Origin of the sequence: Massilia sp. NP310, from assembly GCF_019443485.1 — a bacterium.
GTDB classification, from domain to species: Bacteria; Pseudomonadota; Gammaproteobacteria; order Burkholderiales; family Burkholderiaceae_D; genus Telluria; species Telluria timonae.
In genome coordinates, this window is record NZ_CP080379.1 from 3,439,056 (window position 1) to 3,495,768 (window position 56,713).

Here is a 56,713-nt window from a genome sequence, read left to right on the forward strand (position 1 = left end):
TGAAGCTGATGGCGCCGATGCTGGCTGGCCGCGTGGCCGACGGCGGCAACCTGATCCTGTCGGGCGTGCTCGCGCGCCAGGCCGAAGAAGTCGCCGCCGCCTACGCACCTTTCATCAAGCTGGGCGTCTGGGCCGAGCAGGACGGCTGGGTCGCCCTTCACGGGACGCTCGGCCAGGACAGCGCGCCGCCGCCCCGCACCAAGGGCTAGGCAGGCATGGCGCTCGCCACCCAATGCCCCCACTGCGGCACGCTGTTCCGCGTCGCCGCGGACCAGCTCAAGCTGCGTGGGGGCATCGTGCGCTGCGGCGCCTGCCAGCAAGTCTTCGACGGCAATGCGGGGCTGGTCGACCTGAACGCCCCGCCGTCTTCCCCGCCTTCTCCGCCAGTCGCCGAACCGGCCATCACGCCAGGCGTTCCCGCGACCGACGACACCGAACAACCGATCTACACGCTCGAATTCGACCGTGCGCTGTCGCCGTTCGGGATCCTGCCGCACGCCACGAACGAGGATCAAGCCACGGTCGAACCAGACACGGATGCCGCCGTGGCCGAGCTACCGGTCGATGAAGAGATCGTGGCGGCCCCGCCGCCGGACGAGGGTCTCGACCGGCACGAACCCGCCCCCGAATCCGCACCCGAACCCGCCGCGCGCCAGCCGGCGCCCGACGCCCCGCCGCTGCTGCTGCGCGAATCGGCCGGCGGCTCGCCGCCGATCGTCTCGCCTGCGCCGGCGCTGCCACCGTTGCCGCCCAAGTCCCCGCGCGCACGCGCCGCTGACGCCCGTTCGCGTCGTTCCAAGCTGACCCCGACCCGGATCGAAGAGACGCCCAAGCTGCGCGTGCCCGAGATCGACGAACCCGAGTTCGTGCGCCGCGGCCGCCAGCGCGAGCAGTCGAGCAAGGCCGTGCGCATCGCGATGGTCGCCGGCAGCATCCTGCTGCTGCTGGCGCTCGTCCTGCAGGCCATGGTGAGCTTCCGCGACGTATTGGCGGCGCGCTACCCGGCGCTGCGTCCGGCCCTGGTCTCGACCTGCGCGCTGTTCCGCTGCCAGGTCGGCCTGCCGGCGCGGCCCGACGCGCTGGTGATCGAGACCGGAGAATTGATCACCCTGGGCGGCAACGCCTATACCTTGAACACCGTGCTGCGCAACGGCGGCGACCTGGCGCTGGCCTGGCCCAGCATCGAGCTGACCCTGAACGATGCCGACGACAAGCCGCTGGTGCGACGCGTGTTCGGTCCGCGCGACTACGCGCCCCGGATGGCCAACGCTTCCGCCGACAACTTCGCCGGCTTCGGCGCGCGCGCCGAGCAGCCGGTCAAGATCCATTTCAGGCTGGAAGGACTCGAACCTTCCGGCTACCACATTGCCGTTTTCTACCCCTGAAGGCTGAACCATGACCAAAACCGCCCTGATCTGCGGCTCGCTCGCATTCGACAAGATCATGCAATACCACGGCCGCTTCGGCGACACCTTGCTGGCCGACCAGCTGCACCGCGTGAACGTGTCGTTCCTGGTGCCGACCCTGCGCACCGAGTACGGCGGCTGCTCGGCCAATATCGCCTACAACCTCAAGCTGCTGGGCGGCGAACCGCTGATCATGGGCACCCTGGGCCAGGACGGCGGCGACTACCTCAAGCGCATGGAAGCGCAAGGACTGCAGACGCGCGGCATCCGCACCATCGCCGACGCGTACACGGCGCAATGCTTCGTCACCGCCGACGAGGACAACAACCAGATCAACGCCTTCCACCCGGGCGCCATGCAGTTCTCGCACGAGAACAACGTGGCCGACCAGGGCCCGCTGGCGGTGGCGATCATTTCGCCGGACGGCCGCGACGGCATGATCAAGCATGCGCGCGACTGCGCCGAGCTGAAGGTGCCGTTCATGTTCGATCCGGGCCAGCAGCTGCCGATGTTCTCGGGCGACGAGCTGATCACCTTCATCGGCCAGGCCAGCTACCTGGCGTGCAACGACTACGAATTCGAGATGGTGATGGACCGCACCGGCTTGAGCCAGGCCGACATCGCGGCGCGCCTGGATGCGCTGATCATCACGCGCGGCGCCGAAGGTTCCGACATCTACGCCGGCGGCGAGCACCATCGCATCCCGGCGGTGCAGGCGGCGAACGTGGTCGACCCCACCGGCTGCGGCGACGCCTACCGCGCCGGCCTGCTGTTCGGGATCACCAATGGCCTGGACTGGGCCACCAGCGGCCGCATCGCCAGCCTGCTGGGCGCGATCAAGATCGCCTCCCAGGGCGGCCAGAACCACAGCTTCACGCCGCAAGAGTTCGACCAGCAGTTCGAGGCCGCCTTCGGCTTCACCTTCCGCTGATGACGCCTGGCGTCACCGGATAAAAAAATGGCCTTGCAATGCAAGGCCATTTTGTTTCCAGCTCGTTTGGAGGGCAGCGGCGGCGCTCAGAAGCCGAACACCTGCCTCAGCACGAACAGCAGGATCTGGATCAGCACCAGCGCCACCAGCACCGACAGGTCGATGCCGCCGATCGGCGGGACCACGCGCCGGATCGGGCGCAGCAGCGGCTGGTTCAGGGCGTGCACGAACGGCGCCAGCGGCGCGTTCGGGTTCACCCAGCTGAAGATCGCCTCGATGATCAGGAGCGCCATGAAGCCGTACAGGATCCAGTTCAGGAAGCGGTGCAGCGCATACAGCAGCACCATCTCGCCGCTGCCGCCCTGCAGCAGCAGGAGCGTGCTGGCCACCAGCACCACCAGGAAGGCGCCGATCAGGCTCGCCCAGTCGTAGCCCCGGGTGCCCGGCACCACGCGCCGCAGCGGCATCACCAGCCAGTCGGTGATGGTGTGCACGAACTGGCGGATCTGGTCGGGCAAGCGCACGCGGATGGCGTTCGTCCAGAAGCGCAGCAGCAGCACTCCACCCAGCAAGCCTGCGATGATATCGACGATAAACTGAAGAATGGACAGCACGGACTCTCCTCAAAAAAAAACCGCTGTGCGAACAATCACACAGCGGCATTGTGCCTGAAGCAGCCCCGACTTGCCATGCGCACATGGCGCGTGGCAGGTTGGGCGAGGTCCGGTATTAAGGACGGCTGCTGGTCGGGAACGGCCATGCGGTCGGCGCCAGCACGGTCTTGGCAGGAGCGGCGCTTGGCGCTGCCGGAACGGCGCTTGGTGCGGCTGCCGGTTGCGCAGCGGTGGTCGCTGCCGGCTTGGCGGCCGGTTTCTTGGCGGCCGGTTTTTTCGCTTCCGGCTTGGCTTCGGCCTTGGCGTCGGTCTTCACTTCCGGCTTGGTATCGGCCTTGGTGTCGACTTTGGCTTCCGGCTTGGCGTCGGCCTTGGCCACTGCTGCTGGCTTGGCTTCTGGCTTGGCGGCAACGGTCTTGGTGGCTGCAGCTTTCACTGGAGCAGCTTTTTTGGCGGCTGGAGCAGCCTTGGTTGCAGCCGGCGCAGCTTTATTAGCGGCCGGCGAGGCTTTTTTTGCTGCGGGCGACGCTTTCTTCACAGCTGGTTTTGCGGCGGTTTTGGTGGCGGTCGCTTTTTTCGCTGCCGGTTTGGCGGCGGTTTTGGTCGCGGTCGCTTTTTTCGCTGCCGGTTTGGCGGCGGTTTTGGTGGCGGTCGCTTTCTTTGCTGCCGGTTTGGCGGCGGTTTTGCTTGCGGTCGCTTTCTTCGCTGCCGGTTTGGCGGCGGTTTTGGTCGCGGTCGCTTTTTTCGCTGCCGGTTTGGCGGCTGCCTTGGTGGCGGTCGCTTTCTTTGCTACCGGTTTAGCGGCGGCCTTGCTTGCAGTCGCTTTTTTGGCTGCAGGTTTAGCGGCGGCTTTGGTCGCGGTTTTAGCGGTCGACTTGGCGGCTGGTTTAGCGGCGGCCTTTTTCGCTGCCGGCTTGGCTGCTGGTTTAGCAGCGGCTTTCTTTGCTGCCGGCTTGGTGGCCGACTTAGTTGCCGACTTAGTTGCCGACTTAGCTGCCGGTTTAGCGGCGGCCTTCTTTGCTGCCGGCTTGGTTGCCGACTTGGCTGCCGGTTTAGCGACGGCTTTCTTCGCTGCCGGCTTAGTTGCCGACTTGGCTGCCGGTTTAGCAGCGGCTTTCTTCGCTGCTGGCTTGGTTGCCGACTTGGCTGCCGGTTTTGCAGCGGCTTTCTTCACTGCAGGCTTTGCTGCCGGCTTGGCTGCCGATTTGGTCGCGGTTTTGGCCGTTGCCTTGGTAGCAGCGGTTTTGGTCGCGGCGGTCTTGGTTGCAGTAGCTTTCTTTGCAACAGGTTTAGCAGCGGTTTTTGCTGCCGGCTTGCTCACGGCCTTGGCTGCCGGCTTGGCGGCTGCCTTGGTGGTGGTCTTGGTCGCGGCTTTCTTTGCGACTGGTTTCTCTGCTGCAGCCTTTGCGTTCGACTTCGTCGTGGACGAAGGCGCGCTCTTTGCTGCTGCCTTTGCTGCTGGTTTCTTAGCGGTTGCCATTCTTGTTCTCCTTCATCTGCGATGAGAAATACGCTCAAGGTTTAAAACCCGCCGGATCAAACCCGGCGAATTATTCATCGGACCAAAGCAAGCGTCGATTTAGGCCAATGAATCCGGCACCGGCTGAACTGCTGCAACTCCTCACAGTTGCAGCGCTTCAGCCAACGTCGACAGGTCACCGTTCCAGCGTTTCACATCGCTACCCTTGCGGGTGCGAAAAGAAAAAGCCGCCTTGCCTGAGCAATTGGTCAGACAAGCCGGCTTGTTCTTTTCGCTTCGCTTCCGTGCATACTGTTTGGTTCAGCGTCCTATTATTCGATCGATTTTGCCCGATGCCCGCGACAATATCACATCTTCTCGATTTGACAAATTCAATCACGTAAAGTACGCGCATTCTTTGTGAGCGCGCAACCGTGAATCGCAAAAAAAGTCGCGCGATTTGGACGTTGAATTGCGCACCCGCGCGCCAATCACCGACATGCCTGACATGCGCTGCAGCCTTTACCTATCGCATTTCAACTGATCGATAAGCGGGAATCACGCCGGCATCTTGCCTGCGCCAGCGGGGCATATTCCCGTTTCCAGCGCCGCATGACCGCAAAGCGCCGCCAGCGCACCAATGCATCTGAATCAACGTCATCCGAGTAAGTCTGGCTTTACGCCAGCGCGCATACTCCGCACCCAATCGCGCCAGTCGAAATGACCTGGCATGCCACACCATTCGCTGCACGAGCGTCCCTCAGCCATCGCGGCGCCCGGCGGCAGGACGCGCATGGTGGCGATCGTTCAACGCAGCGCGCCGCCTCCGCGGTCGACGCGCCAGCGACTGCGCGTTCGCCGTCAACCGCCGGATTTCAGGCGCTCGATGAACCAGCGCCCCGCCGGTCCCGGCGGCTGGTCCTTCATGAAGATCGCGTGCATCGAAAAGCCCGACCCGAGCACCGGATGCGTTTCGAGTTCGATGCGCACCAGCGCGCCGCTCGCCAGGTCTTGCTCGACCATATGCAGCGGCATGTTGCCCCAGCCCAGGCCGGCGCGCAGGAAGGCGTGCTTGGCGCCGAGATCGGCCAGGCGCCACACGCGCGGCGACAGCACGCCGAAGTCGCGGCCACGGGTCAGGCTCGAGCGGTCGGTCAGCACCAACTGCACGTGGCGCCCCGCCTCCGCCCGCATCACCGTGCCTTCGGTGCGCGCCAGCGGATGGTCGGGCGCGACCACCGTCGCCGCCTGCACGCCGAGCAAATATTCCGAAGCGCAGGCGGCCGGCACTTCCGGGAACGAACCGATCACCGCGATACGGCACTGCCCATCGAGCAGCGGCTGCACCACGGCGCCGAGCGCCTCGACGTACAGGCGCAGCGGCGTCGATGGAAACTCGCGGTGGAAGGCCTGCACCGCCTCGGTGAGCTTCACGATCGGATACATTACGTCGACCGCCACCGACAGCTCCGGCTCCAGGCCACCGGCCAGCGCGCGCGCCCGCGCCTTGAACGCATCCATGCCGTCGGCCGCGTGGCGCGCCTCGGCCAGCAAGGCGCGTCCGGCCTCGGTCAGTTGCGGATAACGTCCCGAGCGGTCGAACAGCGCGAAGCCCACCTGCGACTCGAGATTGGCCAGCGTGTGGCTCACCACCGACTGCGCGCGCCGCAGCTTGCGGCCGGCGGCGGAAAAGCTGCCCTCGTCGGCTGCGGCGATAAAAGTGCGCAGCTGGTCCATGGACATCCCGTCGAGCATCCATCTACTCCATCGATAGTTGATATCGAATTATATAGGCTTCTTGGATCGATCAAGCACGCCTAAGATGTTGTTCATGGACGCCGCACACGAGCTGGCGTCAACCACGACAACCATTCGAAAGGAACGACCATGTACGCCAACGCCACCCAGACCAGCCAGTCCATCATCCCCGCCATCGGCCGCATCCTGATGGCCACGATCTTCGTCTTCAGCGGCGTCGGCAAGGCGCTGGCGCCGGAGGCGACCCTGGGCTACATCCAGTCGGTCGGGCTGCCTTTCGCCTCGCTCGCCCTGGTCGGCGCGATCGCCATCGAGATCGGCGGCGGCGCCCTGCTCGCCCTCGGCTACCAGACCCGCCTCGTCGCGGCCGGCCTGGCGGCGTTCTCGCTGGTGACGGCCTTCGTGTTCCATAACGCGATCGGCGACCAGAACCAGCTGATCCACCTGTTGAAGAACGTCGCGATGGCCGGCGGCCTGTTGCAGGTGGTGGCCTTCGGCGCCGGCGCCTGGAGCCTGGACTCCGTCACCGGCCGCAAGGCCCTGCCGCTGGCGGCGTGAAGGTTCACAGGCCGAACGGCCCGTACCAGTAAGTGATGTCGATGACCGCGCCACGCTTTGAGACATAAGCCTGGCGCGTTTCGCAGTTGACGAACAGCGCGCGGAAGGTGCCGTCCAGTTGCCGGGTCGGGATGTCGGCCGGATGGCTGCCGGTGGGACGCAGCGCCCCCGTTGGGTGGCCCGGCTTCGGATCGGTGTTCGTGATGAGCATGCCGGCCAGCTTGAACCCGCCTTCGGCGTCGCGCGCCAGGGCGCGTTCGATCAGGCCGGCGCAGGCTGCGTCGCGGGGCATGCGCTCCGGATGGATGGCCGGGGCCATCGGCAGCCGGACGGGTTCCGCTTGACTGGCGGCGCAGGCGCCGTGGGTGACGGCAAGGAATACTGCCAGCAAACTACCGGGGTGTCGCATGCGCTGCTCCGGATCGTAGGTATTCAGGAATCGACGCGGCGGCCGCCGCGTCGGTTCCATCATAGCGCAAGCCGTGGCGCCGATCTAGCGTTTGGGCACGATGCGCCACACCGTGCCGCCGGCGTCGTCCACCACCAGCAAAGCGCCGTCGGCCGCGACTTCGACCGCGGCCGGGCGGCCCCAGACGTCGCGGTCGCTGATCACCATGCCGCTCATGAAGTCCTGGTACTGCCCGGTCGGCACGCCATCCTTCATGAACATGCGCGCCACCTTGTAGCCGGTGCGCACGCCGCGGTTCCAGGAGCCGTGCAGCGCGACGAAAACCTCACCCTCGTACTCCTTCGGGAAAGCGTGCTTGGCGCCCTTCGGCGCGTGATACACCACCATGCCCAGCGGCGCCGAGTGGGCCTGCAGCAGCACGTCCGGGGTGATCGTCTTGCCCTTCAGGTCGGGGCGGATGCCCTTCAGGCGCGGGTCTTCGTTGTCGCCGATGTAGTACCACGGCCAGCCGTAGAAGCCGCCCTGCTTCACGCGCGTCAGGTAGTCCGGCGGCAGGTTGTCGCCCAGCGCGTCGCGCTCGTTCACATTGCACATCACGTCGCCGGTGGCCGGATACACCAGCAGGCCGACGCAGTTGCGCAGGCCGGTCGCATACGTGCGGCGGTTCTTGCCGTCCGGGTCGAAGGCCATCACGGTGGCGCGGTCGGTCTCGACGCCCCAGGCGCTGCCTACGCCGTGCTTTTTCTCCCATTCGGCGAGCGGCAGCGGCGGCTTTGGTCCGATGTCGCTGGCGACGTTGGTGGCCGAGCCGATCGACAGCAGCATCGTCTTGTCGTCCTTCGAGAACACCAGGGTGCGGGTGGTGTGGCCGCCGCTGGTCTCGGACAGCTCGGGGATGATCACCTCGGCTTGCCCGCGCGCCTTCAGGTCGCCGTTGCGGTAGGGGATGCGCACCACCGAATTGACGCCCGCGACGTACAGGTATTGCGGGTTGGCGCCGGAAGGCCAGAACGCCATGCCGTAAGGACGCGACAGGCCGCTGGCGAACACCGCGGCGGTATCGGCCTTGTCGCCGTTCTTCGAGCGCAGCACTTTGACTTCGCCGGCGCCGGTCGCGGCCAGGAACACGTCGCCGTTCGGCGCGCGCAGCGCGACGCGCGGCTTGTCGGCATCCTGCGCGAACACGCTGACCTCGAAGCCCGGCATCACGATCGGCAGCGAGCCGTTCGGACGCGCCTGCACGCGCGGGCTGTTGCCGGCGCTCTCGGTGGCGAACGGCTTGGCCAGGTCGCCCGGCTTGATGTGGAAGATCTTGCCGGGCTGGGTGTCGTCCCAGGAACCGGCGCGGTCCGCCGGCTTGGCGGCTGCGGCCGGCGCGGCGGCGGCGGTGGCAGGGCCTTGCAGGCTGGCCAGGTAGTCGATCAGCGCGGTGCGCATCTTCTGGTCCGGCACGCCGACCGGCATCGTGGTGCCGGGCACCCGCTTGGCCGGGTCGAGCAGGAACATGTCGAGTTCTTCGCGGGTCCAGACCAGGCCCGCGGCGCCGGCCTTGGCCAGCGCGCCCGAGTAACCGAAGCCGGGGACGCCGGCGGCCTTGCGGCCGACGACGCCGAACATGCCGGGACCGGCCAGCGGCGACAGCTTCGCATCGACCGTGTGGCAGCTGGCGCAGTTGTTCTGGAAGATGGTGCGGCCGGCGGTGACTTGCGGCGCGGAGGCGGCGTGAGCGACGGATACCGTCGCCAGGCTGGCGAGCATGAGGGCATGCAGCGTCAGGGTGTTGGCTTGCAAGGTTGACTCCTGGTCAGGCGTGAAAAATCGCCATCATAGGGCAAGTTATCCCTGCGCACGCATTTATCCTTCGTCGGCCAGCCTGGCGCCGTAATCGCGCAGCAGCGCCGCGCGGCGCGGCCTGAAACTGATGCCGGTGGCCGCGACCGCGGCGATGCGGTCGGCGCGGAACATCCGGAAGTCGTCGCGCAGGCAGCAGCGCGCCAGCACCACCAGCATCCGGTCGAGGTAGACGATGGCGAGCGGCCAGATCGTGCGGCTGGTCGCGGCGCCGTCGCGGTCGACGTAGTCAATGGTGAGCGCCTCTTCGCGCCAGCAGCAGGCGCGCACCAGCGCCATGTCGGGCAGCGCCGGAAAGCGCTCCTCGAAACGATAGACCCGCGACACCGCGTGCAGCAGGTGCTGCTGGCCCAGCGACGGCAAGGTGGCGGCCACCTTGCCCAGCACCGACTCGGCCGCCGCGGCCAATGCGGGGTCGCCCATATTGCGCACTTCGGCCAGGCCGAGCGTGAGCGCTTCGATCTCGATGCGGCTGAAGGTCTGCGGACGCAGGGTGCCGTCTTCGACCAGCGTGTAGCCGAACCCGCGCTCGCCGCCGATCTCGGCGCCGCTCGCGCGCAGGCTCTCGATGTCGCGGTAGACCGAGCGCACCGAGACGCCGGTCTCCTGCGCCAGCTGGGCCGCCGTGACGGGCGCCGGCAGGCGGCGCAGGGCATCGAGCAAGCGGAAAAGACGATTGGGGCGGGACATGGCTACTGACAGGAATTGGCAGGACGATTTCCTATAGTAGCACCTGTCTTTTCTACCACCCAAAGGAGTTCACCATGTCGGTCCAGGCAGTCATCCACCTCAATTTCCAGGGCCAGGCGCGCGCCGCCCTCGCCTTCTACCAGTCCGTGTTCGGCGGCGAGATCATGCAGGTGACCTACGGCGAGTCGGGCAAGGTCGGCGCCGCCGCGGACGCCGACCGCATCATCTACGGCCAGGTCAAGGCGCCGAGTGGCTTTCACATCATGGCCTACGACGTCGAAGCCGCCAAGCCATGGGACCAGGGCCGCAATGCCTTCTTCGCCGCGCTGGTCGGCGAATCGCAGGACGAGATCAGGACGCTGTGGAATGGGCTGGCGCACGGCGCCGATATCGAACAGCCGCTGGCGGCGGCCGAGTGGTCGCCGCTGTACGGCATGCTGAAGGACCGCTTCGGCGTGACCTGGATCGTGAACGTCGTCGTGCCTGTGGACGGCGCCTGAGGCGGTCCGGACAAACAAAACCCCGCAGCTGCGGGGTTTTGTCATTCATGCGATGCCGATAGCAATCAATCCCAGCTCAGGGTGCCTCCGGTCTGGTACTCGGTTACACGCGTCTCGAAGAAGTTACGCTCCTTCTTCAAATCGATCATCTCGCTCATCCACGGGAACGGATTCTCTTCGTTCGGGAACAGCGCCTCCAGGCCGATCTGCACCGCGCGGCGGTTGGCGATGAAGCGCAGGTAGCCCTTGAACATCGGGGCGTTCAGGCCCAGCACGCCGCGTGGCATGGTGTCTTCGGCGTAGCGGTATTCCAGGTCGACGGCCTGCAGGAACAGGGCCTTGATCTCGTCGCGGAATTCCGGGGTCCACAGCTGCGGGTTTTCCATCTTGATCGTGTTGATCAGGTCGATGCCGAAGTTCACGTGCATCGACTCGTCGCGCAGGATGTACTGGTACTGCTCGGCGGCGCCGGTCATCTTGTTCTGGCGGCCGAGCGCCAGGATCTGGGTGAAGCCGACGTAGAAGAACAGGCCTTCCATCAGGCAGGCGAAGACGATGATCGACTTCAGCAGCTTCTGGTCGTTCTCGACCGTGCCGGTCTTGAAGTCAGGGTTGGTCAGGACGTCGATGAACGGGATCAGGAACTGGTCCTTGTCGTGGATCGATTCGATCTCGTTGTAAGCGTTGAAGATCTCGCCTTCGTCCAGGCCCAGCGATTCGACGATGTACTGGTAGGCGTGGGTGTGGATCGCCTCTTCGAAAGCCTGGCGCAGCAGGTACTGGCGGCACTCGGGGGCGGTGATGTGGCGGTAGGTGCCCAGCACGATGTTGTTCGCGGCCAGCGAGTCGGCGGTCACGAAGAAGCCCAGATTGCGCTTGACCAGGCGGCGCTCGTCTTCCGACAGGCCGTTCGGGTTCTTCCACAGCTCGATGTCGCGCTGCATGTTCACTTCCTGCGGCATCCAGTGGTTCGCGCAGCCGGCCAGGTACTTGTCCCATGCCCACTTGTACTTGAACGGCACCAGCTGGTTCACGTCGGTTTCGCCATTGATGATGCGCTTGTCGTCGGCGTTGACGCGCTTGGCCACTTCAGCGGCGGGAGCGCCTTCTGGATTGGCGGCTTGTGGGGCGCGCTGGGCGCTGGTTGGTTCGTCGTCCCAAGAGAGCATGGTGATTTCCTTCTGTCGTGGCCTGGCGCGAACAAGCGCGGTGAGGCCACATGATGTGTTGATAGCGGAGATGATGGTGCGGGCGACCGTCTGGTCGGCCCGCACCCGGTTACAGCATTACTGGCAGGCTTCGCACTCGTCGAAACCGGCGTCGCCCGGACGCAGGTAGCAGGCGGCGCCTTCGGCTTCCGGTGCGGCTGGCGCTGCTGCCGCGGCGGCGGCGACCGAAGCCGCTGCCGGCGCTGCATGACCTGCCTGCAGGCCGCCCGAGACCGGCACGGCGTTCAGGGCGCCGGTGCGGGTGGTCGACTTCTCCAGATGGGTCGCGGCGATGGTGCGCAGGTAGTAGGTGGTCTTCAGGCCACGCAGCCACGCCAGTTTATACGTCTCGTCCAGCTTCTTGCCCGAGGCGCCGGCCATGTAGATGTTCAGCGATTGGGCCTGGTCGATCCACTTCTGGCGGCGCGAGGCGGCTTCCACCAGCCACTTCGGCTCCACTTCGAAGGCCGTCGCGTAGATGTCGCGCAGGTCTTGCGGCACGCGGTCGATCTTCGAGAGCGAACCGTCGAAGTACTTCAGGTCGGCGATCATGACTTCGTCCCACAGGTCGCGCGCCTTCAGGTCGCGCACCAGGTACGAGTTGATCTCGGTGAATTCGCCCGACAGGTTCGACTTCACGTACAGGTTCTGGAAGGTCGGTTCGATGCAGGCCGACACGCCGATGATGTTCGAGATGGTCGCGGTCGGAGCGATCGCCACGCAGTTCGAGTTACGCATGCCGAACTGCTTGATGCGCTCGCGCACCAAGGTCCAGTCCATCGATTCGCTGGTGTCCTGCTCCAGGTAGCCGCCGCGTTCTTCCGCCAGCAGCTTGATCGAGTCCTGCGGCAGGATGCCGCGGTCCCACAGCGAGCCGGTGTAGGTCTCGTAGCGGCCGCGTTCTTCGGCCAGCTCGGTCGACGCCAGGTAGGCGTAGTAGCAGACCGCTTCCATCGAAACGTCGGCGAACTTCACCGCTTGCTCCGACGCGAACGGGATGCGCATCATGTGCAGGCAGTCCTGGTGACCCATGACGCCCATGCCCACCGGACGGTGGCGCAGGTTCGAATTGCGCGCCTTCTCCACCGCGTAGTAATTGATGTCGATGACGTTGTCCAGCATGCGCATCGCGGTGCGGATGGTCTTTTGCAGCTTGACGTGGTCCAGGCCATCGCCCTTCATGTGCTGCGGCAGGTTCACCGAGCCCAGGTTGCAGACGGCGATTTCGTCGGCGCTGGTGTTCAGGGTGATCTCGGTGCACAGGTTCGACGAGTGCACCACGCCCACGTGCTGCTGCGGCGAACGGATATTGCATGGGTCCTTGAAGGTGATCCATGGGTGGCCGGTTTCGAACAGCATCGACAGCATCTTGCGCCACAGGTCCATGGCTTCGATCTTCTTGAAGACCGCCATTTCGCCGTTGGCCGCTTTGGTTTCATAGGCCAGGTAGGCTTTCTCGAAGGCCTTGCCGGTCAGGTCGTGCAGGTCTGGCGTCTCGGACGGCGAGAACAGGGTCCAGCTGCCCTTTTCCATCACGCGCTTCATGAACAGGTCGGGAATCCAGTTCGCGGTGTTCATGTCGTGGGTGCGGCGGCGGTCGTCGCCGGTGTTCTTGCGCAGGTCCAGGAATTCTTCGATGTCCAGGTGCCAGGTTTCCAGGTAGGCGCAGACCGCGCCCTTGCGCTTGCCGCCCTGGTTCACCGCCACGGCGGTGTCGTTGACCACTTTCAGGAACGGGACCACGCCCTGCGAACGGCCGTTGGTGCCCTTGATGCGCGAGCCCAGCGCGCGCACCGGGGTCCAGTCGTTGCCCAGGCCGCCGGCGAACTTCGACAGCAGCGCGTTCTCCTTGATGGCGTCGTAGATGCCTTCCAGGTCGTCGCCGACGGTGGTCAGGTAGCACGACGACAGCTGCGAGCGGCGGGTGCCCGAGTTGAACAGGGTCGGGGTCGAGCTCATGAAGTCGAACGACGACAGCAGGTTGTAGAACTCGATGGCGCGCGCTTCGCGGTCGTCTTCGCGCAGTGCCAGGCCCATCGCGACACGCATGTAGAAGGCCTGCGGCATTTCGATGCGCACGTCGCGCACGTGCAGGAAGTAGCGGTCGTACAGGGTCTGCAGGCCGATGTAGCCGAACTGCAGGTCGCGGTCGGCGACGATGGCCTTCGCCAGGCGCTCGAGGTCGTACTTGCCCAGCTCTTCGTCCAGCAGCTCGGCCTGGATGCCCTTCGCCACGTATTGCGGGAAGTAGGTCAGGTATTCGGCGGCGGCGCCGGCTTGCGGCACTTCGTGACCGAACACTTCTTTACGGATGGTGTGCAGCAGGATGCGCGCGGTCACCTGGCTGTAGGCCGGGTCTTTTTCCATCAGCGCGCGGGCGGCCAGGATGGCGGACTTGTACAGCTCTTCGACCGGCACGCCGTCGTACAGGTTCTTCAGGGTCTCGGCGACGATCGCGTCGGCGTCGACGTGCTTTTCCAGACCCGAGCAGGCGGCGTTCACGAGGGCGTGGACGTCGTTGATGTCCAGCAGGCGGCGTTCGCCGCCGTCGACCACGTGGATCTGCGGCGCGGCGACCGGCGCGCCGCCAGCGGCTTCCTTGGCCGCGCGGCGCTCGTCCATGCGCTTGGCGCGGTACAGCACGTATTCACGCGCCACGTCGTGTTCGCCCGAACGCATCAGCGACAGCTCGACCTGGTCCTGCACGTCTTCGATGTGGAAGGTGCCGCCGTTCGGCTGACGGCGCACCAGCGCGGCCACCACGTTGCCGGTCAGCTGTTCCACCAGTTCGCGGATGCGCGCCGAGACCGCGCCCTGGCCGCCGGCCACGGCCAGGAAGGCCTTGGTCATCGCGACCGAGATCTTGTTCGGCTCGAAAGCGACGACGGCGCCGTTGCGGCGGATGACGCGGTAATCGCCGCGCGCGACGATCTCGGCCGGGGTTGGGCTGGTCGACGCCGATCCTGGGGTGACGTGTTGGTTGATCGAGATGTTCTGTGCTGTTTGCATTGAGCCTCCAGGATGAGCGGCGGACCGCCTTTGTACATGAGAACCGGGTGGCGGATGGCGCCGCGGTCCGTCAACAAAATTAAAAGCAAAACAAATCCCCGCCAGCCGGTGGCCGATGCTGGCAAACCAGAGAAGCAGGGTTAAGAATATGTAAATAAAGCTTGTCAGCAGATGCTTAATAGACAAGTCGCTGAACAAATGTGTGGGCAATTTGTGGGCAACTTGTGGACAACGTGCGGACAACTCTCAGCTGGCCAAAATGCTAGTACCGTTCGGTCTGCTACCACTACATCTAGTGCCAAGCTTTGATATGAGACTAATTGTAGTACCTCGCTTGCGATCGAGGCAAGCTAATAAATGGTCATTTTTTTTGTTTTTTGGCGTGCGCAGTCTTGACATTTCAGCGTCGTACAAAAGAAGGGGAGCACACGGTGAGCAAGCACTAACATCAGAAAAATCTGCGCCAAATGAGCAAATTACGCAGGAATCAAAATGAGGCGCGCATGCTCCGCCACAGCGCATTATGCACCAAAATAATTACCACAAAGTAACATGGACAGGTGACTGGAGGCGATCGCTAGGGTCGGCAGATCCTGCCGACGCGGTGATCGTTGGCGCCCGTTGCACGCGTCGGCGGCAGAGCCACCAACCCTGCGAATGTCGTCAATCGTCCGGCGCGCTGATGTCCAGTTTCTGCATTTGATAACGCAGCTGGCGCACGCTGATGCCCAGCAGGCTCGCCGCCTGGGTGCGGTTGAACTGGGTCTGCTGCAGCGCGCGGCCGATGATGTCGCGTTCGACCTGCTCGAGATACTCCGGCAGGTTGCTCGGCAGTTCGGCGGGGCCAAGCGCGACCGGGGCAGGCACAGGCCTGGGTTCAGGCGGCGGCGCAGGATCGGTGGCAGGGGTCGCCAACACCGGCGCCGGTGCGGCGACGGGTGTGGCCGTCTCGCCCCGCCCCCCTTCCACCGGCCGCGCCGCCTTGAGCGACAAGTCCCCGACCTGGATCACGCCATCGTTGGCGAATGCCAGCGCCCGCTCCAGCACGTTCTCCAGCTCGCGCACATTGCCGGGGAAGGAATACGCCTTCAATGCCTCCAGCACGCCCGGCCCCAGCGACGCCTGCCCCGGTCCGGCCAGCCGGTCCAGGATGCCGTTCGCCAGCAGGGCCAGGTCGTCCAGCCGCTCGCGCAGCGGCGGCAGCGCCAGCTCGATCACGTTCAGGCGGTAGAACAGGTCTTGCCTGAACTTGCCCGTCTCGACGCAGCGCGCCAGGTCCTGGTGGGTGGCGCTGATGATGCGCACGTCGACCGGCTCCTCGCTGGTGGCGCCGATCTTGCGCACGCGCCGCTCCTGGATCGCGCGCAGCAGCTTGACCTGCATCGCCAGCGGCAAGTCGGCCACTTCGTCGAGCATCAGGGTGCCGCCGTTGGCGGCCTGGAAGAAGCCGTCGCGCTCCTCGGCCGCGCCGGTGAAGGCGCCCTTGCGGTAGCCGAAGAACTCGGCCTCCATCAGGGTTTCGGGGATCGCGCCGCAGTTCACCGCCACGAAGGGTTTACCTGCACGCGAGCTCTGGGCGTGGATCTCGCGCGCCGCCAGCTCCTTGCCGCTGCCGGATTCGCCGGTGATCGAGATCGGCGCCATCGAGCGCGCCAGGCGCGCGATCTGCGCCCGCAGCGACTGCATCGCCGCGGAATGGCCGATCATGCGCGAAGCAATCGCTCCACCGTCAGGCGCCGCGGCGCCCCCTTCCGACAGTTTCAGGGCCGAGCGCACCATCACGCGCAGCGCGTCGAGCGCCACCGGCTTGGCGATGTAGTCGAAGGCGCCGGCCTTGAGCGCCACCACCGCGTTCTCGGCGCTGCCGTAGGCGGTGATCACGGCGACCGGCGTGCCCTTGCCCGAGGCGGCGATCTCGCGCACCAGTTCCAGCCCCAGGCCGTCCGGCAGGCGCATATCGGTGAGCACCAGCGCGTAGTCGTGTTCCTCGAACAAGGCACGTGCCTGGCGCAACGTGGCGGCGCTGTCGACGTCCAGGCCCATCTTGAGCAGGGTGATCTCGAGCAGCTCGCGCAGGTCGGCTTCGTCGTCGAGCACCAGGATGCGGGGCGCGCTCATGGCTTACTCCAGCGCGAAAGTGATGACAAAGCGGCCGCTGGCCTTGCGCGGTCCCAGCGCGGACGGGTCGAACCGGTATTCATAATCGAGTTTCGCATCGTTGTTCAGGCACAGTTCGCGCGCCAGGTAGAGTCCCAGGCCGGTTCCCTTGCTCGACGTAGTATAGAAGGGCTCGAACAGGTGGTCGCGCACTTCAGGCGTGATGCCGGGGCCGTCGTCCTGCACGTGTAGCTCGCGCCGGCCGGCGGCGTCGCGCGCCGGGAAGATGCGGATGCTGGCCGGCTGGCGGCTGGCGTAGCGCACCGCGTTGTTCAGCAGGTTGAGCAAGACCTCGTGCAGGTGCAGCGGATCGAAGCGCACCGCGCTGCCGCCCGGATCGCCTATATAGACTATATCACCGGCCAGGCCGTGGATTTCGCAGAATTCGGCCTTCAACTCTTCCAGGAACGGGCCGAGCGCCACCGGTTCGCCGTTCGGCTGGGCCTTGCGCGACAGCTGCAGGATGTCTTCCACCATGCGGTTCACGCGCGTCACGTTGTCGCGCACGATCTTCAGCAGGCGCACCTCGGCCGGGCCGTGCAGGTCTTCGGCCAGCAGCTCGGTGGCGTGGCCGATCGCCGACAGCGGATTGCGCACTTCGTGCGCGATGCTGGCGGTCAGGCGGCCCATCGAGGCCAGCTTGAGTTGCTGCGCCTGGTTTTCGATGGCGCTCACGTCCTGCATGAAGATCACGCTGCGGCCGGCCGCATCGACACCGTCGGCCACGCGCGCGAAGCGCAATTTGAGGTGCACCGGCTGGTCGCGCCGGCCGCGAATTTCAGCTTCACCATCGCCGGCGCCGTCGCCTTCGCGGTAGGGTTTCAGGGTGACGAAGGCCTTGTCATTGTCGGGGCCGGCCAGCCAGGCGTCGAAGGCCAGCGCCACCGGCTCGAAGGCCGGCACGGCATGCAGCAAAAAACCGGCGTCGACCTGCAGGCCCAGCATGCGGCGCGCCGCCGGGTTGCCGGTGAAGACCGCGCCGTCCTCCCCCACCACCAGGATGCCGTCGCCGACGTCGGCGATCACGATCTCGTTGATCGCCTGCTGGATGCGCAGGTCGGCGCCGTGCCGGGCCGCCAGCTCCTCTTGCTTGAGCAGGCGCGCCGCCAGGCGGTTGACCATCAATACGCCGGCGAAGAAGGCGGCGCCGAACAGGCCGGCCTGCATCAGCGGCGGGTCGCGCCCCTCGACCACCAGCTGCCAGACGTTCAGCCCGAGCAGGAACAGCGTCGCGACCGCCGCCGAGAACAGCGCCAGCACCAGCGGCGCCAGGATCGCGGCGCCGGCCAGCGGGAACAGATAGAGGATGCCCAGGCCGCTGCGCATGCCGCCGGCGGCGATATACAGCAGCGAGATCACGGCCAGGTCGACGCCGATCTGCACCCCGAGCTGGATCAGGAAACGCCGTTGCCAGCGCGCCGCCAGCGCGAACAGCGCGGCGGCCAGCACATAGAAGACGCAGGTTTCGGTGTTGACCGGGTCCGGGCGCAGCTGTCCGCTTTCCAGGTCGACGCCCAGGTACAGCAGCAGCACCAGGGCGATGACGATGCGGGTGACGGTGAAGGTCTGGAGCGAACGCCACAGGGTGACGCGCGCGCCCGCCGACAGCCTGCCGGACGCGGGCTTCAACTACTTGGGCGGCAGGCGCACGTGGCCTGGCGAGCAGTAGTCCTGGCCGTCGGCGTGCACCGACTCGGACGCCGGGAAATACACGCCGCAATGGGCGCACTGGGCCATGGCCTCGATCTGGCCGGTCGGCGCGGCCGGGCCGCGCTGCATATGCGGAGGAACCCCGTTGCGCTTGGCGAGCGCGCGCAGCTTGCTGCGCACGGCGAAGACCACGAGGACGATAAGGGCAATCCAGAACAAGATACGCATCAGTAGACTCCCCGGTGCAGGACGACTTCGAGCACGAAGCGACTACCGACGTAGGCCAGCGCCAGGGTGGCGAAGCCTGCCAGCGTGAAGCGCAGCGCGGTCTTGCCGCGCCAGCCCTGCCACTTGCGCCCGGCCAGCAGCGCCGCGAACAGCGCCCACGAGAGCAGCGCGAACACGCTCTTGTGGTCGAGCAGCAGCGGCCGGCCGAACACCTGTTCGGAGAACACGAAGCCCGACAGGACCGTCAGGCTGAGCAGGACGAAGCCGATCCAGATCACACGGAACAACAGTTTTTCCATGGTGAGCAACGCCGGGAGCTGGTCGAGCGCGGAGCCAAACCAGCCGCCGCCGGCGGTGCGGGTATGCAGCCGCGTTTCTTGCAGCGCCATCAGCACGGCGTGGAACGCGGCGATGGTCAGGGTGCTGTAGGCCAGCACCGCGACCGCGATATGCCAGCCGAAGGCGGCGGTTTTGCCGGCCAGCGGCGTCAGGGTGCCCGGGAACAGCAGCGGCAACAGGGTGGCCGCCGCCGCGAACGGCATCACCAGGCGGCGCAGACCGTCGAGGGCGAAATTGCGGTTCTCGAACCAGTAGGCGGCCACCGAGACCCACAAGGCGCTGGAAATCATGATGGCGAAGCCGACCCGCAGCCGTCCCGGCACCATCACGTCCATGCCGAGCGCGACGCCATGCAGGGCCCAGGCCCCGGCGGTCACGCCAGAGATGACGGCGCCCAGCCGCGACGGCAGCAGGGCGCATACCGCGTACAGGAAGGCAGCGGCAAGGAAGAGGGAGTTCTGCATAATAAGAGTCTACACCATCGGCGAACGCCGGTGGGAAGCCCCTCCCGCCCCGCCGATGGCGACGCCATGCATATATATATATGTGGCGGGCGTTCAATCCACCGCCGCCATCCGCAACTCGTCGTTGTGATGCCGCGCCTGCTCTTCCATCACCATCAGCCCCAGCTCGCGCTTGAGCTGGTTGAATTCCGGCGCCGCCGGATCGCGCGGGCGCGCGATCTCGACCAGGAGGTCGCGCTTGATCGTCCCCGGCCGGTACGTCATCACGACGATGCGGTCGGCCAGGTAGATCGCCTCCTCGATGCTGTGGGTGACGAACAGGATCGTCTTTTTCAGCTCGGCCCACAGGCGCAGCAGCTCGTCCTGCAGGTTGCGCCGGGTGAGCGCGTCGAGCGCGCCGAAGGGTTCGTCCATCAGCAGGATCGGCGAATCGAGCGCCAGCACGCGCGCGATCGCCACCCGCTGGCGCATGCCGCCGGACAGGTCCTTCGGGTAGCGGGTACGAAAGTCGGCCAGCGACAGCAGCCCCAGCAGGTCGCTCACCCGGCGCTCGATCTCCGGCCCGCGCATGCGCTTGATCTCGAGGCCGAAGCGGATGTTCTGCTCGACCGTCATCCAGGGAAACAGCGCGTATTCCTGGAACACCATGCCGCGCTGCGGCCCCGGCCCGGTGACCGGGCGGCCGTCGACCAGGATCGTGCCCGAGGACGGCGGCGCGAAGCCGGCCACCGCATTGAGCAGGGTCGACTTGCCGCAGCCGGAAGGGCCGAGCAGGCAGGTGAACTGCCCGCGAGGGATCTCCAGGTCGATGCCCTGCAGGGCCACCACTTCATGGTCTTCGGCGCCGAACACCTTATTGACGCCTTCGATGCGGATATGGATGTCGTTCATGTCAGTGCTCCAGGCCGCGGTGCCAGCGCAGCAGATGGTTGTTCAGCCGATTCACGCCGATGTCGATCAACAGGCCCAGCACGCCGATGCTGATCATCCCGGCGATGACCTTGTCGGACCAGAAGTACTCGCGCGCCTCCGAGATGCGGAAACCCAGGCCGCTGTTCACGGCGATCATCTCGGCCACGATCACGACGATGAAGGCAGTGCCGATCCCGATCCGCACGCCGGACAGGATGTAGGGCACCGCCGCCGGCAGGATCACGCGCAGGAACATCGTCAGCTTGCCGGCGCCGAGGTTGTGCGCCGCGCGCAGATAGATGCCGTCGACCTGGCGCACGCCGGCGATCGTGTTCATCAACACCGGGAAGAACGCCCCGATCGCGATCAGGAACACCGCCGGCGGATTGCCGAGCCCGAACCACAGCATCGCCAGCGGGATGTAGGCGATCGGCGGAATCGGCCGCAGCACCTGCACCAGGGGATTCATCCAGGCGTGCACGCGCTGGCTGGCTCCCATCGCCAGCCCGAGCGGCAGCGCCAGCCCGGCGCCGATGGCGAAGCCCACCACCACCCGGTACAGGCTGGCGACGACGTCGAGCGGCAGTTCGCCGGACAGCGCCCATTTGAGCCAGCCGCCGTCGGTGTACTGCGCGAACGGCTCGAGCGGGAGCAGGTAGTCGACCCATTTGCGCCACACGTCCAGCGGCGCCGGCAGCACCTGGCGGTCGACCAGGCCGCTGGCCGCCACCCATTGCCAGAGCGCGATCGCCAGCACCGGCACCACCAGGCCGGTGGCGTCGTTCCATCGGAGCCGCGCATTGCGCGAACCCCGGCGCGGCGTCTTGCGTCGTTCGATGCGTTCCATGTCGTCTCCCTTTACTGGATGTTCAGGCTTTTCTTGGCCGAGGCCAGCAGGTCGGTGCGGACCCAGTCGCTGGCCAGCGGCGGACGCGCCATGCGCCCCACCCCGGTCTGCGCCATGACGTCGGTCGTGACCTGGATGTGCTGGGGCGTGATGTCGTAGGAGTACGGCGAATTGGCCATCGCCGCGCGGAAGTCGGCCACCGTGATCTGGCCCTTGAACATCGACTGGCGCACATAGTGTTCGGCGACGTCGGGCCGGTCGATGAAGGTGCGCGTGGCCTGGACGAAGCAGCGCATGAACTTCTCGGCCAGCGGCCGGCGCTCGCGGTAGAACTTCTCGGTCATGACCATGGTGCGCACCGGCTCGCCGATCGGCGTCCCGTAGGGCTTCATGACCTCCTTCCCGAAACCCATATTGATCGCCTGCGACGATTGCGGCTCGGATTGCATCATCGCGTCGATGTGCCGGCCCAGCAGCGCCTGGTTCAGCTCCGGATAGGACAGGTACACCAGCTGGACGTCCTTGCGGCCGCTGGTGTCGGCGCTCAGCTTGTTGCGCGCCAGTTCGGCCATCAGGAGCACTTCCTGGATGCCGCCGCGGGTGACGCCCACGCGTTTGCCCTTGAGCTGGAGGATGGACGCGATCTTCAGTTCGGGCCGCGCCACCAGCCGCGCCCCGCCGCGCGCGAAGCCGGCCACCACCACCACCGGAGCGCCGCCGGCGCGGCCCTGGATCGCGGCCTCGGACGCGGTCGCGCCCACGTCCAGCTCGCCGGCGATGATGGCCTGCATGATGTCCAGCCCCTTGGCGAACATCTTTTCCTCGACCCGGATGCCGCAGCTTGGGGCGATTTCCTTGATATAGGACACGGCGCCGAAATGCGCCAACTTGAGATTCCCCAGCCGCACCACGTCCTGGGCCGTGGCGCTGCCGCCGGCGGCCACCAGGGTGAGCGCAACCAATGTCTTACCAAACATCTCCTTCATATCAGTTCTCCTTGGACCGATTGTTAACACTAATGCTTGCCGGAAAGGCCAGTAGGCAATACACCATGGCGACCGCGGCTTGTGTTTGCGCTATCCCAAAAGGCGACGGCATTCGGTAAAAATGGTCGGTACAGGGCAGGTTCGGCCAGGTTCGGCCAGGCGCGCTATGCCGGGAGGCCGCGCTGCAAGGTAAAATGATGCGTTGGCGACCTGCGCCAGATCCGACTGCGCTTTTTTCTTGCGCTTCTTTCTATTAGGTAGACATGCTAGATAACCTCACCCAACGCCTTGCCAAGGTCGTCAAGACCATGCGCGGCGAGGCCCGCCTGACCGAGGCGAACACCGCGGAAATGCTGCGCGAAGTGCGCATGGCCCTGCTCGAGGCCGACGTGGCGCTGCCGGCGGTGCGCGAATTCATCGCCAAGGTCAAGGAAAAAGCCCTGGGCGAAGAAGTCGTCGGCTCGCTGTCGCCCGGCCAGGCCCTGGTCGGCGTGGTGCAGAAAGAGCTGGCCGCCCTGATGGGCGCCGACCTCGGCCCTGAAGCCACCCAGATTTCCTTCGCCCAGCAGCCGCCGGCGATCATCCTGATGGCCGGCCTGCAGGGTGTGGGTAAAACCACCACCACTGGTAAGCTGGCCAAGTACCTCAAGGAACAAAAGAAGAAGAAAGTCCTGACCGTCTCGGCCGACGTCTATCGTCCCGCCGCGATCGCCCAGCTGGAGTCGGTGACCAAGCAGGTGGGCGCCGACTTCTTCCCGTCCACCGCCAACGACAAGCCGGTCGACATCGCCCGCAACGCGCTGGACTGGGCCAGGAAGCATTACCACGACGTCCTGATCATCGACACCGCCGGCCGCCTGGGCATCGACGAGGCGATGATGCAGGAGATCGCCGCCGTGCACGGCGCCGTCAATCCGGTCGAGACCCTGTTCGTGGTCGACGCCATGCTGGGCCAGGATGCGATCAACACCGCCAAGGCCTTCAACGACGCCCTGCCCCTGACCGGCATCGTGCTGACCAAGCTCGATGGCGATTCGCGCGGCGGCGCGGCGCTGTCGGTGCGTCACGTGACCGGCAAGCCGATCAAGTTCGCCGGCGTGTCCGAAAAGCTCGATGGCCTGGAAGCCTTCGATCCCACCCGCATGGCCAACCGCGTGCTGGGCATGGGCGACATCCTGGCGCTGGTCGAAGAAGCGCGCAAGGGCGTCGACGCCGAAGCCGCGGCCGAAATGGCCAACAAGATCAAGGCCGGCGGCCGTTTCGACATGAACGACTTCAAGGCGCAGCTCACGCAAATGAAGAAAATGGGCGGCATGGCCGGCCTGATGGACAAGCTCCCGGCCCAGTTCCAGCAGGCCGCGAGCGGCGCCAATATGGACCAGGCCGAGAAATCGGTGCGCCGCATGGTCGGCATCATCGATTCGATGACCCCGGCGGAGCGCGCCAAGCCCGAGCTGATCAAGGCCAACCGCAAGCGCCGCATCGCGGCCGGCGCGGGCGTGCAGGTGCAGGAAGTCAACCGCATGCTGAACCAGTACGACCAGATGCAGACCATGATGAAAAAGCTCAAGGGCGGCGGCCTGATGAAGATGATGCGCGGGATGAAGGGGATGATGCCCGGCTTGCGCTAATCCGCATGCCAATCGGCGAGAACCGTGCAAAGTATCGCTTTGCGCGGTTTTTTTTACGCCGCTTGTCAGCGTTTTTTCGTTCTCATGCGTTGTTGTGTGCGATAACGCCCATTCGGCGGGTTTTACGAGTGAAAAAGTTTTGAAAAAGACTTGCACGAACTGTAAAACGCTACCAATATAGGCGTGCGATAAATTACGCACTTTTCCACGTGTTCGTTTTAGGAGGCTCGAAGATGGCAACAGCCAAAAAAACCACTGCAGCGCCAGCAAAAAAAGCCGCTGCCAAGCCTGCTGCAGCGGCCAAGCCGGCAGCAAAAAAGGCAGCACCAGCAGCGAAGTCGGCCGATAAGCCGGCAGCCGCGCGCAAGCCGAATGCTGCTTTCATGAAAGCCATGACCCCGTCCGCCACGCTGGCCGCCGTCGTCGGCGACAAGCCGCTGCCGCGCACCGAAGTGACCAAGAAGGTCTGGGATTACATCAAGTCGAAAGACCTGCAAGACGCAGCGAATCGTCGCATGATCAATGCCGACGACAAGCTGAAAGCCGTTTTCGGCGGCAAGGCACAAGTCTCGATGTTCGAAATGACCAAACTCATTTCGGATCACCTGAAATAAGCCACCGGCTATTTCAAAAGCTTCAAGCTTAAAAAAGCCCCGGTTTCAAACCCGGGGCTTTTTGTTATTCGGCTGTAAATAATAGTGGCAACCGGTTAATAACCTTTCGGATCGGCGCTGCGCCGATCCGAATCCATTACAAGCCCGCTGCGGCTTTCATCAGGTGAAACACCTGGGTATTCTCGATCGTGCCCTTGAACGGCGCCGATCCGGCCCCGGTCGCATACAGTTTGACGTCGCCGCCGCCATGGGTTTCCGACGATTTGTGCACGCCGGTTTCCTGATGGTAATCGTCGCTCTGCGCCACCACGCTGTCGACGTCGGCGCGCACGTCCGGGCGGTTCGGGCCGTTGCCGAACACCAGGGTGGTGAAAGTCTTACCGTCCGCATCCTTCTTCGGCTCGCCCGACGCATAGTCGCGCACGATGTCGGTGATCGGATTGCCGCGCTTCGGATAGCCGTTGATCTGCATCGTGTGGTCATGGTCGGCGGTCAGCACGATCAGCGTATTCTGCAGGCCCGGATCGATGGCGCGCATGCGCTCGATCGCCAGCTGCAGGGCATCGTCGAAGGCCACCGTCTCTTCCAGCGCATGCTTGGCGCGGGTGTCGTGCAGGGCGTGGTCGATCTTGCCGCCTTCGACCATCAGGAAGAAACCGTTCGGATTCTTCGACAGCAGGTCGATCGCCTTCCCGGTCATCTCGGCCAGGGTCGGCTGCTCCGGGCGGCGCTGGTACGAGTAGTCGAGATGGCTGGTGGCGCTAAAGATGCCTACGAACTTGCGGCCCGGCTGCGCCGACATCATGCCGGCGCGGGTGCCTGCCACGTAGTAGCCGGCGCCGGCGAATTCGGCCATCAGGTCGCGCCCGTCGGGCCGGCCCTTGGGATTGGCGGCGGCGTCACGCGGCGTGAAGTGGTTGCGCCCTCCTCCCATCAGCACATCCACGCCGTCGCCCAGCGCCTTGTTGTAGCCGGCGCCGCCAGGCACGATCTGCTGCGCGATGGCATAGACAGAGTCGCGGCTGCAGCTGTGCGCGAAGGTCGATGCGGGCGTGGCGTGGGTCAGTTCGGTGGTGGTGACGGCGCCGGTCGCCTTGCCCCGGGCCTTGGCCAGTTCCAGGATCGTCACGGCCGGCGTGCCGTTGTTGGCGCCGCACTGGTCGATGCCGTCCTTGCTCGGATCGATCGGACGCGCGCCAGCCTGCGAGATGACGTCGTTGTTCATCTTCACGCCGGTCATGTAGGCGCCCATCGACGGCGCGCTGTCGGTGGTCTGGTAGTCGGCCGAATACGTCTTGATGCGCGCGGTGCGCTCCATCAGGCGCTCGAAGTGCAGCAGGCTGTCCTCGCCGCCGCGATAAATGCGGGCGGCGGTGATCGTCGTCGGGCCCATGCCGTCGCCCAGGAAGAAGATGATGTTCTTGGCCTTTTGCTGGGCCGCGGCCGGGGTGGAGAATGCAGCGCAGCAGCAGGCGGCGAGCAGCAGCGGAGTAAAACGTGTGAAAGTCATGGTGGCTCCTGGTCGCGGCTTACAGGCCGGCGGCGGTCTTGATCAGGTTGAACACGCGGGTGTTGTCGATGGTCCCGCGGAACAGTTCGGCGTTGGCGCCGGTCGCGCCCAGGTAGACGTCGCTGCCGCCATGGGTCTCGGCGCCCGTGCGGGTGCGCACCACCGCTTCCTGGTGGTAGTCGTCGCGCGTCACGACCTCGTCGGTCAGGTGCGCCGTGCGGTCGCCCGCGTGGCGCTGCTCGCCGGTGCCGAAGCCGATGATGGTATATGGCTGGCCCTTGCCGTCCAGGGCCGGCTTGCCGTCGGCGTTGCGCACCAGGCCGATCACGCCGGGGTTGGTCGGCGTGGTCTTGCCGGTGCGGGCCGCGTAGCCGTTCAGGATCAGGGTGTGGTCATGGTCGGCGGTGGCGACGATCAGGGTATGCTTCAGGCCCGGATCGAGCGCTTCCATGCGGTCGATCGCCGCCTGCAGCGCCGCGTTATACGTCACCGTCTCTTGCAGGGCGCGCTTGCCCAGGGTCGCGTGCAGCGCGTGGTCGATCAGGCCGCCCTCGATCATCAGGAAAAAGCCATTCTTGTTCGAAGCCAGCAGGTCGATCGCCTTGGTCGCCATCGCCGGCAGGGCCGGCTGGCGCGCCGGGTCGCGGGTGGCGTCGAAGTTCATGTGGTTCGGCGCGAACAGGCCGACCGCCGGCTGGCCCGGCTGCAAGGCATCGAATTGCGCGGTGTCGCTCACCACGCGAAAACCTTTGGAGCCCAGTTCGGCCAGCAGGTCGCGGTTATCAGCGCGCTTGCCGCCCTTGGCGAACGGCGTGAAGTGCTGGGCGCCGCCGCCGAACAGCACGTCCAGGCCGCGCGCGCCGAGCGCCGGGTTGTAGCCGGCGCCGCCCGGCACCAGGCTGGCGGCGATGTCGGTTTCCAGCTTGCGGTGGCAGGCGTGGGCATAGGTCGAGGCCGGGGTGGCGTCGGTGACGCTGGTATTGGTGACCACGCCGACCGCCATGCCGCGGCGCTTGGCCAGTTCCAGCAGCGTGACTGCGGCGGTGCCGTTCTCGCAGCGGCTGACCAGGGCGTTGCCGTTGGCATCCTTGCCCGGCGCGATCGCACGGGTGCCGAAGGACATCGAGACGACATTGTTATTCTGTTTCACGCCGGTCATGTAGGCCGCCATCGAGGCGGCGCTGTCGGTGACCTGGGCATCGTTCGAGAAGGTCTTCACGAAGGCCGACTCGGGCAGCTTGTCGATCGCCAGCTCGCCGTCTTCGCCGGCGGCGAAGATGCGCGCCGCGGTCAGGGTGTTGATGCCCATGCCGTCGCCGAGGAAGAAGATGACGTTCTTCGCGCGCTGGTCGACGGCGTTGACGCCCTGCGCGGTGGCGGCGGTGGATGGATTCGACGCGGGCGGCGTTGTCGCGCAGCCGGCGAGTGCCGCCAGCAGCGCGGCGGAGGCAAGAGTGGTCGGTCGCATGCAGTCCTCTGCTTGGGAAAGCGGAAAGTCTACACTGCTAACGTGACACGTTGGTGAACTGAAATGTTGGGGTTTTGTACAGCATGCCCGGTCTAGATACCGTGCTTGAATTCCCACTTCTTCCACGCCGCCAGCACCGCGTTCGGGTATTGCGGCTTGCCCCGGCTGCCGTTGTAGCGGCCCAGCGCCAGGTACAGGTTGCCGGCTTCCATGTCGATATACATGCGCAGGATGGCGCAGCCATAGCGCAGATTGGTCTGCATGTGGAACAGGCGGCGGCGGTCGCCGTCGCCGATCACCTTGGTCCAGAACGGCATCACCTGCATATAGCCGCGCGCGCCGGCAATCGAGATCGCGTACTTGCGATAGGCCGATTCGACCTGGATCAGGCCCAGCACCAGCCCCGGATCGAGGCCGGCGCGGGTCGATTCATACCAGACCGTTTCGAGGAATTCGGTGCGGGTCTGGACGTCGGGCAGGCGCTTGGCGAGCCGGCCCGACATCTCCTGGAACCAGGCTTGGTAGCGCACCCGCGCCGCCTCGGTGCGGAAAGTCGGCCGCGGCGGGCGCGCGTCGGCGATGGCATTGGCCAGGGCCAGGCGCACCGAATCCGACAGCGCTTCTTCCTTCTGGTTGCCGGCGAACGCCTCTCCTCCACCCAGGCCGAAGGCGCATGCGAGCACGGCGCCTCCGATCCAGGAGGCGAGGCGCAGACGCATCACTTGCCCAGCTTGCCCTTGATGAAGGCGACCATGTCGGCCACCGGCACGCTGCTCGCCGCTTCGTCGCGGCGGCCCTGGTATTCCAGGTTGCCTTCCTTCAGGCCACGCTCGCCGATCACGACGCGGTGCGGCACGCCGATCAGCTCCCAGTCGGCGAACATCGCGCCCGGACGCAGGCCGCGGTCGTCGACGATGACGTCGATGCCGGCTGCCTGCATGTCGGCGTACAGCTTCTCGGTGGCTTCCTTGACCATCTCGCTGCGGTCCAGGCCCATCGGGCACAGCACCAGCTCGAACGGCGCGATGGCGTCAGGCCACACGATGCCCTTGTCGTCGAAGTTCTGCTCGATCGCCGCGCCCAGGATGCGGGTCACGCCGATGCCGTAGCAGCCCATCTGCAGCGGCGCGGGACGGCCACCTTCGTCGAGGAAGGTCGCGCCCATCGCTTCCGAATAGGCGGTGCCGAGCTGGAACACGTGGCCCACTTCGATGCCGCGCTCGATCGCCAGCACGCCCTTGCCGTCCGGCGAAGCGTCGCCCTCGACCACGTTGCGCAGGTCGGCCACGACCGGCTCTGGCAGATCCCGGCCCCAGTTGGCGCCCGTGTAGTGGAAGTCGGCCTCGTTGGCGCCGCACACGAAGTCGGCCATGTTGGCGACCGTGCGGTCGGCCACGACGTTGACCGGCAGCTTGGTGTTGATCGGACCCAGGTAGCCCGGCACGGTGCCGAACACCTCGAGAATCTCGGCCTCGGTGGAGAAGCGGAAGTCCTTCAGGCCGGCGACCTTGGAGACCTTGATCTCGTTGAGCTCATGGTCGCCGCGCAGCAGCAGCACCCAGAAGCTCTTCTTGCCTTCTTCGCTCTCGACGGTCAGGGCGATGGTCTTGACGGTCTGCGACAGCGGCAGATTCAAGAGCTCGGCCACGCTCTCGCACTTGGTCTTGCCCGGGGTCGGGGTCTTGGCCAGCGCCTGGGTCGCCGCGCCGCGGGTGCCGCTGGCCACCGCTTCGGCCGCTTCCATATTGGCCGCGTAGTCCGAGTCGGGGCAGTACACCAGCGCGTCTTCGCCGGTGCTGGCGATGACGTGGAATTCATGCGAACCGGTGCCGCCGATGGCGCCGTTGTCGGCCGCCACCGCGCGGAACTTCAGGCCGAAGCGGTTGAAGATCTTGGTGTAGGCGTCGAACATGGTCTGGTAGGACTTCTGCATGCCTTCCAGGTCGCGGTCGAAGGAGTAGGCGTCCTTCATCGTGAATTCGCGGCCGCGCATCAGGCCGAAGCGCGGACGGCGCTCGTCGCGGAACTTGGTCTGGATGTGGTAGAAGTTGATCGGCAGCTGGCGGTACGATTTCAGTTCGCTGCGCACGACGTCGGTGACCACTTCCTCGGAGGTCGGCTGGATCGCGAAATCGCGGCCGTGACGGTCCTTGACGCGCATCAGCTCGTCGCCCATCTTGTCCCAGCGGCCCGTCTCTTGCCACAGTTCGGCCGGCTGCACCAGCGGCATCAGCAGTTCGATCGCGCCCGCGCGGTTCATTTCTTCACGGACGATCGCCTCGACCTTGCGGATGACGCGCAACCCGACCGGCATATAGGTATAGATGCCGGAACCCAGGCGCTTGATCATCCCGGCGCGCATCATCAGCTTGTGGCTGACGATCTCGGCATCGGAAGGCGCTTCTTTAAGAGTTGAAATAAAAAATCGTGAGGCGCGCATATCAGTGAATTCTTTTTAAAAAGAGAGGGTTATAATCGACCTAATTTTAAAGGATTAGCCGGCTGATGCGTCCAATCTTTCTACAAACAGGGTCCGGAACCAGCAGCATGTGCCGTACAAACGGCGCCGACACCCCGCGGGCGTACAGAATTTGTAGGTAAAAACATAAGGGACGATCCGCCGGCAGAAAGTATCGAGGTGCACTTATGCTCGACCGTGAAGGGTTTCGGCCCAACGTCGGCATCATCCTGCTGAACGCTAACAACGAGGTCTGGTGGGGCAAGCGGGTGCGCGAGCACTCATGGCAATTTCCGCAAGGGGGTATCAAGTACGGGGAAACGCCAGAACAGGCAATGTACCGCGAGCTTGAGGAAGAAATCGGCCTGCGCCAGGAGCACGTCAAGATCATGGGGCGAACCCGCGACTGGCTGCGCTACGAGGTGCCCGACCACTTCATCAAGCGCGAGATCCGCGGCCATTACCGCGGCCAGAAGCAGATCTGGTTCCTGTTGCGCATGATTGCGCGCGACAACGAAGTCAACCTGCGCCTGACCGACCACCCGGAATTCGATGCCTGGCGCTGGCATGATTACTGGGTGCCGCTGGATGTCGTGATCGAGTTCAAGCGCGACGTCTACCAGCGCGCCCTGCAGGAACTGTCGCGCTTCGTCACCTGGCCGGCCAGGGGCCAGCAAGGCGAGCGGCGCCACAGCGCGCGCTACCTGCGCCAGCCGCATGGCAGGTCGCAAGGGGCCAAGCCGGCCCAAGACATGGTCGCGGTGGCGGGCGGCGCCAGTCCGGCGGGACCGGAATCGCTGGTGCTCTCGCCGAACAAGTAATTTTTGTCTTTACGGAAACGGTGGCCCGCGCCGCCGTTTCCGCCAGACTTCCCTCCCGCGCACTATTTCATGCGCAGAGCATTGCTTCGAAAGCAACTAGTGCCAGTAGAATGGGGCATGACTTCTATTGCCTCGATGCTCAGCGTTTTTCTCGCTCCCCTTCTCTTTTTCCTCCCCCTGCTTGCCGCGGCGCAAACGTCGTGCCAGTTCCTGCAGGTAGCGCAGGTGCCGCTGCACTACGCCGGCTCGGGCCTGGGACTGACGATGACCGGCGAGATCAATGACAAGCGCGCCACGCTGCTGCCCGACACCGGCGCCGGGGTCACTTACCTGACCCGCACCGGGGTCGAACGCCATGGCCTGACCCAGCGGCCCACCGGCCGCTACGTCCAGGGCGTGGCCGGCAAGTCGCGGCTGTACGAAGCCAGGGTGGCGCAGTTCACCGTCGGGCCGGTGCGCGCGCGCGACCTGTACCTGTCGGTCGTCGGCGAAACCTCGTTTACGCCGCGGTTCGACGCCATCGTCGGCGCCGCCTTCCTGCTGCAGAGCGACCTCGAATTCTCGCTGGCGACCAAGGAACTGCGCTTCTTCCGTCCGCAACGCTGCGGCAGCACCTGGCTGGCCTACTGGGACAAGAACGCGAGCGTGATCCCTTTCCGCCAGCACGAAGAACTGACGGCGAACCCGCAGTTCTTCGTCCACATCAACGGCGCGCGCCTGACCGCCATGATCGACAGCGGCGCATCGATCACGACCATCACCAGGCGCGCGGCGCATCGGGCCGGCATCGACCTCGATGGCCCGCGCGCGCAGCGCGTGGCCAATGCCCACGGCGTCGGCAAACAGTCGGTGGGCGCCTGGATCGCCAGGGCAGACACTTTCAAGATCGGCGACGCCACCGTTCACGATCCCGAGTTCGACGTGATCGACAGCCAGCTGAGCGTCGACGTGCTGCTGGGCGTCGACTTCCTGCGCACGCACCGCGTGCTGTTCGCCATGAGCCAGGGCAAGCTGTACGTGTCCTACCTCGGCGGCCAGCCGTTCGATTCGCGGCGCGAGGTCAGGCCCTGGATGCGCCAGGAAGCCGAAGCCGGCAATGCCGACGCCTGGTACACGATGGCCGGCATGGCGGTTTCCGAGCGCGCCATGAACAAGGATCCGGCGGCCGCGAAAGCTTATCTGGAGCGGGCGGCGGCGCTGGGCCAGCGCGAGGCGAGCCTGTCGCTGGGCGTACGGATGCTGGTGCAGGGCAAGCCGGAGCAGGCGGCCACGCTCCTGCGTGCCAGCCTGGGCGAAGGGCACACCGGCCGCAATGGCGCCCTGTGGCTCTACCTGGCCCAACTGCGCGCCGGCGACCCGCAAGCCCGCGCCGAACTGGAAGCGCGTTTCAAGGAACACAGCGACTGGCCACGTCCGGTGGTCGATTACTTCCTGGACAAGATCGACGGTGGCAAGCTGCTGGCTGCGTCCGATACGCCGGCGCGCGCCTGCTTTGCCGCCAACCTGGTCCTGCTGCACGAGGAAACACTGGGCAAGCCGGCCAGCGTCGCCCTGCCCAACGATTGCAAGGCGATACGCGAACAGTACCAGAGCGCGGGCGCGGGCACGGACATGGCGCTGTGACGGCGGGCCGGCATCGCGCTACAATGCCGGCTCCCTCCCCTTCCTGCCGCATTCCGCCATGTTCACTCCGTCCTCGCACGACGTGCGCCGCTTTTTCTGCGAAGCCTATCGCAAGCACCGCAACGGCGAAATCCTGACCCCGATGGACGCGATCGCGGCCGACTGGATCGTCCAGCATCCCGAATACCACGAGCAGTTCGAGGACGTCGAGGCGGCGATCGCGGCCGACTATTCGGTCGAGGGCGGCAAGGCGAATCCCTTCCTGCACCTGTCGATGCACCTGTCGATCGCCGAGCAGATCTCGATCGACCAGCCGCGCGGCATCCGCGCCGCCCACGACGCCCTGGTGGCGCGGCGCGGCGAGCACGACGCCCATCACGAGATCATGGAGTGCCTGGGCGAGATGATCTGGGCGTCGCAACGCAACGGCGTGCCGCCGGATACCGAGGCCTATATCGAATGCGTGCGCCGGCGCGCATTCGCCTGACCCGGCGCGACATTCAAGCCAGCTTGTCGTCCGCGACCCGGTAGCGCGGGTCTTCCAGCAGATTCACCTCGACCATCCCCTGCGCCTTGTCCAGCAGCTCGCGGCAGTCCGGGCTCAGGTGGCGCAGGTGCAGGCGCTTGCCCAGCAGGCGATAGCGCTCGGCCAGCGCGTCGATCGCCTGGATCGCCGAATGGTCGACCACCCGCGCACGCAGGAAGTCGATGATCACGTCCTGCGGATCGTCCTTTGGCGCGAACAGCGACTGGAACGGCGTCACCGAGGCGAAGAACAGCGTGCCTTCCAGCGCATAGATTTTCCAGCCCTGCTCGTCGTGCGAAACGGCGGCCCGTACCTGCTTGGCGTGCTGCCAGGCGAACACCAGCGCCGACACGATCACGCCGGCGATCACCGCCAGCGCCAGGTCGAACACCAGGGTGATGCCGGCCACCAGCACGATCACGAACAGGTCGGCGCGCGGCACTTTTCCAACCAGGCGGAACGTGCCCCACTCGAAGGTCTTTTCGCACACCACGAACATCACGCCGACCAGGGCCGCCAGCGGGATCGCCTCGATCCAGCCGGACCCGAACAGGATGAAGGCGAGCAGGAACAGCGCGGCCGCGATGCCCGACAGGCGCCCGGTGGCGCCGCTGTTCACGTTGATCATGCTCTGGCCGATCAGCGCGCAGCCGCCCATGCCGCCGAACAGGCCGGCCGCGACGTTGGCGGCGCCCAGCGCCAGCGATTCGCGGTTCGGCTGGCCGCGGGTGTCGGTGATCTCGTCGATCAGGGTGAGCGTCAGCAGCGACTCGATCAGGCCGACGCAGGCCATCACTAGCGCATAAGGAAAGACGATGCGTAGCGTCTCCAGGTTCCACGGCACGTCGGGCAGCGCGAAGCCCGGCAGGCCGCCGGCGATCGAACCGAGGTCGCCCACGGTCTTGGTCTCGATGCCGAGCAGCGCGCAGCCGACGCTTGCGACCAGGATGCCGACCAGCGTCGACGGCACCGCTTTGGTCAGGCGCGGGGTCAGGTAGATCACCGCCATCGTGACGACGATGATGCCGGCCATGACCACCAGCTCGGGACCGGCCATCCACTGCGACGCGCCATCCGGCCCCGGCTCCTTGAAGTGGTTGAACTGGGCCAGGAAGATCACCAGCGCCAGGCCGTTGACGAAGCCGAGCATCACCGGATGCGGCACCATGCGGATGAACTTGCCCAGGCGCGCGGCGGCGAACAGCAGTTGCAGCACGCCCATCAGCACCACGGCGGCCAGCAGGTATTGCGCGCCATGCTGCACCACCAGCGCCACCATCACCACCGCCAGCGAACCGGCGGCGGCCGAGATCATGCCGGGCCGGCCGCCAAAAGCGGAGGTGACGAAGGCGACGATCACCGCCGCGTACAGGCCGGTGAGCGGGGACAGGTGGGCGACCAGGGCGAAGGCGATCGCCTCGGGCACCAGCGCCAGCGCGACGGTCAGGCCGGCCAGCAGGTTGATCTTCAGGTAAGCGGGGGTAAGGGACGGCACGGCGGCTCCAGCGGCAAAATGACAATCCCCTCGCTGCACTGCAGCAGAGGGGATGGCATGTTACCAGTTGGCGCCCGCGGGCGTGTGGCGGCCCTGCTACTTCTTGACCACCAGCTGCGACGGCAGGCTGGCGAGATAGGCGCCGAGGTCGTCCATGTCCTGGTTCGACAGCGGCTGCGCGATGCCGGCCATGATCGGATTGACGCGGCCATTGGCGCCGGCCCCGCGCTTGTAGGCGCGCAGCGCATGCGTGAGATAGTCGGCATGCTGGCCGGCCAGCTTCGGATAGGTCGGGTCGATCGGCTTGTTGTAGTCGGCGCCGTGGCAGGACGCGCAGTTGTATTTCTGGGCCAGGGCTTCGCCGCGCTTGACGTCGTTGGCGGATGCGCCGAAAGACACAGCGCCGAGGACCAGCAGGAGCATCGTTTTCTTCATGGCGGTCCTCATCGCTTGGCGGTCGTCTGGGTCGACGTTTGCTGGGAATAATAGGCCGCCACGTCGGCGATGTCCTGGTCGCTCATCGAGCGCGCGATGCCGGTCATGGAAGGATGCTTGCGGTCGCCCTTGCGATAGGCCTTGAGTGCGGATTCGATGTACCTGGCCGACTGGCCGCCGATCATCGGCACGCGGTACACCTCGGGGAATGCCGTCTTGTAGCCGCCGGGGATGGCGTGGCAGCCGATGCACATCTCGATCTTGGCGGTGGCCGCCTGGGGATTACCAACCACTTCCGCAGCAAGGGCGCTGCCGGCGGCGCCGGCAAGGAGCGCCAGCGCCAGTGGTACCAGAGTTTTTTTCATGGGCGTCTCGTTAGTTATATTTCGAAAACCGCAACCGCACAAAAACTTAGCAAAGGCTTACCAACGGGCCGATTCTATCTGAAGACTTGACACCAGTCTACAAACCGGCGTCCGCCGCAGGACAGGCTGCCGGCGCGAAGTTTGGCATATACTCGGCCCATCTTCTTCGATTTCCCTGTCACCCGCCATGCATGCTTCTTCCCGCTTCGAAGGCAGCGACAACTACGTCGCTACTCCCGACCTGAAACTGGCCGTCAACGCCGCGCTCACGCTGGGCCGCCCGCTCCTGATCAAGGGCGAGCCGGGCACCGGCAAGACCATGCTGGCCGAAGAGGTAGCAAGCGCGCTGAACATGCCGCTGCTGCAGTGGCACGTGAAGTCGACCACCAAGGCCCAGCAGGGCCTGTACGAATACGACGCCGTCTCGCGCCTGCGCGATTCGCAACTGGGCGACGAGCGCGTGCGCGACATCCAGAACTACATCGTCAAGGGCGTGCTGTGGCAGGCGTTCACGTCGCCCGAGCCGGTCGTGCTGCTGATCGACGAAGTCGACAAGGCCGATATCGAGTTCCCGAACGACCTGCTGCGCGAACTCGACCGCATGGAGTTCTACGTCTACGAGACGCGCGAGATGGTGGTGGCCCGGCACCGCCCGCTGGTGATCATCACGTCCAATAATGAAAAAGAACTGCCCGACGCCTTCCTGCGCCGCTGCTTCTTCCATTACATCCAGTTCCCGGACCGCGAGACGATGGCCGACATCGTGGGCGTGCACTTCCCGACGCTCAGGCAAGACCTGCTGGCCGCCGCGCTGCAAAGCTTTTATGCGCTGCGCGACGTCCCCGGCATCAAGAAGAAGCCGTCGACCTCGGAATTCCTCGACTGGCTCAAGCTGCTGTTGGCGGAAGACGTGCCGGCCGAAGCGCTGCGCGCCGAGAATGCAACGCCGCCGCTGCACGGCGCCCTGCTCAAGAACGAACAGGACATCGCCCTGTTCGACCGCCTGATGGCGATGGCGAAGAACCGGCGATGATCGCCGTCTCGCCCATCGCCCCCAAGGTCAAGCGATGCTGATCGACTTCTTCCGCGCCCTGCGCGAGGCCAAGGTCCCGGTCTCGATCCGCGAATTCCTGACCCTGCTCGAAGCCCTGCAGCGCCAGGTGATCCTGCCCTCGCTCGACGAGTTCTATTACCTCGCGCGCCTGACGCTGGTGAAGGACGAAGCGCACTTCGACAAGTTCGATCGCGTGTTCGGCGCCTGGTTCAGGGGCGTGGATGCGGTGTTCGACGAGAAGGCAGAGATTCCGCTGGAGTGGCTGATCAAGCGCTTCGAGCGCGAACTGACGCCGGAACAGAAGGCGCAGCTGGAAAAATTCGGCTACGACAAATTGCAGCAGCGCCTGCAAGAACTGCTGAAAGAGCAGAAGGAACGCCATGCCGGCGGCAGCAAGTGGATCGGCACCGGCGGCACCTCGCCCTTCGGGCACGGCGGCACCAATCCGGAGGGCATCCGCATTGGCGGCACGGGCCGCAACCGCAGCGCGGTCAAGGTATGGGAGCAGCGCACCTTCCGCGACTACGACGACGAGCGCGAACTGGGCACGCGCAACCTGAAAGTCGCGCTGCGCCGCCTGCGCCGCTTCGCGCGCCAGGGCGCGGCGGACGAACTGGCGCTGGACGACACCATCCGCGCCACCGCCAGCAATGCCGGCTGGCTCGACATCCGCATGCGGCCCGAGCGCAAGAACCGGATCAAGGTGGTGATGCTGCTCGACGTGGGCGGCTCGATGGACGACCACATCGAGCGCACCGAAGAACTGTTCTCGGCCGCCAGCAGCGAGTTCAAGAACATGGAATTCTACTACTTCCACAACTGCGTCTACGACTACCTGTGGAAGAACAACCGTCGTCGCCACAGCGAGCGTTTCGACACCTGGGACGTGCTGCGCAAGTATCCGCCCGACACCCGCCTGATCTTCGTCGGCGACGCCACCATGAGCCCGTACGAGGTGATGGCGCCGGGCGGCTCGGTCGAGTACAACAACGAAGAGCCGGGCGCGGCCTGGCTGGCGCGCTTCGTGTCGACCTTTCCCAAGTTCGCCTGGCTCAATCCGGAGCCGGAACACCTGTGGCAGTATCGGCAGTCGATCGCGCTGATCCGCCAGATCATGAACAACCGCATGTTCCCGATCACGCTGGACGGCCTGGAACGGGCAATGCGCCTGCTCAGTAAGTAATTCCCCTAGACAAATAATGTCTTTACGCACTGTGTTAGTGCGGACACGGACGGCCTTGCTGGAATCGCTATGATCGAGCCACTCGCCCGCCGCTCGCCGTGTCTCAACACAAGGCGCGTGGACGGGCGAGCCAGGACAATCATGCGTGTCTCGTCCGCTTGTAGAATCCGCGAACGCCGGCGGCAAGCGCGCACCACATAAAAGACTAGAGGGGAAAACGAATGCCAGACCTGCTGTCCTTGTTGACGAGTCTCGCGTGGCCGCTGGCGATCGCGCTCGCCTGGCTGGCCGGCGAATTTGGGCAGCGCTGGACCGGCCTGCCGCGCATCAGCTTCTATGGCCTGGTCGGCTTCGCCCTCGGCAGCACCCAGATCGGCGCCCTGCCCGCCCCCGACATGGGGCCGGTCTCGCTGCTGGCCAACGTCGCCTTCGGCCTGATCCTGTTCGAACTGGGCAACCGCATCAACCTGCGCTGGCTGGTCAACAATCCCTGGATCGGCGTGGCCGGCCTGGTCGAGGCGGCGCTGACCTTCATCCTCGTCTATGTCGTCGCCAGCGCCTTCGGCGTCGGTCGCCTGACCGCCCTGCTGATGGCGGCGCTGTCGATGGCGACCTCGCCCGCCACCGTGGTGCGGGTGGTCAACGAACAGAAAAGCTCGGGCCAGATGACGGAGCGGGTGCTGCACCTGTCGGCCCTGAACTGCGTGCTGTCGGTGTTCGCCTTCAACGCCATCATCGGCATCTGGCTGTTCCGCACCTATGACGCCGTCGGCGAAGCGCTGTGGCAAAGCCTGGTGATGCTGGCCGGCTCGATCCTGATCGGCGCCATCTTCGGCGTGGTGGTGCCGGCCCTGCTGCGCGCGATCGGCAATCCGCAGCAAGACACCACCGTCGCCTTCGCCCTCGCGATCATCCTGCTGGTGGCCGTGTGCGACAGCGCCGGCCTGACGCCGGTGGTGGCGGCGCTGGCCTTCGGCCTGACGGTGCGCTACCGGCGCGTCGCCTTTACCCAGACCCAGCGCAACTTCGGCGCGCTGGGCGAGGTGCTGACCGTGCTGCTGTTCGTGTATGCCGCCTCGACCCTCGACTGGCGCCTGGTCGCCGCCGGCGCGCTGCTCGCCATCAGCGTGGTGGTGGCGCGCATGTTCGCCAAGGTGGCCGGGGTGACGGCGTTCGCCCACCTGTCGGGCGTCACCTGGCGCAAGGGAGCGCTCACCGGCCTCGGGCTGGCGCCGCTGGCCGTGTTCGTGATCCTGCTGCTCGAGCACGCGCGCTATGCCGGCCTGAAAGTGGTCGAAGAACTGTATGCGATGGCCGCCGTGACGATGCTGCTCGAAGTCTTCGGCCCGATCATCATCCAGCGCGCGCTGATCTGGGCGCGCGAAGCACCGGAGTCGACCCATGTCGCTTGAAGCCTTCAACCCTTCCCAGCCGCTGACCTTCGGGGTCGAGCTGGAGCTGCAACTGGTCAGCCTGTCGGATTTCAACCTGACCGCGGCCAGCCCCGACCTGATGCACTTATTGAAGCGCAAGCCCTTCCCGGGCAATGTCACGCCCGAGATCACCGAGAGCATGATCGAGATTAACTCGAGCGTGCACACGGCCTACGCGCCGCTGCTGGCGGAACTCACCGAGATCCGCGACACCCTGGTGGCGGCCAGCGACGTGCTCAATATCGGCATCGCCGGCGGCGGCACGCATCCGTTCCAGCACTGGTCCGACCAGCGCATCTCGGCCAAGCCGCGCTACGAATACCTGTCGCAGCTGTACGGCTACCTGGCCAAGCAGTTCACGGTGTTCGGCCAGCACGTGCACATCGGCTGCGCCAACGGCGACGACGCGCTGTATCTGCTGCATGCATTGAACCGCTACCTGCCGCACTTCATCGCGCTGTCGGCATCGTCGCCCTATGTGCAGGGCCACGACAGCCTGTTCGAATCGGCGCGCCTGAATTCCGTGTTCGCCTTCCCGATGAGCGGCCGCGCGCCGTTCACGCTCAGCTGGCAGGAGTTCACCGACGTCTACTTCGCCAAGATGGAACGCACCAACATCATCAAGAGCATGAAGGACTTTTATTGGGACCTGCGGCCCAAGCCGGAGTACGGCACCATCGAGCTGCGCGTATGCGACACGCCGCTCACGGTGGAGCGGGCGGCGGCGCTGGCCGGCTACCTGCAGGCGCTGTGCCGGCATCTGCTGGAGAGGAAGGAAGAAGCTCCTGTAGAGGATGACTATTTAGTTTATAACTACAACCGCTTCCAGGCCTGCCGCTTCGGCCTGGACGGCAGCATCACGCATCCGAAGACCTACGACAACGTGCCGATGCGCGAAGACATCCTGGCGACGCTCGAAACCATGCTGCCGCATGCCGAGGCGCTGGGCAGCGTGGATGCCTTGAAGCACCTGGCGGCGGCGGTGCACGACGGCAGCGACGCGACCATCCTGCGCCGCCACGTGGAGCGCGAAGGCAGCGTCGAGGGCATGGTCAATGCGGCGATCCAGCATTTCCGCGGCGGCCGCGCGAGCTAGCGCGCGGCGTCAACCGGCCAGCGGCGCAGCCTTGCTGGTCCAGCCGCCTTTCATGAAGCGCGCCAGCAAGGGCTGGCGCACCGGCGCCGGCGGCGGCAGCTTGGCATCGACCACCACCGCCCACTGGTCGGCCAGCTGTTCGCAGGTGGCGCGCAGCACCGGATCGATGTTCGGCAGGCGCGACAGCGCGCACAGGTGACGCTCGATCACCGACGCCAGCTTGACGCACGGCTGCTCGCCATCGCCACGGGTCGTGTAGTTGGACATCAGGTGCAAGAGCGAAGCGACCAGCAATGCGTCCTGGCTGCGCGGTTCCGACGGCGTCGTGCGGGGGGTGGAAATGGTCATGCAAGCGTCTCCCAAAAAAGCGGTTGCGGTCGGCAACGATCGGACGTGAAGAGTCGAGATTCGCACAAGATGCGAATGATTCTCATTTCATTATTCACGCCTCGCGCGGCGAAAGCAAGCGTTTTCGGCAATCGAATCGCAGTCCGGATGAGGTCTGGTGACAGTTAATTCTGTAGAGCAATTAAAGCGGGAAATTACAGCCGGGTTTCACGCGCCGCGCGCAGGAATTCGTCGAGCACCGGGGTGCAGTCGAGCAGGTCGACGCCGCCGGCGCGGTGGAACTCGGGGTGCCACTGCAGGCCCATGACGAAGTTGGCGCGCTGATAGCGGATCGCCTCGATTACGCCGTCCGGCTCGGACATGGCCTCGATGCGGATGTCGCGCCCGAGATCCTTGACCGCCTGGTGGTGAATCGAGTTCACCATCGCCCGCTCGACCTTGGGGAACATGCGGCCCAGCGACGAGCCCTTGGGGAAGACGATGGCGTGGCGGTGCGCGTCGTAGATGTCATGCACGTGAGCCAGGGCTTCGGGCATGTCGGTGGCGACGTCCTGGTGCAGGGTGCCGCCGAAGGCGACGTTGATCAGCTGGCAACCACGGCACACGCCCAGCACCGGTTTGCCGGCGTCGACGAATTCGTGCAGCAGTTCGAGTTCGTAGACGTCGCGCGCGCGGTCGCCGCTCCATTCGGGACGGGTGGGGGTTTCGGAATAGGTTTGCGGCGCCACGTCGGCCCCGCCCTGCAGCACCAGGCCGTCGAGGTGGCGCGCATAGTGGCGCAGGGTGATGTTACTGGGGTGCAGCAGGCCGTTGGTATTCACGGTGGGGATCATGAACACCAGCACATCGCGCGACATCACCCATTGGGCGATCGATTCCTCGAGATACTGCAGGTTCTTGCTGAGCAGCCCCTTGGCGCCGGCGGCCGGATGAAAGATGCGGGCCGAGACGCCGATGTGCAGCGTGCGCTGCATGAAATCGCGGTTGAAGCGTTCGCGCAGCGAGCGAAAACGCGAGGTGATGACCCGGCCGGCCAGGGCGACGGCATTGTCGCCATCGCGCAGGTAGCGCGCGGGCCCGCGCGACTGGCCGCCGCTGGCGCGCCGTTCGGGCACGCGCACGCGGGTCTCGCGGCGCTCGTCCACGTCCGCGGCGGAATCATCGTTGCGCTTGATTTGATCGTCTTCAGCCATGGCTATTAATATAACTTCGCCACCGCTGCGCACAATATAAACTTGTTACAAAACGTCGCGTTCCGCCTACACCGGAAGGTCGAGCAGCTTCTGGAAGGTCAGCATCCAGTGGCGGCCGGCGACCGGCGTCGTGAGCAGGCCGCGCGCCCCGGCGCGGCGCGCACGCACGCTGTCGTAGTGAAACGATTGCTCGACCAGGAACACCACCGGCGTGCGCTGCGCGCCGTCCTGCGACTTGATCGAGCTGCACACCTCATACGGTTCGATGCCAGCCGCCGCCGTATTGATCAGCACCAGCGCTACCGGCGTTTCGTCGCACAGGCGCACCGCCGCGCACACGCTGTCGGTCCATTCCACCGGCACCCGGCGCGGGCCGAGCACGCGCGCCACCTGGTTTCGCAGCTTGCATTCCTTGTCCACGATCAGAACGGCCCCATCTACGGGACCACGGCGCAGGCGCGTGTAGAATGCCGGCGTTTCGCAGTCCGGCGCCAGGCGCGGACGGCGGCGGCGCTCGGCCAGCACGCGCCGGACCGTGCGGGTGCTCTGCTGCACCAGCACCTGGACCCGGGTATCGAGCAGTTCGGCCAGGGCTTCATGCAGCTGCACGGGGTCGACCGGCCGCGCCAGGGTGCGCCAGGGTCCGGCGCCGGGGTTGCCGGCGTTGCCGATGACGAGCGCCGGCTGCAGCGATCCCGGCGGCAGGCAACCGAGCCGGGTCAGCGCGGTCGGGCTGTCGCCGTTGGCGATATACAGGTCCGGCTCTTGCAAACTGTCGTCGTGCAGGCAAGAATACGACGGCCCCACGCCCGGTGCCCGCGCCAGCAGGGCTTCGAGCCGCGCGCTTTCGCCAGGTGTGAACCCGATCAGACGTACGGAAAACGGATAGCTGGACAAGTGCATCGGTAACGCCCCTCCCTGGCATTGCCGTGGTTATCCGGCTTAATCTAGCACAAACGTGCAAAGCGAAAAGCACGTCACAGCGCAAACTACTGTATATTTAAACAGTAAAAAAGCCTAACCTTTTCCTCCCGACAAGTTAGAATGCCGGAGCATTCGACAAACAATCTTCAAGATGGCCTCCAAGAAACCCGCTCCAGACTATAGCGAATCATCCATCCGCGTCCTCAAGGGACTCGAACCTGTCAAACAGCGCCCGGGCATGTACACCCGGACGGAGAACCCGCTCCACATCATCCAGGAAGTGATCGACAACGCCTCCGACGAAGCGCTGGGCGGTCACTGCAAGAACATCGGCGTGACCCTGAACCCGGACGGTTCGATCACGGTCGAGGACGACGGCCGCGGCATCCCGGTCGGTATCCACCCGGAAGAAGGCGTGTCCACGGTCGAGATCGTGTTCACCCGCCTGCACGCCGGCGGCAAGTTCGACAAGGGTTCGGGCGGCGCCTACGCCTTCTCGGGCGGCCTGCACGGGGTCGGCGTCTCGGTCACCAATGCGCTGTCGAAGCGCCTCGAGATCGAGGTGTGGCGCAAGGACGACCAGGGCAACGGCCAGCACAAGCTGGTGTTCGCCGACGGCGAAGTGATCGAGCCGCTCACGTCCAGCCCTGCCGAGCGTGGCGGCAAGAAGAACGGCACCCGCGTCACCGCCTGGCCGGACGGCAAGTATTTCGATTCCCCGAACATCCCGCTGGGCGACCTGCAGCGCCTGCTGCGCTCGAAGGCGGTGCTGCTGCCGGGCGTGACGGTCACGCTCACCAACGCCAAGACCGGCGACGTCCAGACCTGGCGCTACGACGAAGGCCTGCGCGGCTACCTGAACGAGGCGCTGGCCCAGAGCTCGAACGGCGAGACCCTGATCCCGCTGTTCGAAGGCGCGCAGTTTGCCGCCGCGGGCGACGACAGCTTTGCCGAAGGCGAAGGCGCCGACTGGGTCGTGGCCTGGACCGAAGAAGGCGGCGTGGTGCGCGAGTCCTACGTCAACCTGATCCCGACCGTGAGCGGCGGCACCCACGAAGCCGGCCTGCGCGACGGCCTGTTCGGCGCGGTGAAGAACTTCGTCGAGCTGCACGGCCTGCTGCCGAAGGGCGTCAAGCTGCTGCCCGAAGACGTGTTCGCGCGCGTCTCGTTCGTGCTGTCGGCCAAGGTGCTGGACCCGCAATTCCAGGGCCAGACCAAGGAACGCCTGAATTCGCGCGACGCGCTCAAGCTGGTGTCGACGTTTACGAAGCCGCCGCTCGAGCTGTGGCTGAACCAGCACGTCGAATACGGCAAGAAGCTGGCCGAACTGGTCATCAAGCAGGCCCAGTCGCGCCTGCGTTCGCTGCAAAAAGTCGAGAAGAAGAAATCGTCCGGCGTGGCGGTGTTGCCGGGCAAGCTGACCGATTGCGAATCGACCGACATCACGCGCAACGAGCTGTTCCTGGTCGAGGGCGACTCGGCCGGCGGCTCGGCCAAGATGGGCCGCGACAAGGAATTCCAGGCCATCCTGCCGCTGCGCGGCAAGGTGCTCAACTCGTGGGAGACCGACCGCGACCGCCTGTTCGCCAACAACGAGATCCACGATATCTCGGTGGCGATCGGCGTCGATCCGCATGGACCGAACGATTCGCCCGACCTCTCCAGCCTGCGCTACGGGAAGATCTGCATCCTGTCCGATGCGGACGTCGACGGTTCGCACATCCAGGTGCTGCTGCTGACGCTGTTCTTCAAGCACTTCCCGGCCCTGTTCCGCAACGGGAACATCTGCATCGCGCGTCCGCCGCTGTACCGCGTCGACGTGCCGGCGCGCGGCAAAAAGCCGATCCAGAAGCTGTACGCGCTGGACGACGGCGAGCTGCTGGCGATCGAGGACAAGCTCAAGAAAGAGGGCCTGAAGGAAGGCGTGTGGAGCATCTCGCGCTTCAAGGGCCTGGGCGAGATGAACGCCGAGCAGCTGTGGGAAACCACCATGAACCCGGACACGCGCCGCCTGCTGCCGGTCTCGTTCGGCCAGTACGACGTGGCCGAGTCGGCATCGCGCTTCAATATGCTGATGGGCAAAGGCGAAGCCGCGGCGCGCCGCGCGTGGATCGAGGAACACGGGAACGAGACCGAGGCGGATATCTAATCCGCGCTACTCGCGAGCAACCGAACAGACATCATGACGAATCAAGCAAGCCTTTTTGAGCAACAACACGAGCCCTCGGACGTCGAGACGCTCACCCTGTCCACCTTCGCCGAGCGCGCCTACCTCGACTATGCCGTCTCGGTGGTCAAGGGCCGCGCGCTGCCGGACGTGTCGGACGGCCAGAAGCCGGTCCAGCGCCGCATCCTGTACGCGATGAACGAACTGGGCCTGGGCCCGACCGCCAAGCCGCGCAAGTCGGCTGCCGTCGTCGGCGACGTGCTGGGTAAACTGCACCCGCACGGCGACCAGTCGGTGTACGACGCGCTGGTGCGCATGGCGCAGGACTTTTCGCTGCGCTACCCGCTGATCGACGGCCAGGGCAACTTCGGCTCGCGCGACGGCGACGGCGCCGCGGCGATGCGATATACCGAAGCCCGCCTGACCCCGATCTCGCGCCTGCTGATGGACGAGATCGACATGGGCACGGTCGACTCGCAACCCAACTACGACGGTTCGACCACCGAACCACGCACGCTGCCGGCGCGCCTGCCGATGGTGCTGCTCAACGGCGCCTCGGGCATCGCGGTCGGCCTGGCCACCGAGATCCCGTCGCACAATCTGCGCGAGGTGGCGGCGGCGGCGGTGGCGATGATCCGCAACCCCAAGATCACCCACGCCGAGCTGATGACCCACATCCCCGGTCCGGACTTCCCGGGCGGCGGCCAGATCATCACCCCCGCCTCGCAGATCGCCGACATGTACGCGGTCGGCCGCGGCTCGATGAAGGTGCGCGCGCGCTGGAAGATCGAAGAGCTGGCGCGCGGCCAGTGGCAGGCGGTGGTCCATGAACTGCCGCCGGGCTGCTCGTCGCAGCGCGTGCTGGAAGAAATCGAAGAGCTGACCAATCCGAAGGTCAAGGCCGGCAAGAAGGCACTGCTGCCGGAACAGCTGGCGCTGAAGAACACGATTCTGGGCGCGCTCGACGCGGTGCGCGACGAATCGGGCCGCGACGCCCCGGTGCGCCTGGTGTTCGAGCCGAAGTCGAAGAACGTCGACCAGGGCGAGTTCATGCTAATGCTGCTCGCGCACACCTCGCTCGAAAGCTCGGCGCCGATCAACCTGGTGATGATCGGCGGCGACGGCCGTCCGCGCCAGAAGGGTCTCACGGCGATCCTGCAGGAATGGATCGACTATCGCTTCGTGACGGTCCGCCGCCGCACTGAGTTCAAGCTGGGCAAGGTCAACGACCGCATCCACATCCTGGAAGGCCGCGAGACGGTCCTGCTGAACATCGACAAGGTGATCGCCATCATCCGCAATTCGGATGAGCCGAAGGCGGCGCTGATCGAGGAGTTCCGCCTGAGCGAACGCCAGGCCGAGGACATCCTCGAGATCCGCCTGCGCCAGCTGGCGCGCCTGGAAGCGATCAAGATCCAGCAGGAGCTGGCCGAACTGCGCAACGAGAAGGAGAAGCTCGAGGACATCCTCGAGAATCCATCGTCGATGAAGCGCCTGATCATCCGCGAGATCGAAGCCGACGCCAAGCTGTACGGCGACGACCGCCGCACCATCATCGAGGAAGCGCAACGCGCGGTGGCCGAGCAGAAGGTCATCGACGAGCCGGTGACCGTGATCGTGTCGGAAAAAGGCTGGGTGCGCGCGCGCACCGGCATCGGCCACGATCCGGCGCAGTTCACCTTCAAGGCCGGCGACTCGCTGTATAAAGCCTTCGAGTGCCGCACGATCGATCATCTGCTGGGCATCGGCGACAACGGCAAGGTGTATTCGGTGCCGGTGAATGCGCTGCCTGGTTCGCGTGGCGACGGCGTGCCGATCACGACGCTGGTCGATCTGTCGGGCGGCGTGCGGATCCTGCACTACTTCGCGGGCAATCCAGAGACGCGCCTGTTGATCTCGACCTCGGATGCGTTTGGTTTCATTACCAAGGCTGGCGATATGGTCAGCCGCCTGAAGGGGGGCAAGTCGTTCATTACCCTGAACGACGGCGCGGCGCCGTTGCCGCCGCGGGTCGTCACCGACAACGCCGGCGCGGTTGCCTGCCTGTCGGAGAAGGGCCGCGTGCTGGTGTTCGGCATCGACGAGATGAAGGTGCTGACAAATGGCGGTCGGGGTGTGATCCTGATGGAGCTGGAGCCGAAAGAGAAGATGCTGGCGGCGCAGCCGATCACGCAGAAGGGTGTGAACGTGATTGGCACCTGGTCGGGTGACAAGGCACGGACGGTCGAACTGTTCGCGTCGGGGCTGGAGCCGCACTTTGGCAAGCGGGCGCGCAAGGGCAAGGCGTTGTCGGCGAGGTTGAAGGCGCAGGATTTGGCAATGCGGGCCAGCGAAGGAGGTTAAGGTCGCAATCAACCGCTGTGACTTGAAAGAGAACGCCGACTTGCAGTCGGCGTTTTTTTTTGGATTCCATATCTCCTCATTTTCTCAGATTCGCTCCTTTCCATTTCCTCGTAGTCCCGCTAAGATTATCTGGCAATGTATTCATATCTACGTACACTCGCTTTCCAGTACGAGAGCGTATTTTCATGGGGTAATGGTAGAAAACCAATAGGGCCTTGGCAGCGATTCCGAAACACATCAGGCTGATCGGGAGTCCCGCTATCGCCATAAATATGTGAACGAATGACAAGCCGACCACCTCCCTGACAAATTCAATGGCGAGGCACGAGCTTAACGCAATCACCATTGGCACTGCAAAAAATAAATCCGACGGAATTTGCCTGAAGTTGAAAACCTTTTCAATCAAATACCGATCCACCTCCTGCAAATAATATACTGCATCTTCGTCCTCGACATACAGCATCGAAAACAATTCGTTCGAATCAGCTATACCTCTATAAAATACAAAAAATCGACGGCACCAAACAACATGCATTGAGAGATACAAAAAAAATATCAAAAATCGAAAAACCCACCACAAGTCACCATAAAAAACAAGAAGCAAAAATGGCACAATGCAAATCATTGAGAGTGTTCCAAGAAAAATAAAAGACACCCCAAAGAATTTTGCCTGCCAATCCCACTTAAAAATCCATGGCACGAGAAAGCCAAGACAAGCAGCAGAAAACACCACTAATCCGGCAATCTGAAATGGATTCGCCCATAAAGGACCTGGCAGGGTCTGTCCAGCCAATGCCAGGCTAAACAATCCCGAAAACAGAGGGAATATGGATGTCCAGACTGTGGTGCGTGAAGGGCTGAGCAATGCTAGATTGATCTCATCAAGATTTCTCAAAATACCTCCACCCTATAATCTGACTTGAATTTCCAGACAAGATAGTTCCAATGGCTTATCACCTTTTCGCCCGCCGCCCTTAACACGGGAGCAACTATTTCCGCAATACTGTTTGCATCACCTTTATTTGAAATTCCTTTTGCTAGCAGCTTATCGGACAAATCAATGCCATAACCAATACCGAAGCCGACGACGAGCGTTGCGCCACCAATGACCAGGACCGAAAGGCCGGCTTTAAGAACCACTAAAACAAAGACAACGATAGCACCAACAATCAATGACGTGATAAATGCTGTAAGCATCACTTTGAGCAGATTTGTCAGTAATGCTGCAGCAAGATCAAAGCCATCCTTTCGAAGATCTTCCTTCCATTCAGCAACTGAGATAGCTGAACCAAATATAAGGGCAACCAATGCGTTTCCCTTTAGGGTGCCCATGATCGACGTTCCCGCCGCAACAAACTGAGTCGATAGTTTTCCTGCACCACCAAATATATTCAAGATTCTTTCATGTCCAGGACCGAACCCACCGGGTCCAAATACTGAATTATATTTACTATAACCAGAAAAATAAAAACGAATTTTCCCGCGAATATGGTGTGCCTTGACGGAAACGAGTCGAAGCCCATCGTGAGTTCATTTATCAATACTCGCTCGAAGCCAATCCCAATTATCTCCAATATAGGCCGCAGTCCCTGCCGCCTGCCCCCACAACCAGTTTCTATTTGCGATATTAAATAAATCTATTTCAACCAAGCCGGTGCTACCGCCTCCTTTTCCGAAATAGTCCAATATCTCTGCCGGAATATCGTTAACTGCTTTATCCAGCACACAAATGGTCGCAATGTCCTCGTGGACGGGTGCAGAGGCAGCATGTGGGACAGCGGGCGTCGAGCTTTGCGCATTATTTCCTGATGAAAGCGATACTGCTCCCTGTGAATCAAACGCCACAATGATGGGAGCTGGCTTAGTATTCGGCGACTTGTCATATTGATGATTATCTAGCCTATTTGGCTCTAACCTCATCAATACCTGACCTCTACATTTCAAAAGCAATGCCCCACTGAATTCACGCGCAACCCACACGTGCATTCTCTCACCATCTTTAAAGGCGACAGAATCCCGGGACTTGACGGATATGAGTTTTTTATCCCGAGGATTATAGAAATCTGAATGCGTGGCCTCGATTGTATAAATATTCCCATCAGCCAGCTTTAGATCGAAAATCACATCGCGATGTTTTCGTAAGATAACTCTGATATTATCAGCGGAGCGCCAGCATTGCACGGACTCTCCAGGCAAATCAATACACAATTCCTGCACGCTCGATTTTTTGGATTGGGCAGAATTTTCAGACATGTCATCACCTATCTCCGGTCAGGTTGTACGGCGCGGTAAGGACCGAGCGGCGCATTGCGCAAAAAGGCCTTGCCATTTCCATCCAAGCTAACAGTTTCGGACTGCTTTCCCTGAAATTTCATATTTATGAGCTCATTTGTAAGTGCATTTCCATCGGCATCCACATACTCAATAGTTAAATCACGCTTCACATTGAGTTCATGAATTTTTTTGGCGATCTCCGCATTTGAAACGCTGACTGGTCCACCCAACTCCTTCTTGCCAGCCTTGAACTCCACCTTCCCAGGCGCATGCAACATGATGTTGCCCCCTTCAAGCTTGAGCATCGCCCCCTGCGCCGTCATCAACAAATGCGTCTTCGCCGCAGCCGTTACCGTTTTGGTGACACTTGCAACGGTGATCGCCTTGTCCGCCGTAATCCGCGTCGCATCCGACTGACTCTGGCAACTCACCTTGCCGCTGGCAGCGTGCAACTTGATCCCGGTCTCCTGATTTGGCTTGCTACCGTTGCTCGCCTTCCCATACGTAAACAGACTGATCCCGCTCGCCGTGACGTGATGCCACGCGCCCTGCGCCGCGAAATTGATATCCTGCCCAGCGCTGATGTTCGAGGTGAACCCTGCGCAAAACACCGCATTCGCGGGAGTCGCGGCGACGATCCCCTTTGGACTGGATAGTTGAAGATGCGGCTCCTGATACGCCGTGGCCTGTCCGCGCCCAGACGCATCGCCGGCCAAACCGTTGAGCACTTCGGCCGTATGCGCAAGCTGCGCGATCGCCGGCAAGTCGCCTGCCCCAGTCTGGGCATCCTCACCAGCAACCTTGAGCACCGCGAGATGCTGCCGCGCAGTCGACGCCAACGTCCGCTGCAGGCTCTCGCTCTCGCCAAGCTGTGCCAGCGCCGCGCTGGAATCCATCTGCGCCATGCGCGAACGGTCCGTCGACAGCAATATCCCACCTCCGGCCCGCAATGCCGCCGCGTGTCCGGTTTTCAGTTCACTCCCAAGCCCCACGGTCTGCAGGCGCTGGTTATCGGTCTGGTGCCGTAGATGCCCCAGGCTGAGCTCATCGCTGTCCCGATGACCGGCAGCATGCCGCTGCAAGCTCAGTCTCGCCTGCGACGCACTGTCGTCGAACACGAGCTGGCTATAAGCCCCCTGTCCCTCCTGGCTCGCCCCTATCGCCTGGCTTTTAAAACCGGACAAGACGGCAGGATGGCCGTGCGCGCCTTCCTCGCCAGCGAACCAGGCCGGCGCATTCCCGGTCGACGCTCCCGGCCCGACCATGGCCTGGTTATGCTGGGCATCCACGGTTCCGCGTCCGTTGTACAGGGCGCCCACGATGACCGGTCGGTCGATATCGCCATCGAGGAAATCGACCAGCACCTCCTGCCCCACGCGCGGCACGGCATGACCGCCCCAATTGGGTCCAGCCACCGGCGCGAGCCCGGCAAGGACGCGAACCCAGGTGCCCGCGGTATCGTCCCCGGGCGCGCCGGCATGGCCATCGGGGGCAGGATGCTCGAGACGGCTGTGACTCGGCTGACCCGCCCTGCCTCGCTGCCAGTGAAACTGGATCTTCACCCGGTGATCCCGATCCGTATGAATCTCACTGCCGCGGGGCCCGACCACGATGGCGGTCTGCTGCCCGTGGATCGTCGGACGTGGATGCAGCAACAGCCCCTGCCCGTCGCTGCGGCTGGTCCGATAGGACACCTGCACCCGGATCGCATCGACACGATTCCTGTAGACCGGGCGCTCCCCGGCATGCTGTCCGGCCGCGTGCAGGCTGTCTTTCTGCTCGGCGGCGATGGTCTCCGCCAGCCGGGAATTGCCGAGCGCCTGGATTATTCCGGCCTTCATCTGCGCGGTCAGGTTGTTGTGCATCAGATGACGCACGCGCGTCACGATGAAACGGCGCGCGTCGCGCCCTGTTTCCTTGTCGTGGCAGGCATGACCGGTCAACGCAAACACCGTTCCCGGCGCCATCGTGCGCACGGTCCCGGCGCCGACGAAGCATTCGCTGCGGGTTTCCAGCGCTTCCATCTGGTTGTCGGCGATGCGCTGTCCCCGATCGCGGTCAGGATAGGCATACTGTCCCGGCGCATCGCTGCTGACCATGCTGATCGGCCCCGCTTGCATCGCTGCGGACGAGACCAGACGCTTGCCGCCCGAGCGATAGTCCCAGCTCTGCATGGCGACGCCGGTGGCGAGCAGGCGTGCCTCATGGCGCCAACGATCCATGCTGTCCTCGCGCATGACCGCGCCGGGCCGGGTGAACCGGACTTCCGCCTGCGTATTCGTCCTGAACGCGCCGTTGTGATCCGCGATCACCAATTGATGACTGCCCAGGCCACGGTTACCCGCGTCACCCTGGTGCTCGAAGTAATAGAACAGCCCCTCCTCGCTCATCAGACGCTGCGCGAACGCCCAATCGCTTTCCTGATATTGCGTGCTCAGGCTGCGAACGGGATACATGCTCCTGTCCGCGATATCGAAGCGCCATGCCGGCGCCAGGGTTCCCCGGCCTTGCCAGGCACGAAAGACGGCGTCGAGAATGTCGAAGACGTTCTTGTCCTGGAATATCCGGCTATCCCGCCCGTGTTCGAGGAATGCGCACCATGGCTGCAGCACCAGGGTGTAACGCGCCATCCCGCCATTCGCGCCATTGATGCCGACCGACGTCAGGTGACCATGAAAATGCCTGGGTCCGCTGCCGCTTGTCTCCAGCTCGAGCAGCGCAGGTTGGCCAAGCAATCGCCGCAGCGATAAGCCGGCGTCCTCGGACAAGGCGCTGATCGTGAACGCATAGTTTTCACCGAGCGCCTCTTCCCCGCGCACGCATTCGGCCAGCAACACATCCGGCCCGAGAGGCGTGTGCAATCGCAGCAGCCTGCGCGATTGCGTAAAGTGCTGGAATAGTGAGCTAGCTTTTGCAAGCATGGCAGTTCCTGGAGGCATCGGACACCTGATTGGATACCTACTCCGAAACCGATGACTTGCGCTGGCGCATGCCTCCCACCAAAACGCCGCGCTTGCAACACCAATGGAAAAAGCCCCAAAACCGTCATCTGGATTTGGGGCTCGACGCGCCCGAAGGCGCGGTGTCAGCGAACGTTGGGCTTAGTTGCGGGCAGCAGCCTTGTGCACGTCGGCTTGTGCTTCAGCACGCACCTGATCGGTCTTGGCTGCAGCGGTTGCCTTGTCGGCTGCCGCATCAACCTGTGCCTTCAGCACTTTTTCGTCGGCCTTGATCATTTTCTTCTCGGCTTTCAGATTGGCGTCGGCCACTTTCTCTTCAGCCTTGGCCATCGCCTTGGCGCGGTCTTCCGGATCGGCCTTGGCCACTTTTGCAGCTGCGTCAGTGTGCGACTCGACCAGGTCGGCGTGGGCCTTCGACTTGGTCTCGGCGGCCTTGGCCATGGTCTTGTTCACTTTTTCGTCCGCCTTGATGGCGGTCTTGATTTCCTTCTGTTCTGCCTTGATCACGTCTTTTTCGGCATTGGCTTCCGCCTTGACGATCCGGTTGTCCGCGGCGGTGGTGGCTGGCGCGGTGGTTTGTGCGTGAGCAGCGGTAGCCATCAGGCCGGCGATCAGGGTAGCGAGCAGTTTGTTCATGATGTGTTTCCTTTCTGGTGGTCTACACAGTGCGGGGTTGCCTGTGCAGTCGTTGTTGTTCTTCAGTGATTCCAGAATAGGCTTATCGCAGCGCCGGGTCTGTTAGACAGCCCACAGTCAAATTGTCAGAGTTGTAAGCAAAGATTACTGCTGAGCAGGCCCAGCATAGAGATCGATGATGTCGCCGATGCCGTCCTGGCACACCGGGCAGAACTTGTCGCTGCGATCGAACATCAGGCATTGCATCGCCGGCCGGTAGTAGCCGCTGGCTTCGTAGTTGGCGCCTTCAAAGGCGCCGATCGTATGCCGGTGCGGCTGCTGCGCGAACAATGCGTTGGTACGCTTCAGGTCTTCATGGAACAGCGCGCTCATTTCGGATTCCGGGCGATTCTCGGCGCGCAGCGCGGCGCGCTTCTTCTGGTAGGCGCGCGACTCTTGTTCGTATTCGGCCTTGGGCCACGGCGTCGGCAGCGGTGTGCCGTCCTTCACGTGGCGCTGCCATTTGAGGTTGGCGGGGTCGCGCAGCGCGGTGACGTTCGGCTCCCACGGTTCCATGCGGCCGCTGGCCGGCTGGTAAGCCACGGGCGAGGTGTAGTACTCATCGGCCAGGCCGGCGAAGTGGTGGCCGAATTCGTGCACGAACAGGTAGTCGGCCCAGTCGTTGCCCGCCGCCGCGGTGCTGAACTGGCCGAAGATGCCGCCTCCGCCATAGGTGTCGTTGTTCACCAGGATCTCGATGAATTCATACGGCGCGTGCTGGGCGATATCGCGCAGCGCGCGGTTGTCGAGCGTGAGCACATAGCGTTCGCTGCCGAAGATGTCGTAGCGCGTGCCCAGCGCGGACGGATTGTGCACGCCGGTCGACGGCCGGCTGATGCCCGACTTTTCGGTCGGCGCCGCCATCGCCCAGACATTGAAATCCTTCGCGCGTTCACGGAACGGCGACACCGAGAACAGGTGCTTCGTCAGGCGGCGCGCATCCTGCTCGAACTTCTTCATGTCCTTCTGCGTATAGCCATCGCCCAGGATCAGGAGGTCGACCTTGTCGGCCGACGGCCCGCTGGAGTGAATCGCGACCGGCGTCGCCAGCGCCGGCGGCTGGCGCCGGATGACGTCCTGCGCATTCGGATCGACCTCGACGCTCCAGGCCACCGAAAACTGGTTGCGCTCGTCGCGCTTGAGGATGCGCACCCGCACCGCTTGCGCGAACTGCGGGAAGCGCACCGATTCCTGGAATGAGCGGCTGATCCGGTTCGCCTCCTCGGTGGTGCGCCATTCGCCGAACACGGTCGAGAAGCCGCGCGAGTACAGCAGGTCGCCGGTTTTCGCATCGACCACCTCGACCCGGTTCTGGCCGCGGTTGGTGTCGTCGAGATTGCGCGCCATGCTGCCCGGCCAGGGCAGCGGTTCGATCACCACGCGCTCGATGGCGTAGGCGTCTTGTAGTGCATTGCCGCTGTGGGTGTAGTCGAGACGGACCGTGGCCGGCTGGGCAGCCCAGGCAATCGAAGCAAGTGCGCCCAGCAGCAACGCAGCAAGAAAATGAGACAGGCGCATCGCGACTCCTGGAAAGTAGATCGCGATATTCTAAGCCCATCCTCCTCCCTGTCTACCGTCTTGTGCGGCAAGCGCCGACGATGCCTATTGGTCGCTGTAACGGGCGACCAGCGCCTGGAACCGGACATCGTCGTGTAGCGCCGACCATTCGGGCGCGGCTCGCACGTCGGCCGACCGGATCCCTTCCCCTTCGAACGCACGATGCAACAACCTCACCGCCGCATCATGATCACCGCTACGCGCCGCGGCCAGCGCGGACGAATAGATGCTTGCCACGACCGGCGCCGGGACGGCAAGCGCAACGGGAGCCGGCGCTGTCATTGGAGCCGGCGCTAGGTCCGGTACAGGCGCGGGACGATGCGCGACGGCGGTGGACGTGACCGTGACAGCCGACTGCATTTGCGCTTGCGCGGACACGCGCCGGTAATAGATGCGTTCAACCAGCGGCAAATCGAGATACATGCGGTCGTCGTCGACCAGGTTGAAGGTCAGGCCGAAATACAGCGGCAGATCGAGCGTGATCTCGCTGCCGTCCTGGCTGATGCCGCCAATCGGTACCGCGACCTCGGCTCCTGCCTTCAGCATGTCGCGCGAGATGGTCAGTTCGGGGCCGATCGGCACCTTCAGGCTCATCACCTGGAAGCGCTCGGCGCGCCATTGACCGATGATTTTGCTGCCATCTTCACGCGCGCACCCGGTCATCAGCAGCGCCAGCGACAGGCATACGAACGCCTTTCCGACCGGGTGCACAGGCCACATCTCAGGCGCCTTTCGGACGGTACTGTTCCACCAGCTTCACGAAGCGCGCGTCCTTGCGCAACGCGTCCAGGTCGGGGTCGGCATCCATCTCGCGGAAATGGGTGAAGCCGGCGAGGAACGCGCCTTCGAATTCCTTCAGCGCGTCATCAGTACGTTCCTGCTTGAGACGCAGGACGGCCATGTTGTAGTAGACGAGCGGCTGCTTTGGCGCACGGGCACGGGCCGCCAGCAACTCCTTCTCTGCCTCTTCCAGCTTGCCCTGAGCCATCCTTGCAATGGCAACTTTCATCATTTCATTGGCAGCGGCCTGATTGCCGGATGCTTCCGCCTCTCCCGCCTTCCCGTCCAGCAGCTGCTTCTCGCCCTGCAGGCGCAAGGCGGCGGTATCGGTTTCGGATGGCGCGATCCCGAAGCTGGCCTGCTGCACTTCCGGCTGCGCGACCGCACTGTCCGTCGCCACGACGGCTGGGACCGGAGCGGCCACGACCTCTTCCATGGCAGGGCCGGACGGCGATTGGAGCACCAGGTAGCCGCCCACGCCGGCCGCCAGCACGACCGCCGCGGCGATTGGCGCCACGAGCTTGTTCTTCTTGCCTGCGACGGGGCCTGCGGCCTGGGCTTCCAGCAGCGTGGAGCAGCCCGGGCACTTCAGGTCTTCCCCCGGTGCGCGTTCAAACACTTCGCCGGCATTCGCGCGGTCGCAATCGCCCAGGGTCGGGCACTTGTACTTGGCCATATCGTTACTCTCTCTTCAATGTTGTATGGTGGCCGGCCGCGACGGCGGCCGGCACGGTCAAGCGGTCAGGCGGCGATGCCGATGATCGAGCGCACCGGTGCGGCCAGGCCCTGCAGCTGCTGGTATGCCGGATCCTGGTCATCCTGACCGGCTTCATCGAAGCGGGCGCGGGCCAGGGCGCGGAAGGCGGTGTACAGCTCTTCCTTCTTCTCCTGGTGCTTGAATTCGCTGTCGATGCGGCGCGTGACTTCACGTTCCACCAGGCCACGCAGGTCTTCGCTGTGATCCGCGTCGAACACGGCATCCCAGTTCCGGCCTTCCATCACCTTCGAGGCCGGCAAGCCATCGACGTCGTGGATGAATACCCATTCCTGCAGGCCGGTGGTGCGGTTCTGGCGTTCTTTGATCATGCCCAGCAGGCGCGCCACCAGCAGGATCGGTTTGCGCCGCGCCAGGAGCTGCAGCTCGGCCGATGACTTGGCGTACAGCGGTGGCAGGCGGCGGCCATCACCGTCGCTGTGCAGCAGGATCGATTCGTTGCGGTCGCGCTGCAGGCCATCGTAGTGACGCTTCAGCTCAGCCAGCGATTCAATGAAGCGTGCCGGCATCATCGACGCGATCTTCATGATCACGATCTGGTTCGGCAGATTGCCGGTCGCAACCTTGGTATCGGGCGCGGTGGGGTCCTTCTGCTCCTCGAACATCCTCGCCAGCATGGCCCGGAAGCCGCTCTGGTGCTGGCACTCCGGCACGAACACGCCGACGGTCTGGGTGCGGCCCTGGCTACCGCCGGCATTATTGGCCACGGTGCGATCGACTTCGGTCTTGTTGAAGGTGAGCAGCGACCCCGCTTCGTCGTACAGCTCGCGCACGAAGTCGCGCAAGCCGTCGTGGTTGGCGTCGTACTTCTTCTGCAGGCGCTCGACGATATTCACACGCAGCACTGGCGGCATGCTGGTCGCGATCTCGGCGTGGGCGAGCTCGACGATTTGGGCCGACTCCTGCGACAGGCAGTTGATGATGCCGCCCAGGCTCAGGCTTTGCAGGAGCTGGTCGAACGAATTCACCTCGGTGCCCCCCAAGTCGATGATGGCCTGGCGCACGCGCTGGGTGCGCGCGCCCTGGGCC

At 64.4% G+C, this 56,713-nt stretch carries 51 protein-coding genes (2 of these 51 only partly in view); 17 read left to right on the plus strand and 34 right to left on the minus strand.

Going from position 1 to position 56,713, the window contains the following annotated elements:
• The 3 genes in view from prmA to KY496_RS15090 are tightly spaced (at most 10 nt apart) and all read left to right on the plus strand, a layout consistent with a single transcriptional unit that may run on beyond the window.
• A protein-coding gene (prmA, locus tag KY496_RS15080) for a 50S ribosomal protein L11 methyltransferase (RefSeq protein WP_184236893.1) crosses the window boundary here: on the plus strand, window positions 1-209 show its 3' end. Its footprint begins 742 nt before the window's first position; only the last 209 of its 951 coding nucleotides appear in the window; its start codon lies off the left edge, out of view; it ends in the stop codon at window positions 207-209.
• Window positions 210-215: 6 nt separating this feature from the next.
• Window positions 216-1,385 carry a DUF3426 domain-containing protein gene (locus tag KY496_RS15085; protein WP_219861341.1) on the plus strand — a complete coding sequence of 390 codons (1,170 nt, stop codon included), beginning with the start codon at window positions 216-218 and terminating at the stop codon, window positions 1,383-1,385.
• 10 nt (window positions 1,386-1,395) lie between these two features.
• Window positions 1,396-2,337, plus strand: coding sequence for a carbohydrate kinase family protein (locus KY496_RS15090; protein ID WP_219861343.1), 942 nt, complete (start codon window positions 1,396-1,398; stop codon window positions 2,335-2,337).
• Between the two features lie 86 nt (window positions 2,338-2,423).
• Here the strand turns inward: KY496_RS15090 and KY496_RS15095 are convergent, their stop codons facing one another.
• Window positions 2,424-2,951, minus strand: coding sequence for a YggT family protein (locus KY496_RS15095; RefSeq protein ID WP_071361377.1), 528 nt, complete (start codon window positions 2,949-2,951; stop codon window positions 2,424-2,426).
• A 115-nt stretch (window positions 2,952-3,066) separates the two neighbouring features.
• Window positions 3,067-3,387: a hypothetical protein gene (locus KY496_RS15100; protein WP_179944484.1), complete on the minus strand. Its 321-nt coding sequence runs from the start codon at window positions 3,385-3,387 to the stop codon at window positions 3,067-3,069.
• A 31-nt stretch (window positions 3,388-3,418) separates the two neighbouring features.
• On the opposite strand from KY496_RS15100, the gene KY496_RS27455 reads away from it, so the two are divergent.
• Window positions 3,419-4,456 carry a hypothetical protein gene (locus KY496_RS27455; protein WP_219861345.1) on the plus strand — a complete coding sequence of 346 codons (1,038 nt, stop codon included), beginning with the start codon at window positions 3,419-3,421 and terminating at the stop codon, window positions 4,454-4,456.
• A gap of 815 nt (window positions 4,457-5,271) precedes the next feature.
• On the opposite strand, the gene KY496_RS15110 is transcribed toward KY496_RS27455, so the two are convergent.
• Window positions 5,272-6,165, minus strand: a complete 894-nt coding sequence (locus KY496_RS15110) for a LysR family transcriptional regulator (RefSeq protein WP_184236885.1) — start codon at window positions 6,163-6,165, stop codon at window positions 5,272-5,274.
• A gap of 132 nt (window positions 6,166-6,297) precedes the next feature.
• Between KY496_RS15110 and KY496_RS15115 the strand changes: the two genes are divergently transcribed.
• Window positions 6,298-6,726, plus strand: coding sequence for a DoxX family protein (locus tag KY496_RS15115; protein ID WP_184236882.1), 429 nt, complete (start codon window positions 6,298-6,300; stop codon window positions 6,724-6,726).
• A 4-nt stretch (window positions 6,727-6,730) separates the two neighbouring features.
• Here the strand turns inward: KY496_RS15115 and KY496_RS15120 are convergent, their stop codons facing one another.
• From KY496_RS15120 to KY496_RS15130, 3 genes are all read right to left on the minus strand, one after another.
• Window positions 6,731-7,135, minus strand: coding sequence for a hypothetical protein (locus tag KY496_RS15120; RefSeq protein ID WP_184236879.1), 405 nt, complete (start codon window positions 7,133-7,135; stop codon window positions 6,731-6,733).
• Window positions 7,136-7,219: 84 nt separating this feature from the next.
• The gene (locus tag KY496_RS15125) at window positions 7,220-8,926 is read right to left on the minus strand and encodes a PQQ-dependent sugar dehydrogenase (protein ID WP_219861347.1); all 1,707 of its coding nucleotides are present in this window, start codon (window positions 8,924-8,926) and stop codon (window positions 7,220-7,222) included.
• A gap of 63 nt (window positions 8,927-8,989) precedes the next feature.
• Window positions 8,990-9,676: a YafY family protein gene (locus tag KY496_RS15130; RefSeq protein WP_219861349.1), complete on the minus strand. Its 687-nt coding sequence runs from the start codon at window positions 9,674-9,676 to the stop codon at window positions 8,990-8,992.
• A gap of 74 nt (window positions 9,677-9,750) precedes the next feature.
• On the opposite strand from KY496_RS15130, the gene KY496_RS15135 reads away from it, so the two are divergent.
• Window positions 9,751-10,176, plus strand: a complete 426-nt coding sequence (locus KY496_RS15135) for a VOC family protein (RefSeq protein ID WP_219861351.1) — start codon at window positions 9,751-9,753, stop codon at window positions 10,174-10,176.
• Window positions 10,177-10,241: 65 nt separating this feature from the next.
• Here the strand turns inward: KY496_RS15135 and KY496_RS15140 are convergent, their stop codons facing one another.
• The 9 genes from KY496_RS15140 to KY496_RS15180 all read right to left on the minus strand — a co-directional run bounded on the left by KY496_RS15140 (window position 10,242) and on the right by KY496_RS15180 (window position 21,976).
• A complete protein-coding gene (locus tag KY496_RS15140) occupies window positions 10,242-11,345 on the minus strand; it encodes a ribonucleotide-diphosphate reductase subunit beta (RefSeq protein ID WP_219861353.1) in 1,104 nt (367 codons plus the stop codon).
• A gap of 117 nt (window positions 11,346-11,462) precedes the next feature.
• Complete coding sequence (locus KY496_RS15145; protein WP_219861355.1) at window positions 11,463-14,393, minus strand: ribonucleoside-diphosphate reductase subunit alpha; 2,931 nt, start codon at window positions 14,391-14,393, stop codon at window positions 11,463-11,465.
• A 663-nt stretch (window positions 14,394-15,056) separates the two neighbouring features.
• On the minus strand, window positions 15,057-16,511 hold the full coding sequence (locus KY496_RS15150; RefSeq protein ID WP_219861357.1) for a sigma-54 dependent transcriptional regulator: 1,455 nt from the start codon (window positions 16,509-16,511) through the stop codon (window positions 15,057-15,059).
• A 3-nt stretch (window positions 16,512-16,514) separates the two neighbouring features.
• The gene (locus KY496_RS15155; protein WP_184236861.1) at window positions 16,515-18,179 is read right to left on the minus strand and encodes a nitrogen regulation protein NR(II); all 1,665 of its coding nucleotides are present in this window, start codon (window positions 18,177-18,179) and stop codon (window positions 16,515-16,517) included.
• Complete coding sequence (locus KY496_RS15160) at window positions 18,180-18,428, minus strand: PP0621 family protein (protein ID WP_005665246.1); 249 nt, start codon at window positions 18,426-18,428, stop codon at window positions 18,180-18,182.
• Window positions 18,428-19,231 carry an inner membrane protein YpjD gene (locus KY496_RS15165; protein WP_005665245.1) on the minus strand — a complete coding sequence of 268 codons (804 nt, stop codon included), beginning with the start codon at window positions 19,229-19,231 and terminating at the stop codon, window positions 18,428-18,430. Before KY496_RS15165 ends, KY496_RS15160 begins: the two co-directional genes overlap by 1 nt.
• A gap of 93 nt (window positions 19,232-19,324) precedes the next feature.
• Window positions 19,325-20,122, minus strand: coding sequence for an ABC transporter ATP-binding protein (locus KY496_RS15170; protein WP_219861359.1), 798 nt, complete (start codon window positions 20,120-20,122; stop codon window positions 19,325-19,327).
• Window position 20,123: 1 nt separating this feature from the next.
• Window positions 20,124-20,990 (minus strand): ABC transporter permease, encoded by an 867-nt coding sequence (locus KY496_RS15175; RefSeq protein WP_229520285.1) that lies wholly within the window; start codon window positions 20,988-20,990, stop codon window positions 20,124-20,126.
• 11 nt (window positions 20,991-21,001) lie between these two features.
• Window positions 21,002-21,976 (minus strand): ABC transporter substrate-binding protein, encoded by a 975-nt coding sequence (locus KY496_RS15180; protein WP_219861361.1) that lies wholly within the window; start codon window positions 21,974-21,976, stop codon window positions 21,002-21,004.
• A 263-nt stretch (window positions 21,977-22,239) separates the two neighbouring features.
• On the opposite strand from KY496_RS15180, the gene ffh reads away from it, so the two are divergent.
• Both ffh and KY496_RS15190 read left to right on the plus strand, forming a co-directional pair.
• Window positions 22,240-23,607: a signal recognition particle protein gene (gene ffh / locus KY496_RS15185; RefSeq protein WP_005665241.1), complete on the plus strand. Its 1,368-nt coding sequence runs from the start codon at window positions 22,240-22,242 to the stop codon at window positions 23,605-23,607.
• Window positions 23,608-23,840: 233 nt separating this feature from the next.
• Window positions 23,841-24,221, plus strand: coding sequence for an SWIB/MDM2 domain-containing protein (locus KY496_RS15190; protein ID WP_005665240.1), 381 nt, complete (start codon window positions 23,841-23,843; stop codon window positions 24,219-24,221).
• A gap of 136 nt (window positions 24,222-24,357) precedes the next feature.
• On the opposite strand, the gene KY496_RS15195 is transcribed toward KY496_RS15190, so the two are convergent.
• The 4 genes from KY496_RS15195 to KY496_RS15210 all read right to left on the minus strand — a co-directional run bounded on the left by KY496_RS15195 (window position 24,358) and on the right by KY496_RS15210 (window position 29,639).
• Window positions 24,358-25,731, minus strand: coding sequence for an alkaline phosphatase (locus KY496_RS15195; RefSeq protein WP_219861363.1), 1,374 nt, complete (start codon window positions 25,729-25,731; stop codon window positions 24,358-24,360).
• A 19-nt stretch (window positions 25,732-25,750) separates the two neighbouring features.
• Window positions 25,751-27,199, minus strand: coding sequence for an alkaline phosphatase (locus KY496_RS15200; protein WP_071361363.1), 1,449 nt, complete (start codon window positions 27,197-27,199; stop codon window positions 25,751-25,753).
• 92 nt (window positions 27,200-27,291) lie between these two features.
• Window positions 27,292-27,918, minus strand: coding sequence for a lytic transglycosylase domain-containing protein (locus tag KY496_RS15205; RefSeq protein WP_005665235.1), 627 nt, complete (start codon window positions 27,916-27,918; stop codon window positions 27,292-27,294).
• Entirely contained in the window at window positions 27,918-29,639 is a 1,722-nt protein-coding gene (locus KY496_RS15210; protein WP_071361362.1) for a proline--tRNA ligase, read from the minus strand. The genes KY496_RS15205 and KY496_RS15210 overlap by 1 nt, the downstream gene beginning before the upstream one ends.
• A gap of 206 nt (window positions 29,640-29,845) precedes the next feature.
• On the opposite strand from KY496_RS15210, the gene KY496_RS15215 reads away from it, so the two are divergent.
• The 3 genes from KY496_RS15215 to KY496_RS15225 all read left to right on the plus strand — a co-directional run bounded on the left by KY496_RS15215 (window position 29,846) and on the right by KY496_RS15225 (window position 32,588).
• Window positions 29,846-30,478, plus strand: a complete 633-nt coding sequence (locus tag KY496_RS15215; RefSeq protein WP_005665232.1) for an RNA pyrophosphohydrolase — start codon at window positions 29,846-29,848, stop codon at window positions 30,476-30,478.
• Between the two features lie 117 nt (window positions 30,479-30,595).
• On the plus strand, window positions 30,596-32,101 hold the full coding sequence (locus tag KY496_RS15220; protein ID WP_177185515.1) for a retroviral-like aspartic protease family protein: 1,506 nt from the start codon (window positions 30,596-30,598) through the stop codon (window positions 32,099-32,101).
• 58 nt (window positions 32,102-32,159) lie between these two features.
• The gene (locus tag KY496_RS15225; RefSeq protein WP_005665227.1) at window positions 32,160-32,588 is read left to right on the plus strand and encodes a DUF1841 family protein; all 429 of its coding nucleotides are present in this window, start codon (window positions 32,160-32,162) and stop codon (window positions 32,586-32,588) included.
• Window positions 32,589-32,601: 13 nt separating this feature from the next.
• Here KY496_RS15225 and KY496_RS15230 read toward each other — a convergent pair whose 3' ends face one another.
• From KY496_RS15230 to KY496_RS15240, 3 genes are all read right to left on the minus strand, one after another.
• Window positions 32,602-34,122: a SulP family inorganic anion transporter gene (locus KY496_RS15230; RefSeq protein ID WP_219861365.1), complete on the minus strand. Its 1,521-nt coding sequence runs from the start codon at window positions 34,120-34,122 to the stop codon at window positions 32,602-32,604.
• Window positions 34,123-34,218: 96 nt separating this feature from the next.
• Window positions 34,219-34,557 (minus strand): cytochrome c, encoded by a 339-nt coding sequence (locus KY496_RS15235; protein ID WP_219861367.1) that lies wholly within the window; start codon window positions 34,555-34,557, stop codon window positions 34,219-34,221.
• 8 nt (window positions 34,558-34,565) lie between these two features.
• On the minus strand, window positions 34,566-34,922 hold the full coding sequence (locus KY496_RS15240; protein ID WP_005665222.1) for a cytochrome c: 357 nt from the start codon (window positions 34,920-34,922) through the stop codon (window positions 34,566-34,568).
• A gap of 187 nt (window positions 34,923-35,109) precedes the next feature.
• On the opposite strand from KY496_RS15240, the gene KY496_RS15245 reads away from it, so the two are divergent.
• The 4 genes from KY496_RS15245 to KY496_RS15260 all read left to right on the plus strand — a co-directional run bounded on the left by KY496_RS15245 (window position 35,110) and on the right by KY496_RS15260 (window position 39,688).
• The gene (locus KY496_RS15245; RefSeq protein ID WP_219861369.1) at window positions 35,110-35,955 is read left to right on the plus strand and encodes a MoxR family ATPase; all 846 of its coding nucleotides are present in this window, start codon (window positions 35,110-35,112) and stop codon (window positions 35,953-35,955) included.
• A gap of 34 nt (window positions 35,956-35,989) precedes the next feature.
• Window positions 35,990-37,159 carry a VWA domain-containing protein gene (locus tag KY496_RS15250; protein WP_219861371.1) on the plus strand — a complete coding sequence of 390 codons (1,170 nt, stop codon included), beginning with the start codon at window positions 35,990-35,992 and terminating at the stop codon, window positions 37,157-37,159.
• Between the two features lie 221 nt (window positions 37,160-37,380).
• Window positions 37,381-38,571: a cation:proton antiporter gene (locus KY496_RS15255; protein WP_005665216.1), complete on the plus strand. Its 1,191-nt coding sequence runs from the start codon at window positions 37,381-37,383 to the stop codon at window positions 38,569-38,571.
• Entirely contained in the window at window positions 38,561-39,688 is a 1,128-nt protein-coding gene (locus KY496_RS15260) for a YbdK family carboxylate-amine ligase (RefSeq protein ID WP_005665214.1), read from the plus strand. The genes KY496_RS15255 and KY496_RS15260 overlap by 11 nt, the downstream gene beginning before the upstream one ends.
• Before the next feature lie 9 nt (window positions 39,689-39,697).
• Here the strand turns inward: KY496_RS15260 and KY496_RS15265 are convergent, their stop codons facing one another.
• From KY496_RS15265 to KY496_RS15275, 3 genes are all read right to left on the minus strand, one after another.
• Window positions 39,698-40,036: a hypothetical protein gene (locus tag KY496_RS15265; protein ID WP_005665211.1), complete on the minus strand. Its 339-nt coding sequence runs from the start codon at window positions 40,034-40,036 to the stop codon at window positions 39,698-39,700.
• A gap of 194 nt (window positions 40,037-40,230) precedes the next feature.
• Window positions 40,231-41,229, minus strand: coding sequence for a gamma-glutamyl-gamma-aminobutyrate hydrolase family protein (locus KY496_RS15270; protein ID WP_005665209.1), 999 nt, complete (start codon window positions 41,227-41,229; stop codon window positions 40,231-40,233).
• A gap of 66 nt (window positions 41,230-41,295) precedes the next feature.
• On the minus strand, window positions 41,296-42,132 hold the full coding sequence (locus tag KY496_RS15275) for a two-component system response regulator (RefSeq protein WP_184236832.1): 837 nt from the start codon (window positions 42,130-42,132) through the stop codon (window positions 41,296-41,298).
• 172 nt (window positions 42,133-42,304) lie between these two features.
• Between KY496_RS15275 and KY496_RS15280 the strand changes: the two genes are divergently transcribed.
• Both KY496_RS15280 and parC read left to right on the plus strand, forming a co-directional pair.
• On the plus strand, window positions 42,305-44,302 hold the full coding sequence (locus KY496_RS15280) for a DNA topoisomerase IV subunit B (RefSeq protein WP_005665205.1): 1,998 nt from the start codon (window positions 42,305-42,307) through the stop codon (window positions 44,300-44,302).
• A 33-nt stretch (window positions 44,303-44,335) separates the two neighbouring features.
• Window positions 44,336-46,663, plus strand: coding sequence for a DNA topoisomerase IV subunit A (gene parC / locus KY496_RS15285; RefSeq protein WP_219861373.1), 2,328 nt, complete (start codon window positions 44,336-44,338; stop codon window positions 46,661-46,663).
• 76 nt (window positions 46,664-46,739) lie between these two features.
• Here the strand turns inward: parC and KY496_RS15290 are convergent, their stop codons facing one another.
• The 9 genes from KY496_RS15290 to KY496_RS15330 all read right to left on the minus strand — a co-directional run.
• Window positions 46,740-47,558, minus strand: coding sequence for a hypothetical protein (locus KY496_RS15290; protein ID WP_219861375.1), 819 nt, complete (start codon window positions 47,556-47,558; stop codon window positions 46,740-46,742).
• Window positions 47,555-48,058, minus strand: coding sequence for a hypothetical protein (locus tag KY496_RS15295; RefSeq protein WP_219861377.1), 504 nt, complete (start codon window positions 48,056-48,058; stop codon window positions 47,555-47,557). Before KY496_RS15295 ends, KY496_RS15290 begins: the two co-directional genes overlap by 4 nt.
• A gap of 135 nt (window positions 48,059-48,193) precedes the next feature.
• Complete coding sequence (locus KY496_RS15300) at window positions 48,194-48,916, minus strand: hypothetical protein (RefSeq protein ID WP_219861379.1); 723 nt, start codon at window positions 48,914-48,916, stop codon at window positions 48,194-48,196.
• Between the two features lie 8 nt (window positions 48,917-48,924).
• Entirely contained in the window at window positions 48,925-51,858 is a 2,934-nt protein-coding gene (locus KY496_RS15305; RefSeq protein ID WP_219861381.1) for a type VI secretion system Vgr family protein, read from the minus strand.
• 180 nt (window positions 51,859-52,038) lie between these two features.
• Complete coding sequence (locus tag KY496_RS15310) at window positions 52,039-52,533, minus strand: hypothetical protein (protein WP_005665197.1); 495 nt, start codon at window positions 52,531-52,533, stop codon at window positions 52,039-52,041.
• Between the two features lie 144 nt (window positions 52,534-52,677).
• On the minus strand, window positions 52,678-54,090 hold the full coding sequence (locus KY496_RS15315) for an IgA Peptidase M64 (RefSeq protein ID WP_219861383.1): 1,413 nt from the start codon (window positions 54,088-54,090) through the stop codon (window positions 52,678-52,680).
• A gap of 84 nt (window positions 54,091-54,174) precedes the next feature.
• Window positions 54,175-54,849 (minus strand): hypothetical protein, encoded by a 675-nt coding sequence (locus tag KY496_RS15320; RefSeq protein WP_005665195.1) that lies wholly within the window; start codon window positions 54,847-54,849, stop codon window positions 54,175-54,177.
• 1 nt (window position 54,850) lies between these two features.
• Window positions 54,851-55,585 (minus strand): hypothetical protein, encoded by a 735-nt coding sequence (locus KY496_RS15325; RefSeq protein WP_219861385.1) that lies wholly within the window; start codon window positions 55,583-55,585, stop codon window positions 54,851-54,853.
• Window positions 55,586-55,650: 65 nt separating this feature from the next.
• Window positions 55,651-56,713: the end of a tubulin-like doman-containing protein gene (locus KY496_RS15330; RefSeq protein WP_005665193.1), read on the minus strand. 1,940 nt of this gene lie beyond the right edge of the window; the window shows 1,063 of its 3,003 coding nt (coding positions 1,941-3,003); the start codon falls outside the window, past its right edge — the gene reads right to left on this strand; the stop codon is at window positions 55,651-55,653.

What these genes read in the sequence shown, in the direction of transcription:
- KY496_RS15265 (WP_005665211.1), bottom strand. Translation starts at nt 40,036, where the DNA reads ATGACCATTTCCACCCCCCGCACGACGCCGTCGGAACCGCGCAGCCAG.
- KY496_RS15090 (WP_219861343.1), top strand. Translation starts at nt 1,396, where the DNA reads ATGACCAAAACCGCCCTGATCTGCGGCTCGCTCGCATTCGACAAGATC.
- KY496_RS15310 (WP_005665197.1), bottom strand. Translation starts at nt 52,533, where the DNA reads ATGAACAAACTGCTCGCTACCCTGATCGCCGGCCTGATGGCTACCGCT.
- KY496_RS15205 (WP_005665235.1), bottom strand. Translation starts at nt 27,918, where the DNA reads ATGCGTCTGCGCCTCGCCTCCTGGATCGGAGGCGCCGTGCTCGCATGC.
- KY496_RS15165 (WP_005665245.1), bottom strand. Translation starts at nt 19,231, where the DNA reads ATGCAGAACTCCCTCTTCCTTGCCGCTGCCTTCCTGTACGCGGTATGC.
- KY496_RS15250 (WP_219861371.1), top strand. Translation starts at nt 35,990, where the DNA reads ATGCTGATCGACTTCTTCCGCGCCCTGCGCGAGGCCAAGGTCCCGGTC.
- KY496_RS15215 (WP_005665232.1), top strand. Translation starts at nt 29,846, where the DNA reads ATGCTCGACCGTGAAGGGTTTCGGCCCAACGTCGGCATCATCCTGCTG.
- KY496_RS15275 (WP_184236832.1), bottom strand. Translation starts at nt 42,132, where the DNA reads ATGCACTTGTCCAGCTATCCGTTTTCCGTACGTCTGATCGGGTTCACA.
- KY496_RS15320 (WP_005665195.1), bottom strand. Translation starts at nt 54,849, where the DNA reads ATGTGGCCTGTGCACCCGGTCGGAAAGGCGTTCGTATGCCTGTCGCTG.
- KY496_RS15115 (WP_184236882.1), top strand. Translation starts at nt 6,298, where the DNA reads ATGTACGCCAACGCCACCCAGACCAGCCAGTCCATCATCCCCGCCATC.
- KY496_RS15195 (WP_219861363.1), bottom strand. Translation starts at nt 25,731, where the DNA reads ATGACTTTCACACGTTTTACTCCGCTGCTGCTCGCCGCCTGCTGCTGC.
- KY496_RS15260 (WP_005665214.1), top strand. Translation starts at nt 38,561, where the DNA reads ATGTCGCTTGAAGCCTTCAACCCTTCCCAGCCGCTGACCTTCGGGGTC.
- KY496_RS15240 (WP_005665222.1), bottom strand. Translation starts at nt 34,922, where the DNA reads ATGAAAAAAACTCTGGTACCACTGGCGCTGGCGCTCCTTGCCGGCGCC.
- KY496_RS15135 (WP_219861351.1), top strand. Translation starts at nt 9,751, where the DNA reads ATGTCGGTCCAGGCAGTCATCCACCTCAATTTCCAGGGCCAGGCGCGC.
- KY496_RS15140 (WP_219861353.1), bottom strand. Translation starts at nt 11,345, where the DNA reads ATGCTCTCTTGGGACGACGAACCAACCAGCGCCCAGCGCGCCCCACAA.
- KY496_RS15255 (WP_005665216.1), top strand. Translation starts at nt 37,381, where the DNA reads ATGCCAGACCTGCTGTCCTTGTTGACGAGTCTCGCGTGGCCGCTGGCG.
- KY496_RS15280 (WP_005665205.1), top strand. Translation starts at nt 42,305, where the DNA reads ATGGCCTCCAAGAAACCCGCTCCAGACTATAGCGAATCATCCATCCGC.
- KY496_RS15150 (WP_219861357.1), bottom strand. Translation starts at nt 16,511, where the DNA reads ATGAGCGCGCCCCGCATCCTGGTGCTCGACGACGAAGCCGACCTGCGC.
- KY496_RS15225 (WP_005665227.1), top strand. Translation starts at nt 32,160, where the DNA reads ATGTTCACTCCGTCCTCGCACGACGTGCGCCGCTTTTTCTGCGAAGCC.
- KY496_RS15175 (WP_229520285.1), bottom strand. Translation starts at nt 20,990, where the DNA reads ATGGAACGCATCGAACGACGCAAGACGCCGCGCCGGGGTTCGCGCAAT.
- KY496_RS15235 (WP_219861367.1), bottom strand. Translation starts at nt 34,557, where the DNA reads ATGAAGAAAACGATGCTCCTGCTGGTCCTCGGCGCTGTGTCTTTCGGC.
- KY496_RS15110 (WP_184236885.1), bottom strand. Translation starts at nt 6,165, where the DNA reads ATGCTCGACGGGATGTCCATGGACCAGCTGCGCACTTTTATCGCCGCA.
- KY496_RS15325 (WP_219861385.1), bottom strand. Translation starts at nt 55,585, where the DNA reads ATGGCCAAGTACAAGTGCCCGACCCTGGGCGATTGCGACCGCGCGAAT.
- KY496_RS15200 (WP_071361363.1), bottom strand. Translation starts at nt 27,199, where the DNA reads ATGCGACCGACCACTCTTGCCTCCGCCGCGCTGCTGGCGGCACTCGCC.
- parC (WP_219861373.1), top strand. Translation starts at nt 44,336, where the DNA reads ATGACGAATCAAGCAAGCCTTTTTGAGCAACAACACGAGCCCTCGGAC.
- KY496_RS15145 (WP_219861355.1), bottom strand. Translation starts at nt 14,393, where the DNA reads ATGCAAACAGCACAGAACATCTCGATCAACCAACACGTCACCCCAGGA.
- KY496_RS15160 (WP_005665246.1), bottom strand. Translation starts at nt 18,428, where the DNA reads ATGCGTATCTTGTTCTGGATTGCCCTTATCGTCCTCGTGGTCTTCGCC.
- ffh (WP_005665241.1), top strand. Translation starts at nt 22,240, where the DNA reads ATGCTAGATAACCTCACCCAACGCCTTGCCAAGGTCGTCAAGACCATG.
- KY496_RS15180 (WP_219861361.1), bottom strand. Translation starts at nt 21,976, where the DNA reads ATGAAGGAGATGTTTGGTAAGACATTGGTTGCGCTCACCCTGGTGGCC.
- KY496_RS15305 (WP_219861381.1), bottom strand. Translation starts at nt 51,858, where the DNA reads ATGCTTGCAAAAGCTAGCTCACTATTCCAGCACTTTACGCAATCGCGC.
- KY496_RS15220 (WP_177185515.1), top strand. Translation starts at nt 30,596, where the DNA reads ATGACTTCTATTGCCTCGATGCTCAGCGTTTTTCTCGCTCCCCTTCTC.
- KY496_RS15270 (WP_005665209.1), bottom strand. Translation starts at nt 41,229, where the DNA reads ATGGCTGAAGACGATCAAATCAAGCGCAACGATGATTCCGCCGCGGAC.
- KY496_RS15120 (WP_184236879.1), bottom strand. Translation starts at nt 7,135, where the DNA reads ATGCGACACCCCGGTAGTTTGCTGGCAGTATTCCTTGCCGTCACCCAC.
- KY496_RS15085 (WP_219861341.1), top strand. Translation starts at nt 216, where the DNA reads ATGGCGCTCGCCACCCAATGCCCCCACTGCGGCACGCTGTTCCGCGTC.
- KY496_RS15245 (WP_219861369.1), top strand. Translation starts at nt 35,110, where the DNA reads ATGCATGCTTCTTCCCGCTTCGAAGGCAGCGACAACTACGTCGCTACT.
- KY496_RS15315 (WP_219861383.1), bottom strand. Translation starts at nt 54,090, where the DNA reads ATGCGCCTGTCTCATTTTCTTGCTGCGTTGCTGCTGGGCGCACTTGCT.
- KY496_RS15300 (WP_219861379.1), bottom strand. Translation starts at nt 48,916, where the DNA reads ATGTCTGAAAATTCTGCCCAATCCAAAAAATCGAGCGTGCAGGAATTG.
- KY496_RS15190 (WP_005665240.1), top strand. Translation starts at nt 23,841, where the DNA reads ATGGCAACAGCCAAAAAAACCACTGCAGCGCCAGCAAAAAAAGCCGCT.
- KY496_RS15210 (WP_071361362.1), bottom strand. Translation starts at nt 29,639, where the DNA reads ATGCGCGCCTCACGATTTTTTATTTCAACTCTTAAAGAAGCGCCTTCC.
- KY496_RS15130 (WP_219861349.1), bottom strand. Translation starts at nt 9,676, where the DNA reads ATGTCCCGCCCCAATCGTCTTTTCCGCTTGCTCGATGCCCTGCGCCGC.
- KY496_RS15170 (WP_219861359.1), bottom strand. Translation starts at nt 20,122, where the DNA reads ATGAACGACATCCATATCCGCATCGAAGGCGTCAATAAGGTGTTCGGC.